Annotated in this window: 45 protein-coding genes and 2 riboswitches (2 of these 47 cut by a window edge); of the genes, 30 read left to right on the forward strand and 15 right to left on the reverse strand. The window is 38.2% G+C overall.

The annotated features are described in order from the left end of the window. Positions 1 to 679, reverse strand: the 5' portion of a protein-coding gene (locus H0184_RS10480) for a HupE/UreJ family protein (RefSeq protein WP_313771747.1). 539 nt of this gene lie to the left of the window's left edge; the window shows 679 of its 1,218 coding nt (coding positions 1–679); the start codon lies at positions 677 to 679; its stop codon lies beyond the left edge, outside the window. 261 nt (positions 680 to 940) lie between these two features. On the opposite strand from H0184_RS10480, the gene H0184_RS10485 reads away from it, so the two are divergent. From H0184_RS10485 to H0184_RS10505, 5 genes are all read left to right on the forward strand, one after another. Next, complete coding sequence (locus H0184_RS10485; protein ID WP_221824145.1) at positions 941 to 6,928, forward strand: Ig-like domain-containing protein; 5,988 nt, start codon at positions 941 to 943, stop codon at positions 6,926 to 6,928. Positions 6,929 to 7,180: 252 nt separating this feature from the next. Continuing rightward, positions 7,181 to 7,278, forward strand: a riboswitch (TPP riboswitch). An 86-nt stretch (positions 7,279 to 7,364) separates the two neighbouring features. Then, positions 7,365 to 7,964 carry a Ykof family thiamine-binding protein gene (locus H0184_RS10490; RefSeq protein WP_221824147.1) on the forward strand — a complete coding sequence of 200 codons (600 nt, stop codon included), beginning with the start codon at positions 7,365 to 7,367 and terminating at the stop codon, positions 7,962 to 7,964. Beyond that, on the forward strand, positions 7,965 to 8,546 hold the full coding sequence (locus tag H0184_RS10495; protein WP_221824150.1) for an ECF transporter S component: 582 nt from the start codon (positions 7,965 to 7,967) through the stop codon (positions 8,544 to 8,546). Continuing rightward, positions 8,533 to 10,149, forward strand: a complete 1,617-nt coding sequence (locus H0184_RS10500; protein WP_221824152.1) for an ABC transporter ATP-binding protein — start codon at positions 8,533 to 8,535, stop codon at positions 10,147 to 10,149. The genes H0184_RS10495 and H0184_RS10500 overlap by 14 nt, the downstream gene beginning before the upstream one ends. Further along, positions 10,136 to 10,915, forward strand: a complete 780-nt coding sequence (locus H0184_RS10505; RefSeq protein ID WP_221824154.1) for an energy-coupling factor transporter transmembrane component T family protein — start codon at positions 10,136 to 10,138, stop codon at positions 10,913 to 10,915. The genes H0184_RS10500 and H0184_RS10505 overlap by 14 nt, the downstream gene beginning before the upstream one ends. A gap of 56 nt (positions 10,916 to 10,971) precedes the next feature. Here the strand turns inward: H0184_RS10505 and H0184_RS10510 are convergent, their stop codons facing one another. Beyond that, positions 10,972 to 11,277: a DUF3221 domain-containing protein gene (locus H0184_RS10510; protein WP_221824156.1), complete on the reverse strand. Its 306-nt coding sequence runs from the start codon at positions 11,275 to 11,277 to the stop codon at positions 10,972 to 10,974. Between the two features lie 31 nt (positions 11,278 to 11,308). After that, a complete protein-coding gene (locus tag H0184_RS10515; protein WP_221824158.1) occupies positions 11,309 to 11,758 on the reverse strand; it encodes a DUF6376 family protein in 450 nt (149 codons plus the stop codon). Positions 11,759 to 12,040: 282 nt separating this feature from the next. Between H0184_RS10515 and H0184_RS10520 the strand changes: the two genes are divergently transcribed. After that, positions 12,041 to 12,652, forward strand: coding sequence for a transposase (locus H0184_RS10520; RefSeq protein WP_221824160.1), 612 nt, complete (start codon positions 12,041 to 12,043; stop codon positions 12,650 to 12,652). Then, on the forward strand, positions 12,637 to 14,121 hold the full coding sequence (locus tag H0184_RS10525; protein WP_221824162.1) for a YifB family Mg chelatase-like AAA ATPase: 1,485 nt from the start codon (positions 12,637 to 12,639) through the stop codon (positions 14,119 to 14,121). Before H0184_RS10520 ends, H0184_RS10525 begins: the two co-directional genes overlap by 16 nt. A gap of 114 nt (positions 14,122 to 14,235) precedes the next feature. On the opposite strand, the gene H0184_RS10530 is transcribed toward H0184_RS10525, so the two are convergent. The 6 genes from H0184_RS10530 to H0184_RS10555 all read right to left on the reverse strand — a co-directional run bounded on the left by H0184_RS10530 (position 14,236) and on the right by H0184_RS10555 (position 19,995). After that, a complete protein-coding gene (locus tag H0184_RS10530; RefSeq protein ID WP_221824164.1) occupies positions 14,236 to 15,834 on the reverse strand; it encodes an aminotransferase class V-fold PLP-dependent enzyme in 1,599 nt (532 codons plus the stop codon). Beyond that, positions 15,827 to 16,393 carry a glycerol-3-phosphate acyltransferase gene (locus H0184_RS10535; protein ID WP_221824166.1) on the reverse strand — a complete coding sequence of 189 codons (567 nt, stop codon included), beginning with the start codon at positions 16,391 to 16,393 and terminating at the stop codon, positions 15,827 to 15,829. Before H0184_RS10535 ends, H0184_RS10530 begins: the two co-directional genes overlap by 8 nt. 191 nt (positions 16,394 to 16,584) lie before the next feature. Beyond that, a complete protein-coding gene (locus H0184_RS10540; protein ID WP_221824168.1) occupies positions 16,585 to 16,806 on the reverse strand; it encodes a hypothetical protein in 222 nt (73 codons plus the stop codon). Between the two features lie 177 nt (positions 16,807 to 16,983). Then, complete coding sequence (locus H0184_RS10545; protein WP_221824433.1) at positions 16,984 to 18,372, reverse strand: S1C family serine protease; 1,389 nt, start codon at positions 18,370 to 18,372, stop codon at positions 16,984 to 16,986. Positions 18,373 to 18,589: 217 nt separating this feature from the next. After that, entirely contained in the window at positions 18,590 to 19,402 is an 813-nt protein-coding gene (gene zupT / locus H0184_RS10550; RefSeq protein ID WP_221824170.1) for a zinc transporter ZupT, read from the reverse strand. Positions 19,403 to 19,602: 200 nt separating this feature from the next. Next, the gene (locus H0184_RS10555) at positions 19,603 to 19,995 is read right to left on the reverse strand and encodes a hypothetical protein (protein ID WP_221824172.1); all 393 of its coding nucleotides are present in this window, start codon (positions 19,993 to 19,995) and stop codon (positions 19,603 to 19,605) included. A 387-nt stretch (positions 19,996 to 20,382) separates the two neighbouring features. Between H0184_RS10555 and H0184_RS10560 the strand changes: the two genes are divergently transcribed. The 3 genes from H0184_RS10560 to H0184_RS10570 all read left to right on the forward strand — a co-directional run bounded on the left by H0184_RS10560 (position 20,383) and on the right by H0184_RS10570 (position 22,674). Further along, on the forward strand, positions 20,383 to 21,042 hold the full coding sequence (locus tag H0184_RS10560; RefSeq protein ID WP_221824174.1) for a 5-bromo-4-chloroindolyl phosphate hydrolysis family protein: 660 nt from the start codon (positions 20,383 to 20,385) through the stop codon (positions 21,040 to 21,042). Further along, positions 21,039 to 22,223, forward strand: a complete 1,185-nt coding sequence (locus H0184_RS10565) for a toxic anion resistance protein (RefSeq protein WP_221824213.1) — start codon at positions 21,039 to 21,041, stop codon at positions 22,221 to 22,223. The genes H0184_RS10560 and H0184_RS10565 overlap by 4 nt, the downstream gene beginning before the upstream one ends. A gap of 150 nt (positions 22,224 to 22,373) precedes the next feature. Beyond that, positions 22,374 to 22,458, forward strand: a riboswitch (cyclic di-GMP riboswitch). 45 nt (positions 22,459 to 22,503) lie between these two features. After that, positions 22,504 to 22,674, forward strand: a complete 171-nt coding sequence (locus H0184_RS10570; protein WP_221824215.1) for a hypothetical protein — start codon at positions 22,504 to 22,506, stop codon at positions 22,672 to 22,674. Positions 22,675 to 22,934: 260 nt separating this feature from the next. On the opposite strand, the gene H0184_RS10575 is transcribed toward H0184_RS10570, so the two are convergent. Beyond that, positions 22,935 to 23,987 (reverse strand): multicopper oxidase domain-containing protein, encoded by a 1,053-nt coding sequence (locus H0184_RS10575; RefSeq protein WP_221824217.1) that lies wholly within the window; start codon positions 23,985 to 23,987, stop codon positions 22,935 to 22,937. Between the two features lie 209 nt (positions 23,988 to 24,196). Here H0184_RS10575 and H0184_RS10580 point away from each other — a divergent pair, with 209 nt between their 5' ends. Continuing rightward, positions 24,197 to 24,874, forward strand: coding sequence for a copper homeostasis protein CutC (locus H0184_RS10580; protein WP_221824219.1), 678 nt, complete (start codon positions 24,197 to 24,199; stop codon positions 24,872 to 24,874). 39 nt (positions 24,875 to 24,913) lie between these two features. Further along, complete coding sequence (locus H0184_RS10585; RefSeq protein WP_221824221.1) at positions 24,914 to 25,051, forward strand: hypothetical protein; 138 nt, start codon at positions 24,914 to 24,916, stop codon at positions 25,049 to 25,051. 144 nt (positions 25,052 to 25,195) lie between these two features. Here the strand turns inward: H0184_RS10585 and H0184_RS10590 are convergent, their stop codons facing one another. The 3 genes from H0184_RS10590 to H0184_RS10600 form a co-directional block, all read right to left on the reverse strand. Next, positions 25,196 to 26,128, reverse strand: coding sequence for a RecB family exonuclease (locus tag H0184_RS10590; RefSeq protein WP_221824223.1), 933 nt, complete (start codon positions 26,126 to 26,128; stop codon positions 25,196 to 25,198). 112 nt (positions 26,129 to 26,240) lie between these two features. Beyond that, the gene (locus H0184_RS10595) at positions 26,241 to 27,995 is read right to left on the reverse strand and encodes a hypothetical protein (protein WP_221824225.1); all 1,755 of its coding nucleotides are present in this window, start codon (positions 27,993 to 27,995) and stop codon (positions 26,241 to 26,243) included. A 44-nt stretch (positions 27,996 to 28,039) separates the two neighbouring features. Further along, the gene (locus H0184_RS10600) at positions 28,040 to 28,342 is read right to left on the reverse strand and encodes a DUF4359 domain-containing protein (RefSeq protein ID WP_221824227.1); all 303 of its coding nucleotides are present in this window, start codon (positions 28,340 to 28,342) and stop codon (positions 28,040 to 28,042) included. Positions 28,343 to 28,630: 288 nt separating this feature from the next. Here H0184_RS10600 and H0184_RS10605 point away from each other — a divergent pair, with 288 nt between their 5' ends. Next, positions 28,631 to 29,536, forward strand: a complete 906-nt coding sequence (locus tag H0184_RS10605) for a CPBP family intramembrane glutamic endopeptidase (RefSeq protein ID WP_221824229.1) — start codon at positions 28,631 to 28,633, stop codon at positions 29,534 to 29,536. Between the two features lie 176 nt (positions 29,537 to 29,712). Then, positions 29,713 to 33,411: a bifunctional 2',3'-cyclic-nucleotide 2'-phosphodiesterase/3'-nucleotidase gene (locus H0184_RS10610; protein ID WP_313771748.1), complete on the forward strand. Its 3,699-nt coding sequence runs from the start codon at positions 29,713 to 29,715 to the stop codon at positions 33,409 to 33,411. Positions 33,412 to 33,478: 67 nt separating this feature from the next. Here the strand turns inward: H0184_RS10610 and H0184_RS10615 are convergent, their stop codons facing one another. Continuing rightward, entirely contained in the window at positions 33,479 to 35,569 is a 2,091-nt protein-coding gene (locus H0184_RS10615; protein WP_221824231.1) for an LTA synthase family protein, read from the reverse strand. Positions 35,570 to 35,874: 305 nt separating this feature from the next. On the opposite strand from H0184_RS10615, the gene H0184_RS10620 reads away from it, so the two are divergent. The 3 genes from H0184_RS10620 (at position 35,875) to H0184_RS10630 (ending at position 41,708) form a co-directional block, all read left to right on the forward strand. Further along, positions 35,875 to 39,105, forward strand: a complete 3,231-nt coding sequence (locus tag H0184_RS10620; protein WP_221824233.1) for a PA14 domain-containing protein — start codon at positions 35,875 to 35,877, stop codon at positions 39,103 to 39,105. A 198-nt stretch (positions 39,106 to 39,303) separates the two neighbouring features. Next, complete coding sequence (locus H0184_RS10625; RefSeq protein WP_221824235.1) at positions 39,304 to 40,569, forward strand: O-antigen translocase; 1,266 nt, start codon at positions 39,304 to 39,306, stop codon at positions 40,567 to 40,569. 5 nt (positions 40,570 to 40,574) lie between these two features. Beyond that, positions 40,575 to 41,708, forward strand: a complete 1,134-nt coding sequence (locus H0184_RS10630) for a glycosyltransferase family 4 protein (protein ID WP_221824236.1) — start codon at positions 40,575 to 40,577, stop codon at positions 41,706 to 41,708. A gap of 49 nt (positions 41,709 to 41,757) precedes the next feature. Here H0184_RS10630 and H0184_RS10635 read toward each other — a convergent pair whose 3' ends face one another. Further along, complete coding sequence (locus H0184_RS10635) at positions 41,758 to 42,747, reverse strand: LCP family glycopolymer transferase (RefSeq protein WP_221824238.1); 990 nt, start codon at positions 42,745 to 42,747, stop codon at positions 41,758 to 41,760. 387 nt (positions 42,748 to 43,134) lie between these two features. On the opposite strand from H0184_RS10635, the gene H0184_RS10640 reads away from it, so the two are divergent. From H0184_RS10640 to H0184_RS10700, 13 genes are all read left to right on the forward strand, one after another. Continuing rightward, positions 43,135 to 44,271, forward strand: coding sequence for an SDR family NAD(P)-dependent oxidoreductase (locus tag H0184_RS10640; protein WP_221824241.1), 1,137 nt, complete (start codon positions 43,135 to 43,137; stop codon positions 44,269 to 44,271). Then, the gene (locus H0184_RS10645; RefSeq protein WP_221824243.1) at positions 44,271 to 45,323 is read left to right on the forward strand and encodes a WaaS/CpsH family glycosyltransferase; all 1,053 of its coding nucleotides are present in this window, start codon (positions 44,271 to 44,273) and stop codon (positions 45,321 to 45,323) included. The genes H0184_RS10640 and H0184_RS10645 overlap by 1 nt, the downstream gene beginning before the upstream one ends. Continuing rightward, positions 45,320 to 46,036, forward strand: coding sequence for a glycosyltransferase family 2 protein (locus tag H0184_RS10650; RefSeq protein WP_221824245.1), 717 nt, complete (start codon positions 45,320 to 45,322; stop codon positions 46,034 to 46,036). The genes H0184_RS10645 and H0184_RS10650 overlap by 4 nt, the downstream gene beginning before the upstream one ends. A 114-nt stretch (positions 46,037 to 46,150) precedes the next feature. Then, positions 46,151 to 48,223, forward strand: a complete 2,073-nt coding sequence (locus H0184_RS10655; RefSeq protein ID WP_221824247.1) for an LTA synthase family protein — start codon at positions 46,151 to 46,153, stop codon at positions 48,221 to 48,223. A 249-nt stretch (positions 48,224 to 48,472) separates the two neighbouring features. After that, a complete protein-coding gene (locus H0184_RS10660; protein WP_221824249.1) occupies positions 48,473 to 49,558 on the forward strand; it encodes an acyltransferase family protein in 1,086 nt (361 codons plus the stop codon). Positions 49,559 to 49,609: 51 nt separating this feature from the next. After that, positions 49,610 to 50,950, forward strand: coding sequence for an O-antigen ligase family protein (locus H0184_RS10665; RefSeq protein WP_221824251.1), 1,341 nt, complete (start codon positions 49,610 to 49,612; stop codon positions 50,948 to 50,950). Next, a complete protein-coding gene (locus tag H0184_RS10670; protein ID WP_221824252.1) occupies positions 50,947 to 51,783 on the forward strand; it encodes a glycosyltransferase in 837 nt (278 codons plus the stop codon). Before H0184_RS10665 ends, H0184_RS10670 begins: the two co-directional genes overlap by 4 nt. A gap of 278 nt (positions 51,784 to 52,061) precedes the next feature. Then, the gene (gene rfbA, locus H0184_RS10675; protein WP_221824254.1) at positions 52,062 to 52,934 is read left to right on the forward strand and encodes a glucose-1-phosphate thymidylyltransferase RfbA; all 873 of its coding nucleotides are present in this window, start codon (positions 52,062 to 52,064) and stop codon (positions 52,932 to 52,934) included. Positions 52,935 to 52,954: 20 nt separating this feature from the next. Continuing rightward, positions 52,955 to 53,515 (forward strand): dTDP-4-dehydrorhamnose 3,5-epimerase, encoded by a 561-nt coding sequence (gene rfbC / locus H0184_RS10680; protein WP_221824256.1) that lies wholly within the window; start codon positions 52,955 to 52,957, stop codon positions 53,513 to 53,515. Between the two features lie 15 nt (positions 53,516 to 53,530). Beyond that, on the forward strand, positions 53,531 to 54,553 hold the full coding sequence (rfbB, locus tag H0184_RS10685; RefSeq protein WP_221824257.1) for a dTDP-glucose 4,6-dehydratase: 1,023 nt from the start codon (positions 53,531 to 53,533) through the stop codon (positions 54,551 to 54,553). Continuing rightward, positions 54,554 to 55,399, forward strand: a complete 846-nt coding sequence (rfbD, locus tag H0184_RS10690) for a dTDP-4-dehydrorhamnose reductase (RefSeq protein ID WP_221824259.1) — start codon at positions 54,554 to 54,556, stop codon at positions 55,397 to 55,399. Positions 55,400 to 55,758: 359 nt separating this feature from the next. After that, entirely contained in the window at positions 55,759 to 56,832 is a 1,074-nt protein-coding gene (locus H0184_RS10695; RefSeq protein ID WP_221824260.1) for a glycosyltransferase family 4 protein, read from the forward strand. A gap of 141 nt (positions 56,833 to 56,973) precedes the next feature. After that, positions 56,974 to 57,671: the 5' portion of an N-acetylmuramoyl-L-alanine amidase gene (locus H0184_RS10700; protein WP_221824262.1), read on the forward strand. It continues 133 nt past the right edge of the window; the window shows 698 of its 831 coding nt (coding positions 1–698); the start codon lies at positions 56,974 to 56,976; its stop codon lies beyond the right edge, outside the window.

Here is a 57,671-nt window from a genome sequence, read left to right on the forward strand (position 1 = left end):
CGGAATTGGATGTCTCTTCTGCAGGAGCTGCTTCTAATTGATTTTCCTGTTCTGAACTCTCGTCAGGCTGCGCCGTTTGTCCATCTTGTGGCTGCTCCTCCTGAGCTTCAGTTAAGAGAATCGTCCAAGTCCGCTCTTTTCCTTGCAAAATAGCCTGGCCGGTTGTACCAGCAAACTCAAAGGAAATTAAGTTAACATAATTGGTAGCCGGATCGTTTACATACAGGCCATCATTGAGGCTAAGAGTGTCTCCGGCAGAAAAGGCTGGAAAGGTTAAATAATAGGTTAAAAATATCTTATCTTCCTTTTTCTCTATGACCATTTTTTCCAAAGTGGGTTCTTGCTGCCGATTGTTTAAGTCAAGAGTTAAATGGTGGTGAACGAGTTCCTCTAACTCATGATTTTCCGCTTTCATTTCCGATTTCTCGAGTTCATTGTTTTTATTTTTATCAATATTCTCTATTAATTCAATAATTGACAGGGTATCAATAGAAAAAACAAACTCTGTCTTTTCCGGATCCATCTTTATATTTGTATAACTTGCGCTATAGGCATGGGCATATGTTAAGGATGGGAAAAATGAAGATATCATAAAAAATATGGCAAGTATATTAAGTAATCTACTCAATTTAAAATGAAATTTCAATACTTGTCCTTTTTTGTCAAAAAAAGAAATCACTAAACAACCTCCTTTGTAATATTTTTATAAAATAGTTTTAAACGTAAAAAAGAAATCCTCCTATATATAATCACATTTCATCTGAGTTTGTATACATAAGAGGTAAATTATCAGTATAATTCCATGATTTTGGTTATTCCTATATTGGTGAAAATTTTGTAGAATAATAGAGCTATATATTAATTGAGAGAGGGAGAGAGGAGACTATTTACCTGAAAAGTAGAAATAGAAGGAAAAACAACACAAAAGGGTGGTACAGAGATGAGTTATAGCAAGAGGAAAGATTTAAAACGCTGGACAAGCACATTCATGGCGTTTCTCTTATTAGTTAGCACCTTTTTGCCTAGCGGCTTAATGGGGAAAGCCTATGCCGAACAGGCAAGTCATGTCGTAATCTCTCAAGTTTATGGCGGTGGGGGTAATAGCGGAGCACCGTTTAATAAGGACTTTATTGAGTTATATAACCCAACTGACCAAGAAGTTTCATTAGATGGCTGGAAAGTTGAATATGCCTCAGCGGGCGGGACGACTTGGACGGGGACACCTCTGTCTGGAAAAATACCAGCTTATGGATACTATTTAATTTCACAAGGCGGAGGAGCAAACGGTGTTGACCTTCCTACTCCTGACGCATCGGGCTCAGTTGGTATGGGTGCCGGTGCAGGTAAAGTGAAATTAGTAAGTAACGAATCAGTAGAAATAGATTATGTAGGATTTGGTTCTACTGCTAGTGTTTTTGAAGGAACGGGGCCAACCCCAGCACCTTCGGCTACCAAGAGTGTTCAGCGTAGACCATACGCCAACACAGAACCTGCAGCAGGTAAAGGAAATGCTTGGGATTCCGATGACAACAAAACAGACTTTGTTGCAGTAACGCCAGTGCCAAAAAATACTGCAAGCACTCCTGAAGAGCCAATGGTTCCACAAATAAGTTTGCAGCCTAAAGGTTTTCATATTCAATTTTTACAAACTGGTACTTCTGTAAAAGTTACAGGGGGACCTGAAGCTGTTGAGGGCCATTCCACAATTAAAATTTATGAAAACGCAAACAAAGGAACTGCTCTTGCGACAGCAACAGCTGAAGAAAACGGTTCTTTTGAGATTACCTTCACTTCTGAAAAAGTGCTATCAGCAGTATTTATTGCTGCCACACAGACTGATTTAGATGAAAGTGCTGCTATTCAAATTAATAAAGCAGGACCAAGTGCCAATGTTGTAGTTGATAAGCTAAGCTACATGGTAAACGCTGGTAAGGGTACTTTAATTGGCGGTGCGGGTGCTGCTGTTAAGGAAGCTATTATTAATGTATATGCCGATGAAGCGGCTACACAAAAATTAAATACAGCTGAAGTGAAAGCTGGTGCAACAGGAGATTTCAATATTACGATTAACAATGCTCCTGATAAAGTTTATGTTACACAAAAGACAACTAGTGATAAAGGAACTATGTTAGAAAGCGTTCCTGTCGCGATTGAAAAAGCTGTGTTAGATGTTGTTACACCTTTAAATGAGGTAAAAGCAACAGATTCTAAAGGGATTTTGCTAAACCTAAACAATTTTTACACGATTGAAGGTATAGTAACCGTTCAAAATGGTGTTCTTGGAACTCAGAAAAATAACTATTATATACAAGACACAACTGGCGGTATCAACGTATTCGGAAGCTTTGATTCAAATCTCAGCATTCAACGCGGGGACAAACTAAAAGTAACGGGAAAAGTCATCGTTTATAATGGTTTAACTGAGTTTGAACCAACTGCAATTGTTAAAATCAGCGAAGGAAATCCAATTCCAGCTGTAAAAGATATTACCATTCTTGATTTAAATATATTTACAGTGGCCGAGCCTCTTGAAGGAAGCCTTGTAAAAGTAAGCGGTAAAGTATCAACAGTAGCAGCTACTGGTGCGAATTACAACGTTACATTGGTAGATGAAAACAATAAAGCAACTACTATCCGAGTAATGGGATCTACTGGTATCAAGCCTGACATAGATTTCATAATCGGCAACAGCTATTCTGTAACAGGAATAGTGGGGCAATATACAACAAATGCAACACATGTTAATGGATATCAAGTATTTCCACGTGACGTAAAAGACATTACACCAATGTTAAACTTAAACCATACACCTCTAACTCAGGTTTATGAAGATGCAAATATAGAATTTGTTGCGGCTGCTAGTGGTGCTGAGTCTGTAACAGCTTACTACCGTGAAATAGGAGCAACAGAATATACTTCACTTCCAATGACTTCTACAACAGAAGGTCGTTATACAGCAACTCTTAATGGAGCTGATGTACCGGCAATTGGATTTGAATATTATATTGAAGCAAAATCAGGAGAAAAGACGCAAACTTCTGGAACAGCTGGTGCGCCGCATCAAGTGACCTTGATTGCAGACACCTTTGCACCAGAATTCCTAAGCGAAACTCCTCAAAATGGAACTAGGGTAGAAAGCCCGCGACCAGAAATTTCAGTTGTAATGGAAGATCCAAGTGAAGTAGATACAACAACTGTTAAGGTTTGGTTTGACGGAACTGAAGTAACAAACGCAACAATCAGCAAAAAACAGGTAAAATACACACCTGAGCAAGACCTTGAAATCGGTGTTCATACTGTAAAAGTAGAAGCAACTGACTCTAAAGGGAATACCGGCACGAAAGAATGGACATTTGAATCTGTTCCTCGTTTCACTGGCGGTCAGCATTTCCGTGGAACAACTCACAATCATACGAATATTTCTCATGATGGTGCGGGAAGTCCAGAAGCAGCGGTTGCGGCTGGTAAAAGATACGGATATGACTGGTTTGCTTTCTCTGACCATTCACATGATATCGATCCAACCTTACTTGGTCAGGACACAGTGGTTCGTGATGGTATGCAGGAACGTACAGGTAGTTCAGATTGGCAGTTAACGAAGGATTTAGCTGTAAAGAACACTGAAAATGGTGAATATGTAGTTTTCCCAGCATTTGAAATGACTTCTACAACATGGGGACATTCAAATATCTTTGGATCAGAGAACTTCATTGATCGTAATATTAACGGAAAGCAATACCAAGATTTAAACCAATACTATGCATGGGTTATGACATATGACGACATCGTTGGACAGTTTAACCACCCAGATATGTCAAACAATGCATTCAACAACTTCAAACCTTATAACAAGGAAGTGGACAAGCTTTTCACCATGCTTGAAGTTGGTAATGGTTCAGGACACTACGCTTATGCGAATGCTGAGAAGAAATTCTTCTCTGTACTGGATTTAGGCTGGCACGTAGCTCCAACTTATGGTGAGGATAACCATGAAGGAACATGGGGAAAAACAAGAGCGCGTACAGTTATCGTTGCCGATGATCTTTCACAAGCATCTCTATTACACTCAATGCGTAATATGCGTGTATACATGGTAGAAGATCCAAACTTCACACTGAATGTATTGGCAAATGGCTATTATATGGGTTCCACCGTTGATAGCAAGGAATTAAAATTCAATATTACAGGAAGCGACTTAGTTGCTGAAAATCGTTCTATGAGTGAATATGACTACTTGGCTGCTGATTATAAATCAGATGATAGAGTTGAAAAAGTAGAACTAATTACAAATGGCGGAGTTGTAGTGGATTCATACTCACCAATGACAAAAGATTTCACATGGGAACCTTCTTATAAGGTTGCTGGCGGTCAACAATGGTTTGTCGTTCGAGTAACACAAGCAGATGGTGAGAGAATGTATTCTGCTCCAATCTGGTCGAAAGAAGAAGCAGTAGACGTACGTGTTAACGGAATCGATGTTGAAGGTGATGTTATTATTGCCGGAAACCCTGCTACTTTAAAAGCAAATGTAAGCAACAATGGTACGCAAGAAGTACAAAATGTGAAGGTTGACCTTTATTTTGATGAGGTAAAAGAATCAAACCTTTTCGGTACACAAAACCTTTCATCAATCGTTTCAAAGGGTGTAGGTACAGCAACATTCACCTGGAACGACGCAACAAAGGGCAATCACAAGTTAATTGCTGTCACTACATCTGAATATGGAGGCAATCAGTTTACTCTAGATGTAGATGTAAAAGAGCCGCTCGGCATTAAGGTTATGATTGATGCGAAACACAACAATGAAAACACAAGTTCAGATGGTGGAACGTATAAAGACAACCTAAAAGCCTTCACCGTTCTTTTACAAAAAGAAGGATATACTGTTGTTGAAAACAAAGAAACGATTACAGACACGGTATTAAGCAGCGTTAAGGTTTTAGTGGTTACACACAATCGCGTTGCCTTTACAGCAGAAGAGAAAACTGCGATTGCTAATTTTGTGAAAAATGGCGGTTCTGTCTTGTTTGCTGGTAAGAGTAATAACAGCACAGACCCAACAATCAATAACTCATTGCTGGCGGAAATTGGTTCTGCTATCCGAATGGGTAATGATGGAGTGTTTGATGATAGTAAATCAGGGAACTTCTGGAGTGATCCAAAAGTAAGTCCATTTGCAGTCAGAGTGTTCCCTGGATTAGTGTCAAACTATATAACTGACCGCGTATCGTTCATAGATTACTACAGCGGAACAAGTTTATCAGGCGTGAATGACCAACCACTATTAGACGGTGGCAAAGTTACTATTCTAGCTAAGGGTAATGAAACTACGTATCAAGGGAATATTAAAGGCGGTTATACGTACGACGCCGTTTCTGATACTACTGGAGGCTCAGCCATTCCGTTGATTGCTTCTGAAGAAATCGGTGAAAATGGCCGTGTCATCGTGTCTGGTATGAATATCTTTAATGACAAGCAGATTGATGAAGCGTATGAACCAAAAGGTAATGACGAATTCTCGCTAAATGCAGTTAACTGGCTTGCGGGACGTGAAACAAAAGTTACCAAGATTGGGGAGGCCCGTGGTTTAGCAGAGGACTCTTCAACGGTAATAGAAGGAACGGTAACAACGGGTGCCGGCGTATTCTTCGACGCATTCTATGTACAGGATGAAACTGGCGGTATCATGGCTTTCCAGGAAGTTCCGGCGGGAAGCATTAAACCAGGTGATAAAGTTCGTATTTACGGACATATTATTACCTTCGACGGAAACAAAGAGATTGAGTTTACTAGTTTTGACCAGGATGTTATAAAAATTGGTACAGGTGATCCAGTACAGCCTAAGGTGGTCCCTACGGTTGAAGCAACATCTGATGCCAACCAAGGTTTACTTGTTAAGGTAAAAGGAAAAGTGGTATCTATATTTGACGATAATTCTTATATCATCAACGATGGAACTGGGGACGTGTTAGTCTTTACAGATGGTTATATTGTTAACCAAAGCGGTCCAGTGCCTATCCTTAAAGTTGGCGATACACTTGAAGCAGTCGGTCTTTCCGGTACTTTTGCAGATGGTACACGTATCCGTGTGAGAGACACGAAAGAATTGATCGGTACCGATACGAGTAAACCTGAAGTACCAGTTGTAAACCCAGTAACAGACCAAGACACAGTGATTAGCGGAACAACAGAAGCAAATGTCGTTGTAACAGCAAAAGTTAATGAACAAGAAATTGGGACAACGAATGCTAATGCAGAAGGTTATTTCACTATCGAAGTGGCTAAGCAAGTAGCAGGTACGAAGGTTCTTGTGACAGCAACTGACACTGCAGGTAATGTAAGTGAAAGTACGGAAGTAACAGTTGCGGATGTTACAGCACCAGAAGCACCTATTGTAAATGCTGTAAACGATAATGACATCATAATTAATGGAACTGCTGAAGCAGGAGCAACTGTTATTGCGGAGGTTAATGGTGAAAAGATTGGCGAAGCAACTGCGAATACAGAGGGCCAGTTCACTATTAACATAGCAAAGCAGGCAGTGGGTAAAACGATTATTGTGACTGCTTTAGACACTGCCAACAATAAGAGCGATGATACTCAAGTTACGGTTGTAGATGAAGTAGTGACAAATGTCAGTGTTGAACACACTGTAACAGGTAACCATGCATTTAAAAACCTATATCAATTCTCTGCAGCTTCAGAAGGAAGCAGATATGCGGTATATCGATTCTTACTAGAAGATGAAAAGGGAGATATTACCCTATTACAGAATTACGGAGTAAATAGCTCAGTAACTTGGACACCTAAAAAGCCTGGAACCTACAAGGTCATTGTCCTAGCAAAAGACCATTTCAATAATGGTTTCTCCGCAAGTTATTCTGAGGCCGAAACAGAAATAACTATTAAAGTTGATCCCGGAAAATAAATAAGAAAAAGGTGGATAGAGTAGAAATACTCTCTCCACCTTTTTTTAACTGGAGGAAAAACTAAATTAATTAGCTATCCACCCAAAATAAATATAACCTCTTATTTTATAGTATTCTATTAACGTACAGTAAGTGTCCGCCTGAGGTGGACAGTGTCCACGAGCGGTGACAGGCACCGACCGAAAAACAATACCCTTTACAAGTTGGGAAATTTATCTTACTATTGAGGCAACAATGAAAATTGCATACGGTTTTTGCACTAGGGGAGCTTTTTGGCTGAGAGGACGTTGTCCGACCCTTATGACCCGATCTAGATAATACTAGCGTGGGGAAGTGCAGGAGAAGCTTATCGTTACGTTACTGTTGATAGCATTCGACTGCATTCCCTAGGGATGCAGTTTTTTTGTTGTCAATTAACGAATGGGGGAATGTTAAATGTCTAATTTTTGTGGTACGAGTGAAATTACAGGGGCGCGTTTTTCGATTTATCCAATGTCTGATAGGTTTGTAGATATTATTCTATCAGCATTAGAAGCAGTGGATACATCAAAAGTTTGGATGGAAAGTGATGATGTAAGTACATGTGTAAGAGGCCGTTCAGAGCATGTTTTTGATGTCGTGAAAGCTATTTTCCTAGAATCCTCAAAAAACGGTGACCATGTTGTCCTGCAGGCGACGTTTTCAAATGGCTGCCCAGGAGATTCAGCTGGGGATGTCTACCTTTCAGAAAACGCTGAAAGACTAAATGAGCAGAAGTCAGCGGAAATCAGGCAAGAGGTAGCTGTCCAATTTGCATTATACCCAATGGGGATTCCAACATATATGAATGTAATTATGGATCAATGTCAACTGGCACAAGACCAAGGAACTTTTACAAAAGGTGTTCACTATGCATCGAGACTTGATGGGGATGCAAACAAGGTTTTCAAAACGCTGGAGGATGCTTTCCAAGGCGCACATGATAGTGATTCCACTCATATTGTCATGACCGTTGCGATGTCCGCGAACAGCCCTTCGAAAAAGGGGGACAAATAAATGCTCGCAAAATGGAAGCTTCGTGAAGTCATCGTTTTATCGGTGCTAGCGGTTGTTTTTGCAGTGGTCTATCTGCTGTTTCTCCAGCTAGGTACTGTCCTTTTCGGATTATTTGGGTTAATCGGCTATGATATGATTTTTGGAATCTGGTTTATTGTTTCGATTATTGCCGCTTATATTATTCGTAAGCCTGGGGCAGCGTTTCTTTCTGAAACAGTGGCGGCTACGGTTGAGGTCATGCTGGGGAACGCGGTTGGACCGCAGTTGATCATTTCTGGCATGATCCAAGGTTTAGGTGCAGAGGCTGTCTTTGCCGCAACAAAATGGAAGAATTATTCGACGTGGGTATTGATGGCAGCCGGGATGGGTTCTTCTGTTTTTAGTTTTGCTTGGGGCTTTTATGTCTCAGGATTTGCGGCCTTATCGCCTGGTTATGTTACCGCAATGTTCTTTGTTCGCTTAGTGAGCGGTGCATTGTTAGCTGGATTACTAGGCAAGTATTTAAGTGAAGGCCTGGCAAAGACCGGTGCACTAAGCAGTTTTCCATTAGGAAAGGAACACAAACGCAATGTTACCGTTTGAGCAAATTAGTGCAGAGCGTCTGGAATTCAGCTATGAAGATCGCAAAATCTTCACAGACCTAACTTTTTCAATTGGTAAAAATCAATCTGTTTTACTTTTAGGTCCAAGCGGTTCTGGAAAAAGTACGCTGGCATTCTGTCTTAACCGGTTATATCCAGAAGCCGTCGATGGCGTTTTAAAGGGAAGTATTTCCTATGAGGGGCAAAGTTTGGAGGCTTTTAAAGCAGGTGAACTTAACCAAAAAATAGGGATTGTTTTTCAAGATCCAGAAAGCCAATTCTGCATGCTGACTGTTGAAGAAGAAGTCGCGTTTGGCTTGGAGAACTTTCACATCCCCCGGGAACAGATGGAGTTAAAGATTGATAGGGCACTAGAATTGGTGGGCTTGCAAAATGATAAAAAGACGACCATTCATACTCTATCCGGAGGACAAAAGCAGAAGTTGGCGCTTGCTTGTGTATTGGCGCTTGAGCCGGAGGTTATCATACTCGATGAGCCAACGGCAAACCTAGACCCGGTATCAAGCTCCGAACTAGTTGAAACCATCGCTCTGATAAAGAACGAGCGTCCGTTTACACTGATTGTCATCGAACATAAACTTGATGATTGGGTAGAGCTAATTGACACCTGTCTTGTTTTAGATTCCAATGGCTCGCTCCTATTTGAAGGTACACCCGCACAGTGTTTTGGAGAATTTGCTTCTTTTTTAAAAAAGGAAGGCATTTGGCTGCCAAAGGTAGTAGAAGCAGCACTAACAGCTAAGATTGCTGGCATGTATAGAGGGGAGAGGCTTCCGCTCCTTAAGAGTGAACTGCTGGCAGGATTGGATTACTCATTTGATTTTTCTAAGAAAATTAGTAAAACCCTAGCTATTAAGGAACCCATTCTTGAAGTCAAAGGAATTCATGCCCGCGGACACTTGAAAAATATTAATCTAACTATTCATAAAGGGGAACAGGTTGCACTGGTTGGCTCAAATGGTGCAGGGAAAACGACACTTTCAAAATGTTTGGCCGGACTAATTCCAGTTACACAAGGTGAAATCCAGTTTCTTGGCGTTCCACTTTCTAAGTGGAAGGAGAAGGATTTATTTCAAAAACTGGGGTACGTATTCCAAAATCCTGAGCATCAGTTTATTACAGACAGTGTTTTTGAAGAAATTGCCTTCGGCTTGGAACACCGTGCCAGCGCTCTTTCCATCCTTGAAAAGATAGGACTGGAAAAGCATGCGAATGCCCATCCATTTGCCCTTAGCCAAGGGCAAAAGCGGCGTTTAAGTGTTGCAACCATGCTCGTTCATGAACAGGAGCTTCTTATCCTTGATGAACCAACATTCGGCCAGGATGCGAATACAGCACATGAAATCATGGAAATTCTTGAGGAAAAAAGTGGAGCTGTTATGATGATTACACATGATATGGAGCTAGTTGATCAATATGCCGACACTGTACATGTGTTAGATGCAGGAGAGTTAATTTTCTCAGGTACGCCTGAGAGTTTGTGGGAAAATGAAGAAATTGTAAATCGTGCAAGATTGAAGCTGCCATTTAGGAAGCAGCTGCAAGATGAATTTGTAAGGAGAGAGATTCATGTCGCTACATGAGGTGAATCCAAGTATTAAGGCATTTGCTGTGGTCATTTCCATTCTTATTCTATCACTGTTTTTTGACCCAATTACACCACTTCTGACCATCATCTGGGCAGTTAGTATTACGTTCATATTCGGGCGCATTTCTTTTAAAAAATGGATCTTATTATTCGCTCCATTTTTATTTATCGCCATCATTTATGTTTGGTCAACCATGCTATTTCCACGGCTCCATGCAGGGGATTCGGTCATTTGGAAATGGGGATTTCTGACACTGACGGCAGAAGGTTTTCAAAGAGGAGTTTCGCTAGGTCTTAGGGTGCTGAGCTTTGCTACATTATCAATTATGTTTACGCTGACGACAAAGCCAACGGACTTTCTCTTAAGTTTAATGCAGCAGTGTAAATTGCCGCCAAAGCTCGCTTATGGAATTATGGCAGGATATCGCTTCCTGCCCTTAATCAAGGAGGAGTTCCAAACCTTGCAAAATGCGCATCGTGTAAGGGGTGTAGCAAGGGCAAGAACGATTCCGGAAAAAGTAAAGCAGATAAAGCGATATGTGATTCCACTGCTTGCAGGAGCGATACGGAAGGCTGAGAGAACTGCACTTGCGATGGAATCAAAAGGCTTCACCGGTGACAAAAATCGGATATTCTACCGAGAGATTACGGTGTCACGTATCGATTGGCTCTTTTTCACTCTCATGATTGGTGCCGTCCTTCTTAGTACCTTTATCTCTTGGAAACTTGGATACTTACAATTTTACAATGGTGAATTATAATGGTTGAGGCATTATATCACCAAAAGAAAACAGGCTGAATCATTCAGCCTGTTTTTCTAATCAACGACTTCAATTTTTAAAGCCGTGCCTTGTAATGGATAAGATTCTCGAATTTTTCCATCTGTCCAAATCGCAACACTTTGACCTTTTTCAAAGTTTTTGCTGTCACTTCCCTCTGGTAAAGAGAGCCAGATTAATCCCAATTTTTTATCTTCTACTAAAATACTGCTGCTCTTGACTTCGTTCACTGTGCCTGTAATGTCAGGTTCCCCATTTACATTATTATTAGCTTCACCATTGACATTGCAGCCTGTGAGGACGATAAAAAGTAGAATGAAGGCAAAGAGTACGAATCTTTTCAAATTGCTCTACCTCCTATGGATTGGAGATGAACTATTCGCCGCTAAGCTGTTGAATCTGGTCGATGATGCTGGTGATATCTTGGACAGACTGAAACAGTTCGGTATTTTCAAGAATAGCAGGATCGAGAAGACCATCTTTGTAATTGTTCAACAATGTTTCAATTTCGGCTGTAATGACGCTGTTTTGCTCGATGATTTGCTGGTGAAGCTCTGCTGCAATATCAGGGGCTTGAATTTCACTAAAGGCTTGAGCGCTGTCCTGCATTTGTTGAAGCATGTTCTGGAGATCCTCAGCTGCTTGAATGTCACTAATCGCTTGCTGTGCAAGCGCAGGGGCATCACTGGCAAAATCAGTTGCGGTGGTTAAATAATCAGTTGCTTCATTAATATACGATATTGTATCCTGTGCATCATTAAGGAAAGAACATCCCCCAAGAAAAAATAAAATGCTCGCAGACAATACAATCAATAATTTCCTCAAATTAAAACCTCCGTTTTGTTTTGGCAAATTTGGAGTACTAAATGCTAGTGTTATATAAAGGATAACATAAAAGCAGAAAGCGTGCTAGGAAGCTTGGTTATGGTGGTGCCTGTCACCACTCGTGGACACTGTCCACCTGAGGCGGACAGTCATAAAGTTTTTGTAGGGGTGGTTTTGTGGAAGGAATTTGGAGATTCTTGTCGAATGGTATATTTTGAATGACCACTTTCTTTTGCTTTAGCAATTTCCCAAATTAAAATCTAATAAATAGGAGTGACCGCAATGGGTCGAAAACGCCGTGCTTGGTTTACTGGTGCGAAGTATCATATTACGAGTAGAGGTAATCGAAAATCTACATTGTTCTATGATGATGAAGACCGAATGAAGTATCTCAGCCTATTAAAAGAAACCATGGAACGCTGCTCTTTTACTCTTCACGCTTACTGTTTAATGACCAATCACACTCATCTCCAAATAGAAACCTCAGACACTTCTCCAGCCATAATCATGAGCACCCTCAACACAAAATACGCTAAATATTTTAATAAAAAGTATGACTATACCGGTCATGTATTTGAAAAACGCTATGGAGCTGAATTACTTGATTCCCTAGATTACGAATTCGATGTAAGTAAATATATCCATCTTAATCCACTGAAAGCAGGACTCATAAATGAGCTGGAAGACTATCCCTGGAGCAGTTACAACTCCTATGTTTATGGCGAAATAAGCCAGCTTGTTAACACCAAACATCTCCTTTCTTATTTTCCCTGCCCAGCATCCAAGCATTACGAGGAATACGTTAAGGCACCGCTAATGGACCTTTTTTTGCTCAATAACGGAAAAGTTATGATGATCCCTAGAAAAGAGGTAAATCCATGTGTGCAAAAGTAACCAGTATTGGATTAAAAGGAATGGAAGGATATCGTTTAAATGTTGAAGTGAAAACGTTTGTGGGCAATGATTCTATACGAATTGTTGGTCTTCCAGATGCTGCAGTAAAAGAATCCAAAGAGCGAATCCTCGCAGCACTGCGGTCATTAGGGTATACAGTAAATGGTCAGAAAATCATCATCAATCTTTCTCCCTCTGAACAAAAGAAAAGCGGGCCAATGTTTGACCTTCCTATGGCTATTGGTGTGCTAGTAAGTCTAAATGAGTTGGCCGCATCGATACCCGTAAATACTGGATTCATAGGAGCACTTTCTTTGGACGGAGCAATCGTGCCAGTGGAAGGGATGCTTCCTGCGGTCTTAGCCGCTAAACACTTAGGTATTAATCGGCTTTATATGCCCTATGATGAAAAACTTCCTCTCTTCAATTTTGAGGCGCTGGAAATTATCTATATATCTTCATTAATAGAACTAATAGGAAACCTAGAAGGAAAGGAAATTTCCAATTTTACTCCAAAAGTACAAGTTATAGATGTGGAAAATAATAACTTTATAGATTTTAATCAGGTTATCGGCCACAATGATACAAAAAGAGCATTGGAGGTGGCTGCCGCCGGCGGACATCATGTATTGATGACTGGACCGCCAGGGTGTGGGAAGAGTATGCTGGCAGAGAGCTTTCCGTCCATCTTGCCACAATTGTCTAAGGAAGCTCAACTAGAAATAATTGCATTACACCAATTGAGCGGGATCAACTATCCAAATGCCAAAACCCCTCCATTTCGAAATCCACATCATTCTGCATCGGGAATCTCCATTATAGGCGGTGGAACTTATCCCAAGCCTGGAGAGATTTCTTTAGCCCATAAAGGAGTCTTATTTCTTGATGAAATTGCAGAATTTCCAAAGAAGACACTTGATATGCTGCGGCAGCCATTTGAAAATGGCAAAATTACCATCAGCCGTACACATGCAACACTAACTTATCCTGCTTCCTTTATCTTAATTGGTGCCATGAATCCCTTTCCATGTGGATATGCTGGTTCCAATACACATTATTGTACTTGTACACCAAAGCAAATCATTGCTTACCAAAATAAAATTTCGGGTCCTCTTCGTGACCGATTTGATATACATCTCAGAATAAAACCTGTTGATCTAGATAGGGGCTCTGAAAATGCAGAATTATCTTCAAGGTTTATTCGTGGAAGGGTAGAGGCTGCAAGAAAAAGGCAATCTGAGCGGTATGGAAGAGAACTATGCAATAGTAGAGTCAGCTATGATGAAATGCAAAATACAAGCCCATTAACTCAAGATCAAAAAAAAATAATCCACCAACTTGCTGCTGAAGAAAATTGGAGTAACCGTACCCAAATAAAGATTATCCGGCTTGCACGAACCATATCCGACCTAGAAGGGGACTCTTCTATAACGGAGGAAAGTATTTGGAAAGCTGCAAACCTTCGTTAAGGGTTTCATCATTAAGGTGACAGGCACCGCTCGTGGACACTTTCCACCTCAGGCGGACACCGCAGCTGTAAAAAAGCCACTACCATTTCTTCAGGCAGTGGCTTTGTAAATATTTTACACTGTATTTTTTTGCAGGGCTCCTTGTTCATAGGTGATTACTTTTTTTAGAAGGTTGGCCATTTTTTCTAGGTCTGCCTTTCGATAGTGGTCGATGCAGGCAATTTGAATCCAGTTTCGACACTGTAAATAATCACTTTCGTAGTGCAGCTGGTAGCCATGATTGTAGAGAATGTCACCAATCATGACAGAAGAAATGGGACTTGGAACCTCTATTGTGAGAATGATGGGTGAGCTGTTTTTCTCACTGATAATGGTAAAACCAGCTTGCTTTAGCTGCTCCTTTAGAAAAGTGTGAGTGTCCACCACTTTTTCAAAGGTTTCTAGATTGATATCTTCTAATGCTGCCAAAAGAGCCTCTAAAAGGTTGGACGATTGTGAGAAAGGAATACTGTCCTTTACCATGTATGTTCCTAAATCAAGATATTTTGGTAATCGCACTGATGGTTTTACCTCGTGGTGGTGGAAAACAAACGAAAGACCTGTTAATGCACGGATTGCTTTTCCGCTAACACCAGTAGCCAGGAACACTCCATCTAAATCTATATTTATTGCCCCTAAAGAGCTAATACAATCAAGGCAAAGCTTGAGCTGATTCTGTTCAGAAATATCCTTCAGCATATCAAGATCATTGAGCATACCAGAAGAAGTTTCACTGTGAACAGCCCATATCCAACTGGTATCTTTCGAAATTTCACCAATAATCTCATCACGTGTGAAGGCCTGTCCCCAGTCTTTTTGAAGCAAATCGAATGGAAGTCCAAATCTTCTGGCTTGTTCAACTAAACGGCTGCCAAACTCACCGTTAGCTAAGATTAGCCCCCGTCCTGTTTCTAAGGATAGCTGCCCAGCCACCACATCATTCGCAAGGGTACCCGAACCTAGGAAAATATGAACATGTTTACTGTTAACTAATTGGCTGAGAATACGTTTGGCCTTCCCCAGTTTTTCCTTATACAAATCTGACCGATGAGAAATGGGCATTGTGCTTAATGCGGTCATGACCTTATCAGAAATTTGGACAGGTCCTGGCAAAAATGGGATTGCAGGCGGTAGAATTCTTCCTGCAATCGATTCGTCAAAGGTTTTCTTTGTTAGATACATAGGTTGAAAGAGTGCTTCATCAGTGCCGGTTAATTGAGCAAAAGGCTGAAAGCCCATCTGACCGTATAGCTTTAGTTGACGGACTGTTCCAGAAATAAAAGCAATATCATACCCTTTTTTCAGGCAATATTTTATCAAAAACTGCATGAGTCCTAAAAAGACTCGTCCATTTCGATATTCTTTTTTGACAGATAAAAGTCTAACTTCACAGGGTGAATGGACTGGAAAGGATAGCGATTGCTCAACAGGGCCAATTTTTCGATCAAGTGAAAAGGGACGGTTAGCACGAATCGCACTCATTCCAATCACTTCATTATCTTTTACACAGATGATATATGTATTTTCAGCATGGAAGGCATCCACTAACTTTTGTTCCTCATTCTTTTCGTGCTGTGGAATTTCCTCTGAAAAGGTTTGATAGTTTAAGCGATGAATTTGTTCAAATTCATCAGCTGTGGTTGCAATTTTGAAAAAGAACTCGTGCTTACTCATTGGGTTTCAGCCTTTCCTTAAGATTTTCTGCATGTGCTGCGTAAAGCATAACGATTATACCTAATGCTATTGTGCAACTTAGCCAATCATTATTTTTTAGAAAAAGTACTACTGGGATAAAAAGAAATGCTCCCAAACCAGCAATGGTAAAGCTTTTCTTAAAAGTATAGAGGATGGAAAATCCTAGAATAATTACCGGGACAAGAATTGGGTCAAAGGTGATGATGCCGCCAATGAAAGTTGAAATCCCTTTTCCTCCCTTAAACTTTAGGGTAATGGGCTTTATATGACCCAAGATAGCTAGGGCAAGCCCCAATAGTTGCACAGTTTCAGAGAATTGCAGGTAACGTGCAGCTAGAATAACGAGGACACCTTTTAAAGCGTCTCCGAGGAAAATCAACACAAAGGCTGTTTTACCGTGTTGGCGGCCAGCATTCCGCGCACCGACATTACCGCTTCCTTGAACACGAATATCCTTACGGTAGAATATTTTAGTAATCAAAAAGCCAAACATAATACTACCTATTAAATAGGAAAGTATAAAATATAACCAAATCATATGGAACACAACCTTTGTGATTTCTATGCAATCCATAGGTAAAATGAATTTATTTCCATTATATAATGTTTCCTAAATTATTCACATATACTTTGTAAAAACAACAGTCAAAAGTAAGGGGGAAGACAAAGAGAGAGGTCGCTTTTCTTACACTATAAGTTAAAAACATCCTCCAGTTGAGGATGTTTTCTTTAATCACCGCCGCCTCCGCCGGAGTCCCCTCCACCAGAATCACTGTCTGCGCTGAAGGCATGGTCGCTGTTATAGTCATTGTCATGACTATGGTAGGAGCCGCCACTGTTACTTCGGTTAGGAAAAATTAAAAACGCTAATATAATAGAAATAACACCAAAAAATACTTGATCAGCAAAAATCAAATATACTCCAAAGATGAAAATGAGGAAACCAATCAAACGTAAAATACCCCTCAGAAGACATTCCTCCTTTAAAGTTACAATTATTAATAGATATTAATTCCTATTGCATTTTATACATTTAATAAAGGAAAAAGGGATGCTAATTGCATCCCTCGGTGCCTGTCACCATTTATTCATTTTCCTACAATTATACATAGATTTATGCAACTGATATTATTCTTCTTCGTCTTTTTTCTGTTGTTTCTTTTGCTGTTCTTGTAGTGCGAGGATGATGTCTTGGACGTCAATTTTACCATCGTTGTTGAGGTCGGGGATGGTGTTTTCTGGCACTTGTGGCGGTGGTGGTGCTGACGGAGGTGTCTGCGGTACTCCCACAGCAGCAAGTGCAGGTCTATTTTTCGGTTTAAACGCAAAAGTGAATACTAATAGCAGAATGATTAATAAAGCTGCAACACCATCCACAATATAGAAAATGGTTCTATATTCAGTCCATAAAGTTTTACTGTCCCCAGCTCGTTGTTCAGCGTTTGTGATAAACTTCTTGATTTCGGAGTGGTTTGGATAGAGCCTCTGAACGGCTTCGAATTTTTCAAGGGCGTTTTTGTAATAGCCGCCCCAATATAATTCGAGCCCTTCTTTATAAAGCTTATCTGTATTGCTTGAAGAATTCTTTGTACCCGCTTGATTCGTAAATTCCTTTACGGTATTAACTGGAACGGAGAAGTTAAACCCTTGAACTTCTTGGCCATTTACGGTGTCGCCTCTAAAAGTAAGGAGTCCAATAATTTCCCCTTTTTCATTGATTACGGGTCCGCCGCTATTACCGTGCGTGGCAGCTGCATTTATTTGAATAACTGGACTTCCTTGCTCCGTTTTCTTATCTGTAGCAGAAATCTGTCCGGCATTCATTGAAGATACAAGAGAGGAATCTGGTGATAACAAATCAGAATCAGCAGCAGCTGGGTAGCCGCTCACCCAAATATTATCCTGATTTTGGATATTATCCGAATTTCCCAGCTTTAAGGTAGGAAGGTTTTTCCCTTCAATCTTAAGTACCGCTACATCTTTCCCTTCATTGACGGGTGCCCCATAACTTTTTACTTCCCCGTCAAGTATATCACCGCCTGGTAAAATGACTTTGATCACTTTCTGAACCGAGGTATACTGCGTATAAGTCAGCATATATTCATACGCCGTTTCATAATCTACCTGAAAATAATCTGCCATAATCGTAACAAGCTGATCAAACGCAGCATTGGCAATATCTTCATCTTCCATCTGAGCGGCTTCCACAACATGGGCATTTGTAACAACATACCCATCAGAGCTAATAATTGCCCCAGAGCCAGAGCCCCCTACAACAGTCTGGTAGTTTAATTGATTTAGGATGGCCATAACTTCTGGATCATTTGGATTATTAAACTGCCATCCGACTACAGAGTAGCCAAGAATCCGAACAACCGCTGGCTTCGTGTATTCCGCAAGCTTTTGAGCTTGAGAAATATTCGAAGAGCTTGGTTTAATACCCATTAAAACAAAAGAGGTAACAATTACCCCGATAAGTATCAAACTAAGCGGGATTGTAAAAAGGGCCCTTTTCATCAAGTAAATTCACCCTCTCTATAAAATTTGGAAATTCCATCTAATATATGCCCTCATTCAATCATTGAAACTTTGTACGATAAAATAAATAGTAATAATTCTATTCTGGTGCCTGTCACCGCTCGTGGACACTTTCCACCTCAGGCGGACACTTTCTTTAAGTAGACATTAAAAAAGCCAGCAATTCGCTGGCCTGGCACTTTTGTATAAAATTTGCTTAGATGAAAAGTAAGAGGCTGAGCGCCATTACACCCATTCCTGCCATGAGTCCGTAGATGGATAGGTGGGTTTCATCATATCGTTTTGCGGCAGGCAATAACTCATCTAGTGAGATGAATACCATGATTCCTGCAACGGCAGCGAAGATAATTCCGAACATAACATCATTCAAGAAAGGCATTAAGAATAGGTAGGCGACAAGGGCACCAACTGGTTCAGATAAGCCAGATAAGAATGATAGTTTAAAAGCCTTTTTCTTATCACCAGTCGCGAAATAAACTGGTACAGAAACAGCGATACCTTCTGGAATATTATGGATTGCTATTGCAACAGCGATAGCTATACCAAGAGCAGGATCCTGTAAAGCTGAAGTAAAGGTAGCAATACCTTCAGGAAAGTTATGAATACCAATCGCAAGAGCTGTAAATGTTCCCATTTTTAATAGGTCAGGCTTCTTACCATCTATCGTACTAGGCTGATTCATATCCTCGACTGTTTTCAATTCGTGTGGGTTTGATTGTTTTGGGATAAATTTATCAATCGCAGCAATCAAAAGCATTCCGCCAAAAAATCCCCCAACTGTTAACCAATTCCCGGGTACAACACCTAAGGAATCCACAAGTGCTACTTTTGCCTTTACGAATATTTCAACCATCGATACGTAAATCATTACGCCGGCAGAAAATCCAAGGGTAACAGATAGAAATTTTGTATTGGTATGTGATGTGAAAAATGCGAGCAAACTTCCTATGCCTGTTGCAAGGCCAGCAAATAATGTCAGCCCAAAAGCTAATAGCAGATTCTCCGTCATAGTTTCTTCTCCTTTTATTAGAATTTGTATTTTGAAAGTTTAGAATAGTATTATATATGCGCGAATACAGAAATGTTTCCTATGAGAAACATTTTACACCTACTGAAACAAAAAAACATTAAAAATAACTGAAAAAATTAAAAAGTGTGAAAGTCCTAGGATTTCTCCCAAGGATTTTCACACTATTATTGTTATTAAAATTAGAATCCAGGACCGAAGCCGCTGCCAAACCCACCCATGCCTGGTCCATAACCAGATCCATAACCAGGTCCGTACATACCATAACCTGCTCCATACCCAGGGTAACCGCCTGGATAACCATATCCAGTTCCATAACCTGGACCATATCCGCCGCCATAACCATAACCAGGGTTATAACCGCCGCTAATACTTGAACCTAAATACCCTAATCCAAGGCCAAGCAGTCCAGCACCAACATTACCTAAATTGAAGCCGCCGCCATGATGACCGCCTCCGTGATGACCGCCTCCGTGATGACCACCGCCGTGATGACCGCCGCCATGGTGTCCACCACCTTGTTGTCCAAATCTCAAATCAACGGGCATTCCATATGGTTGATACATATTATCCATCGCACTCCTCTATCTACTAATTTTATAGGTTTACCATCATATCCTATGTATATCTGGGTATTCCTCTTGGACTAAAGCCTAGGTATAGTAAAACAGCAAGACTAGACGAAGAGGGAGTGTCCGCCTGGGGGTGGAAGTGTCCACCCTAGGTGGACAGTGTCCACGAGCGGTGCCTGTCACCAAAAATATCACCATAAAAATGCTAATAAAAATACGTCTTAGGTCTTAGGTTTGTTTACGTTTGTGGTCTATGGAAAGCAGGATATTTATGGTGTATTGTTGAAGTAATGAGAGATGCTTGGCTTTACTGAATTTTTGAATGGAATGAAACATTTTTGTTGTTTATTCGTATGTAAATAAAGGATTTTTAGTCAGGAGTCGATTAGGATGAATCGTTTTTTATCGTTTCTTGTTCAATGTATTGTGACTGTTCCATCTGCAACCATGATTTGGTTTTTAAGTTATTTTGCTTTTGATTTCACTTTTTGGATTTCTTCCGGTATTTCTTTAGCAGGAGGTGTCATCGTTTACAAGATAACCTCTGCAGTTATGACATCCCGATTTTTGAAAAAACAACAGCTCACCAGAAAAGAGTATCGTTATATAAAGAAAAACCTAGATGAAGCCAAGCAGAAGATTAATCGTCTAAACAAGTCGCTTTTCTCCATACGCGATCTATCTACCTTAAAGCAGAGAATTGATGTTCTCAGGATTACTCGGAAAATACAAAGCATGGCTCAAACAGAGCCGAAGCGCTTTTATAAGGCTGAGAAATTTTACTTTTCCCATTTAGATTCAGTTGTGGAGTTAACCGAGAAATATCGCTTTTTATCTCAGCAGCCTAAGAAGAGCCATGAAATAGATCTCTCTTTGTATGAAACGCGTCAAACTTTAAGTGACATAACTAAGGCTCTAGAAAAGGATCTCTATGATGTTGTTTCGGACGATGTAGATTCCTTGAATTTTGAAATTGATGTTGCCAAGCATTCCATCAAAAAGATTAATGATGATACGAAAATAATTGACGAAAGCAGGAGGCTAAAATGAGCGACAATAACTCACCACAGTTAAATAAAACTGGTAATTTGTTAGACGATATCCTAGCCAACCCGTTTGGTGAAAATCAAGAATTAACACCGCAAGCGCAAGCCTCACCACAGCTTCAAGAAGCAAAGCCAACTAAGCTAATAGATGTTATACCTGAAGAAAATCGGGCAAAGGCCTATCAGCTTGCAGAACAAATCGACCCAAGGAATCATCAGGCGATGATTACCTATGGAACACAAGCACAAGGGAAGCTATTAAGTTTTTCACATACGATGCTTGAGCATGTACAGAAAAAGGATATCGGCGAGGTGGGCGAAATCATCAGTGATTTAATGAAGAGACTTGATGAGGTTAATCCGGATGAACTAAAGGATGGAAAGCCATCCTTTTTCGGCCGTATGTTTGGGAAAATCTCAAATTCTCTTCAAGAAGTTTTGTCCAAATATCAAAAGACTGGTGCCCAGATTGACCGAATTAGTGTAAAGCTCGACCGCAGCAAAAACGTATTATTATCGGACATTAAATTATTGGAACAGCTATATGAAACAAATAAGGAATATTTTCATGCATTAAATGTGTATATTGCGGCAGGAGAAATAAAGCTGGAAGAACTGCATCAGAAAACAATTCCAGCGATGAAAAGGGCGGCAGAGGAAACCAGCGATCAAATGAAGTTCCAGGAAGTTAACGATATGATCCAGTTTGCAGACCGCTTGGATAAACGTTTATACGATTTGAAATTGAGTCGTGAGATTACGATTCAGAGTGCTCCACAAATCCGTCTGATTCAAAACACGAATCAAGCGCTTGTGGAAAAAATACAATCATCCATTATGACAGCCATTCCGCTTTGGAAAAACCAAGTGGCGATTGCACTAACGCTCATTCGTCAGCGTCATGCTGTTGAAGCACAGAAAAAGGTTTCACAGACTACAAACGAGCTGTTATTGAAAAACGCTGAGATGCTAAAAACGAATACCATTGAGACCGCAAAAGAAAATGAGCGCGGACTTGTTGATATTGAGACACTTAAAAAGACACAAGAAAACTTAATCACAACTCTTGAAGAAACCATGAGAATTCAAGAAGAAGGGCGCCACAAACGCCGTCTTGCTGAGCAAGAACTAGCAAACATGGAGAATGATTTAAGACTAAAGCTCTTGGAAATCAAAGGTAACTAACAAAAGAGTCAAGTTCCGTTTATGGAGCTTGACTCTTTTAAAATAGGTAAAGCAGCCTACAAAAACAACAAAGGAAAGTAGAAACATGCAGGACCTATGACTCTTTTTTATCTTTAAATTGTATCATATAGTTCTTATAAACACATAAATCGTACGAAACGGCAAAGCTATTGAAAAATGGTGACGCAAAACTATAGGGGCTAATGTTTAAAAACGATGCCAGCCAGTTACCGAACACGATCCTCTGCGATTTATGTAAATCAATTGAGGGGGTTTTTTTGTGTTGTTTAAAAATGTGTTATTACGAGGTAAATATTATTATCATCTATTTCAGTATCGACATATGGAAATGATGCAGAATGATTGCTTGTGTGAAGAACTTAAATGCGAATTAAAAGTGAAGTCCTTGTATCACAATAGTAAAGCGATTGAATTAGGTGCAAGAATATAAAAGTCTGGGATGATTCCAGACTTTTTTTGTGGATTAGTTGTGGATATGTTAATAGAAAGTGTGAGTAAATAACCAACAGGTGTGAATAAGTTTGTTTATAATGTGGATAATTTTATGATTTTTGTGTATAAGTTGAAAATAGTACTTTATCTACTTCTAATATGTGGATAAATTACTTATGTGTACTGCTATTTAGATCCTGTTAATAACTACTAGCATATGAAAAAGCATCGGAAAAATCTCCGATGCTTCCTTTCAGTTTAATGTGACATGGTTTTACTGTTATCATCCAGCCCGTCTTTTGTAACTTTCAAGGTTCCAACTGCCCCCTTGGTTGCGTGGTTAAACTGGTGTGTGACGATAGGGTAACTGCCTTCTTTTGTGACGGTGAATTCAACCACAGCACCCCCGCTTGCTGGCAGCATAACGGTTTGTAATCCTTTCATGAGGTTAAACGGGTTGCCATCTATATAAACATGATCAAAGACTGTCCCGACTATGTGGAAGCTGCTGACTTCATTAGGTCCCACATTGTTAATATAAATCCTAACTTTGTCTCCGACCTTTGCAAGAAGCGGAGTGTCGACAAGTGCACCCACACTGCCGTTTGTGTTAATATCTCCTTCTTTTAAGGCTTTGGCCGAAAATACCACCTGACTCGGAACTCCATTTGTAAAATCCTCTAAGTCATTGTATCTATACCATTCATTTTGAACGATGACAAATTCGCGATCAATTTCAGTATCAGTCGGATACCCGTTCTTCGGCTTGACAATAATGGTCCCGTGCATTCCGTTAGCGATATGTGCTAAAACTGGCTTTGTTCCACAATGGTACATGAAAACTCCTGGATTATTAGCCGGATAGGTAAAGCTGCCAGTTTCGTTAGGCATGACATCTATAAAATCCTGAGATGGGGAAGCGTGGACTGCATGAAAGTCCATGCTGTGAGGGATCGAAGGATCCATGTTTTTCAATGTGAAATTAATTTTGTCTCCTTCATTTACAACGATTACTGGACCTGGAGCTTCACCGTTAAATGTCCATGCTTTGTATAAATTGTCTTTGGTAATTTCGACATCGGTAATTTGTGCAGTCATTTCAATATTAACTTCATGTTCTCCAACACGTTCTATGTTGAGTGGAATTGGTTTTTGGTTGAGATCTTTATGAGGTACAATTACTTGTGAGGATGTATTAGCTTTGGCTACTTTTGCAGACTGTTGATCATTGGAAGAATTGGCAGAATTACAAGCACTTAAAACCATAACAGAAGTGACAATAACACTTACAACCGTAAAGAACTTTTTCATTGGATTCTACCCCTTTAGTATTAAAGTGATTACACTTTCATTGTAAAATTTGTAAGAAATATCCTAGTGATACAAATCACTCATTTTTCTGAATATAGTGAACACTTTGTGAAATGTTGAGCATTTACTAACATTGATAAGTTAATTAAGTAAAATAAGTAGTTAATAAAAGCTTCTTCTAAGAAAAAATATCTAGGAGGTATTGACCGATGTTAGTTGAATTTATTGCCGTTACGGCTGAGGACGCAAAATTAATTGAAAAATCGGGAGCAGATAGAATTGAACTGGTTTCAGGCTTAACTGAAGGAGGATTAACACCAAGTTACGGGTTAATCGAAAAAGTGGTTGCGAGTGTAAACATTCCGGTCAATGTTATGGTTAGGCCGCATGCGCAATCATTTTGTTATTCAGAATACGACATTGAGATTATGAAAAATGATATCAATGTCATTCGATCCTTAGGGGCAAATGGTGTTGTACTTGGAGTGCTTGATAATCAAGGGAATGTCGATTTCAAGCAGCTTGAAGAGCTGCTAAGTGAAGTAGGTACAATGGATGTAACCTTTCACCGTGCAATCGACAATACCAATAATATCGTCGAGGCAGCTGGAAAATTGGATCCATATAAAGAAATTAAAACTATCTTAACTTCTGGGGGGCACGGGGACTGGCAATTCCGCATCGAAACTCTTAAACAAATGAAGGAACGTTGTAAAGAAACTGATATCCTAATTGGCAGCGGGCTGACAAAACATAATATCAGAGCTGTCCATGAGCAGGTTGGAACGGGTTTCTACCACTTAGGTACTGCAATCAGAGAAGATAACAACCCTCTTAAAAGAGTATCCTTAAAAAAAGCAGCCGATATCATTCATACATTGAAATAAATGGGTATATTAAAAATAACCTAATAGTTGGAGGCAGCAATGGAAAAAGAGAAGGATCAAACAAGCGAGGGACTCAACCAAATCTTCGAAATCATCAACGCCAAAGGTGACACAGGAGAACTAAAGCAAATCATCAAAAAAAATGGTACGATAGACAATTCCGAAGAAGAAAAATAGGTGCCACTTATTGGGTGACATCAATGGGTGACAGGCACCGCCCGTGGACACTGTCCACCTCAGGCGGACACTTCCACCCCTCAAATAGGCAGCCGGACCCAAAAATGTCCTCAAACTATGATTCAGTTTGAGGACTTTTCAGGTTTAGTACATATCACATAGTTCTTTGTAGTTGCAGCGGCCGCATTTTTTGATGGTGTTGGTTTTGGGGAATTGGTTGAGTTCTAAAGGCTGGTTGGTGATGATATCATCTAAATAGCGCTGCATTTGTACTACGCTCATTCCAAAGAGTTCATGAACCTTTTCGAGATCGACGTCTGTTAATTGATAGGTTTTGTTTGTCCCGGTTAACAGGTATTCATTTCGGACAACAATTTCTTCTATGGATTTCACCTTTAACACCCTTTGTAAATAAAGGGCATACAGTGCTAACTGATGTCTGTCCTCGAAGGATTCTTTTCCGGTTTTCCAGTCAACAATAATCCATTTTCCTTCATTCCTATCACGATACAAAAAGTCCATGACGATAAAGATTTTCACCCCGTCAATAAACATAAAACGAAAACGCTCTGCTTCCACAAATTGCATATTACTATTCTCTTTCACATCAGTGAAGGTTTTACTCTTTAAAAAATTCCCCATACTGACGTTTAATCGTCTCTGGATTTCATCCACTTTATCCTGCGGCAGCTCACCATTATAGTAAATCTCATGAAGCATTTGAAAGTGGTTCGGTCTTTCACTCCACATTTGTGCTCGGCCCTTAGAGTCCTTAAAGGCAGCGTTCAGCGTGCTCCGCAGGCGTTGAATTAATTCTGCTTCAGGTGGAATAAACCCTGTTTTTAGATAGTTTCCAATCACAGAAAGAATGAGGTCATGGACAGCACTTCCAAATAGGATCTCTAGATTTGTCATTTTCTTAAATCGATAAGCATCTTTCGCGAGAATATTCGAGTCCCGCAGCCAGCCATTGTGACTGATGTAATATTCATACGCATATTTTCTCGGGCATTCCATCAGTGCTTTATGGCGTGATAGAGACCAGGAAAACTCAGGATAGGGCTTTATTTCAAACATAGCGGAAATCCCCTTTTTATAGATATTACTCAATTATACGATTACCCATTAAATTCTTAACTGGTAAATCTTATAAAGAGCATTCCCGTTCAAGGAATGCTCTTTAGTGTAATTATTGTTTTACAAATTGCTGGTTTAAGTAAGTGTAGGTTTCTGACTGACCTTGATCGCCAAGCAGCTTCAGTGTATTATCGACTAATTTCGCATCAGACATCCCTTTAACGGCCAAGTCAGGACGGAGAACTACACTTCCATTTTCAGAAATGGGACTGTATACCCAGACAAACGATTCAAACGTTTGACTAAGTGCCATGAAAATAACTTCCGCTGTGCCATTAGCATCAAAATCATAGAGTGCGTGATAAAGAGAAAAACCCTCCTTTAATACACCCTTTGCATCAAACGGTGAAGTCTCTGAATCCATTACTAAATCAAAAGGTGTTTCTATATTTTGGCTGTCTGTTAATACGAGGCTCTTTCCTCCGAGCGGATTTCCTTTTGCAAAGGAAACTTTCTGCTCCTTTCCGGCTGCAGTGAAAACAACCGGTTTTTCACCAGCCCATTTTTTAAAAGGCTCAAGGCTTACTTCCTGCTCCGTTGTTTCTGCAGGCACCGCTGCTGCAGGTTTACTTGCTTTAGAAACAGTGACCTTTTTATCTCCAAGGAGGTCATAGCCTAGGAATAAACCGCCGCCAATCCCCAGCGTTAACAATAGGATAGCCAGCTGAAGGCCATACTTATTAAACAATTTAAACACAGGGGTTGCTGTTTCACTTTTTACTTCTTTTACTATTTTTCTGAAACTGCTAGAAGGGATACTTTGTAATTCTATTCGTGCCTTTTTCTTCTTCCAAACCGACCTTGGATGTGTTTTTAAATAATTCTTGAGTCCTCGGTGATAGTGATGGTCAAGCCGAAGGTTGTTGGCTGTCCATTTTATAAACGATAACATGACCCCCTCACCAGCATGTTTGCTTATATAGGCAAACAGCTGTGGGTAATGAAAACTGCCTTCCTCATTATCAAATGCAGCCATTACATGTTGAAAATATTTGTAAGAAAGGTGATTTCGCAGCAGACTTTTTAATACCTCTCTAAGTTCTTCCCTGTTAGATAGAGGTAACTGCTTAAGAACAATCGCCACCGAAACCACTGATGAACTGAAAATTTCTACAAGAACCATCATCATCCTGTACTTGCTTTTGATTCGACTATCCTTAAGGTCTTTCACGTTAACTCCTCCAGCTGTTAAGGTACCAAATGATTCAATATCGCCGAGCGTAATCGTCTGCAAATCAATTTCATCTAATATGGCAATGACACAATAGAGGACCATTTTTTCCTTTAATTTAGTAAAATCAACTTCAGGGTTTGTCACGTTAAATTCATTAACCAGTTGTGATGCTTTAAAAATATCCGTGGAATCGCCAACTGCATAGGCGGTTTTTTGAATTGCAAGGATCTGAAAACAACGATTCTTAAGTAAAAATGGGGTGGTTTCAAGTAGTTTATTAATCTCGTTTAAAATGTCTTCGACAGTAGTTTGGTTGAATTTTTTTTCAAGATAGGGCTTCAATAAAGCTGTGTAATCTTGGTGCTGACTCAAAAACTCCATCACTTGTTTGTAGGCAAGATCATGGTCCTCAATTATCTTCCAAAACTCGTGAAGGTCTGGATGTTTCTGGTAATGCTCAAGGGCGTTCACAATAAAGGCAAGCTCTACATCCTTAAGGTCCATCTGGTCTAATGCTTCAAGCAAAGTGCTAATAAATTCAATTACAAATCTTTTATTATTTTTCTCATAGAAACCACTAAATCCGCCGTTTTCTAGTGTATAAGCTTGCTGCTCAAATTTCATTCCACTCACTGTTCCGGTCTCCTTTGTCAGTTTCTACTAAAATTATATGTATTTTATTTTTCATGTTTTGAAATGGGTATAAACGTGTTAAAGACTCCGATAGAAGTGACTCGCCCTTGGCCGATTTCGGTAAAATCGGTTTTATAGATTGAAAAAATGAAGTAATCTGATCCTGTTGTTCCCATATCGAAAACCTTTTCCCCAGCCAATGATAGAATTCCTTTTTCAAGTATATTTGAAGATTGATTCATGGCTTCATGGGTAACCCATTCTATGTATGCAGAACGCCCAGGGTTTGTTTCGGATAATACAAATACAATGACTATCAATAGGATAATAGAAACGACCTTTTTCACTTGGCATCCCCTGTTCTAATAATTGGTAATTTTTACACAAGTTAAGTATAAATGGGGAAGAAATGAATGTAAATATAATATTGGGAGTTAATCCTTCGTGCGCCTTCACAATTAATATGATAAATTAGTACTAATTAACGTAAAGGGGATAAGTCTGTGTCGAGAGAATGGAAATGGGTCGTTGGATGCTTGCTTTTCCTGCTGTTATTAAACGGATTTGGAATAGCAGCAGTTCATTATTTAGGAAGATAAGTAATAGCTAATTTCATAGAACAGGGAATGAAAATAATGACGACTAATTTAACCAGGCCAGTTTCAAAAGGGCTTTTGTCCGCACTGCTTATCATAACGATTGGGGTCGAAATTATCCTTTATTTAAGTGGATATAGCCTCCTAGCCGGTACCATATATGACGCAATAATGGTGTCTTCCTTTTTTATTGGATTAAAACTTCAACATAGATTGAGTAATGGAATTCAAAAAACAAAGATACAACTTATACGCCAATTCACAGTGGCATTTATGTTCTTTATTCTAGGCAGTACGGTGATTAATATCTTTTCCTCGTATGCCTTCCAGGATTTTAGCGATGATTATGAGCAATATGTGGAAGAGTACACGGAAGTAGTTTCGTTCGAGGAGCCTGCATTGGAGCCCAGTCAACACATTGAATCCATCGGCAATTTGTGGGATGTGGCAGGTGAGATTGATAGGATTGGGTACGATATATTCACAGATATCCTTGCCGGCTTAGAAGAAGTTTGGAGACTAGCGTATATCATTTTAATTCTCTTATTTTTTAAAAAGGTCTTCCCAAAGAGATGGGAAAAAGGGCGGCACGATATTTTCGTCATGCTTGCGCTGTTTGTTACCTCCGTTCTATTCGGCATTGATCATACATTAAACTCCGTTCAATCATGGCAATATGAAATTGGAGCCATCGTTACTTTTGCGAATATGGGTTTGCTATTTGGATTGATATTATTATGGACGAGAAATTTATGGCTGACCGTCCTTGTACACGCTGTCTACGATATACTCGCAACTCTTTCCTGGTATTATTTTGAATTTATTGTTGAAGTCATTGCCCTGTTTCTTATACCTGTTTACCTCGTTTTAATAGCTATAGAAAGAAAACAACAGATCAAAAAGGTGCCAATTGAACATGTGGTGTCTGAAGAAATTGCTAATTAAATTAAAGGAGGCTGCTTATTTAGGCAGCCTCCCTTTATTTTGAAAAAATCTTAGGTTAATAAGACAAAATACACAAAAAACTTACAAGAATCATACAAAAAGGACTACCAATCTATTTAATATACTAGTAGAATAATCATGCAATACTAAATATTTTGTCGAAGGGCGGATATAGTGTGAAGAGAAAAATTAAAAGAGGCATGAAGAGACGTGCTATAAATGGTTTTCTTGCTACTGGACTAGCACTAACAACAGTTCCAATAAATGTTTTTCCTAATAGTGTGAGTGCAGAGGGAACAGCCGCTAATACTGCAACTCTACGTATTTTAGAAACTACGGATCTTCATTCCAATGTAATGCCATATGATTATTTTAAAGATACGGATGCCAACATTAACTTTGGATTAGCAAAAACGGCTTCCCTAATTAAACAAGCTAGGTCAGATGTAAAAAACTCTATGCTTTTTGATGCAGGGGACACGATTCAAGGAAATCCACTTGCCAGCTATGTAGCAAAGGTAAATAAATTAGGTCCAAAAGATACGCATCCAGTCTTCAAGGCGATGAATACTTTAGATTATGATGCAGCAATTGTTGGAAACCATGAGTTTAACTATGGTTTAGATTATTTAAATGATGTTTTGGAAGAAACCAACTTTCCTGTTGTAAACGCTAACATTTACCATGATGATAAAGATGGTAACCCAGAAAATGATGAAAACTATTTTACTCCATATAAAATCCTAGATAAAGAGATTATTGATGATAATGGCAATAAATCTATTATTAAAGTAGGGGTTATTGGATTTGCTCCACCGCAAATTATGCAGTGGGACAAGGACAATTTAACTGGAAAAGTGATTGCGAAGGATATCGTTGCACAAGCGAATAAATTTATTCCAAAAATGAAAGCAGAAGGTGCTGACGTTATCGTTGCAATCGCACACTCTGGCTGTGATATCGCTGTTGAAGGACAAGAAGAAGCAGAAAACGCAGTTTATGATTTAACCAAGGTTCCAGGCATTGATGCCATGCTTTTTGGACATGCTCACTTAAAGTTTCCTGAAGATGTCTCTTTTGAAGGAAAAGAAGGAATTGACCAGGCAAAAGGAACAATAAACGGTGTACAAGCAATTGAAGCTGGATTCTGGGGAAATAACCTTGGGGTACTTGATTTAGCTTTAGTTCAAGATGAAAACGGTAAATGGACCGTTGATAAAACGAAATCAAGTTCTGTTAACCATCCAGTTGATGAGACTACTGGGCTTGACCAAGAAATTGTTAAAGCTGTAGCTGCTGAACATCAAGGTACACTTGATTATGTACGCGGGAAAATTGGTGAAACGGCGATTCCAATGCACAGTTACTTTACTCGTGTAATGGACGATGCATCAACGCAAATTGTAAACGATGCACAAATGGATTACGTGAAAACCTGGATTTCTACCAATGCACCTGAGTATAAGGACGTTCCTGTACTTTCTGCTGCAGCTCCATTTAAAGGCGGCCGCGGCGGTGTTGGCGATTATACTGATATCTCAAAAGGTGATGTAACCATTAAGAGCGCTGCAGACTTGTATTTGTTTGATAATACGTTAAAAGCAGTAGAGGTTACGGGAGATCAAGTTAATCGCTGGATCGAAAAATCAGCAGAACAATTCAATACGATTGACCCGACTAAAGCTGAACCTCAAGAGCTTCTTGACTATGATTTCCGTCCATACAACTATGATGTTATCGATGGGGTTAAGTATGAAATTGATGTAACGAAGCCAAAAGGTGAACGTGTTGTTAAGTTAACATTGCTAGATGGAACACCTGTAAAAGCTGACCAAAAATTTATAGTTGCTACAAATAACTATCGTGCTGGCGGAAGCGGCGGACTGGCTGAATTAAAGGACGCGAAGGTAGTCGTTGATTCACCATTTGAAAATCGTCAAATCCTTATGGACTACATTAGTGCACAAGGTGAAATCGCACCTGCTCCAGATAACAACTGGAAAATTGCACGTGTTGGCGGTCAAGCGAAATTAGTCTTTAACTCTACACCTGCTGCTTTAAACTATTTAGGCACAACTCCAAATGTTAAAGACCTTGGAGTTTCTACAACGAAAGAAGGCTATCAATTATTTGAATTAGATCAAAACGTTCATGTTCAATTACTAGGAATTAATGATTTCCATGGACAATTAGACTACTCTTCAAAAGTGAATGACCAGCCAGTTGGAGGAATTGCTTACTTATCAGGTTACTTAAAGGATAGGGAATTACAAAATAATGCTGAGTCCATCATGCTGCATGCGGGCGACGCTGTAGGTGCAAGCCGGCCAGTATCAGCACTACTACAAGATGAACCAACCATTCGTTTCTTTAACGAAATTGGCTTTGACCTTGGAACACTTGGCAACCACGAATTTGATGAAGGTATTAAAGAAATGATGCGCCTTATCGACGGTGGATCACACTCAGCAACTGCTGACAAATATGGTGAATTTGAAGGTGCAAACTTCCCATACGTGGTTGCAAACGTTGTTGATGAAAAAACAAATGATTTGATTTTACCTCCGTATGCTGTAAAAGAAGTGGATGGAGTGAAAATTGGATTTATCGGTGTCATTACAACTGAAACACCTAGTATTGTTACAGCTAGCGGCACTGCGGGCGTTAAATTTACCGATGAAGTAGAAGCAATCAACAAATATGCAAAGGAACTTAAGGACCAAGGTATTAAATCTATCGTTGTCCTTGCCCATAATCCAGGAAAATCAGATCCTGATGGAGCAAATCCAACTGGAGAAGTAGTTGATTTTGCCAGCCAAATAGACGATGAAATTGATGTTGTTTTTGGTGCTCACGACCATAAATACTTGAATTCTACTGTCGATGGAAAATTACTCGTTCAGTCTTATTCTTATGGAACAGCGTTCTCTGATATTGATTTAACGATTGACCCTGAAACACAAGATATCGTTGGAAAATCAGCAGAAATTGTTACAACCTTCCAAACACCAGAATTTTTAGATGAAGGCGTTCAAGCTGAACTTGATACGTACTTGGCTGATATTGCTCCAATTATTAATGAAGAAGTTGGAGAGGCGGCTGTTGAGTTAACTCGTACTGCAAATGAAGCTGGTGAATCAGCTCTTGGTAACCTGATTGCAGATTCAATGCGTGATGCAACGAAGTCTGACTTTGCATTTATGAATTCAGGCGGTATCCGTAATGACCTTGGTGCAGGTCCGATTACTTGGGGTGAGTTATTTGCGATCCAGCCGTTTGGTAATGACATTGTTACCTTGACTGTTACAGGTGAGCAGATTAGAACATTATTGAATCAACAATTTAATGCTGATCGAAATAAGATCATGGCCGTATCTGGTCTTAAGTACACTTGGTCTGTGGAAAAACCATTAGGAGAAAAAGTCCTGGATATTTTCCTTCCAGACGGATCAAAAATTGATCCTAAAGGTGAATATACAATTGCGGTAAATAACTTTATGGCAGATGGTGGAGATGGATACACCATTTTAAAAGAAGGTAAAGACCGTACAGTATGGTTAACGGACTTAGAGACTTTCGTGAATTATGTAAAAGCTCAACAAAAACCAATTACAGCTGCGATTGAAGGCAGAATTTTAAATGCGAAAGAGTCAACTGTTGAAACACCACCAACAGATGGTACTCCGCCAGCAGGTCCGGGGACAGAACAGCCAGAACAGCCAGAACAACCAGGCACAGATAATAACGATGGCACAGATAAGCCAGGGGCTAAGCCTCTTCCTAATACGGCGTCTAATATGTATAACCTATTATTAGCGGGTATCCTTGCTGTTGGAACTGGTATTACACTTCTTTTCAGAAGACGTAAAGCGTAAAACAAATAAAACAAATAAAACAAATAAAACAACAACCTTACACCACAAGGGGGTAAGGTTGTTGTTTTTATTTATACACAATTTTATTACTGCTAGAGAGTATCTTACCATTTTGGTCTTTTACCTTAACTATAATTTCTGCACCTTTTTTTACCTTGGAGTAAGGGATAATAATCTTTGTTCCATCCCCAGATACTTTATCTGCTTGTTCTCCATTAATATATACATAACTATGGTAGGTAAAGTTTTTACCCTTTATGACAAGCACTTTCTCCCCGTCATGCTTAGAGGTTGAAATACCAGTAACTTTAGGATCAGCGTACCCTAATCGGTAGTTCTTGCTGACCTCGATTGGCTTAGCAATGCCATACATTTTTCCAAATAAAATATCATATTGAATCATTTTTATCTCATTTAACGTCTCGTTATCAATATTCTCCTCTGCTAAGAAATCTTCCCTCGGTATTTTAGAAAACTCACCATTTTGATATTTAGTAAGTAAGTAATTGGTCAGATAGTTCCCGTTTATTCCAGCTCGATCCAGAATAATCGGTGTAAGCATGGTGGAACCAATATTTAGGTTTTCCTTTTTTCCAGAGAAATTATCCCAAATTAATAACGGCGTTGAATACATCTTTAAATATTCTTCGTAAGATTTATCATCCCTATAGAAGTTTGCCTCCTGATAAACCTGATAGTCATTCCCTAGTAATGGGAGGTGATCGCCGAACATAACAATGATTGTTTTTTGATTCATTTCGTTTACTTCATTAATTAATCTTTCCAGTTCTTTATCAATTTCAGTTAAGTTATCTGAGTAAACCTCTAACATATTTTCTGCTTCATCTGTAAAAGCAGCATCTCCCTTTAAGTGGGTTTCAATATTTGCAAAACTAAACTTCTGATCAGTTGCATATGGTCCGTGATTTTGTGTCGTTACTGCAAAAATAAAATTTGGTTTATCGTTATTATCAGATTTTAGCTTCTTAAGAATCTCATCTGTAACACTGCTGTCATGGAAAAAGGGACCAAAGGCAAGAGGCTTTTCCATGTATTCAGAACTAATAAATCGATCAAAGCCAAGATCCTCGTATACTCCGGACCGATCATAAAACCAGTGGTGCCAAGAATGGATGGCAGTTGTGTCATAGCCCTGCTCTCTTAAAATAGATGGGAGTGTGGGCAATGGTTTCTTTACAAAGTTCAAGTAAGCAATCGAGCCAGATGGCAGGAATTGTGTGGATAGCCCGGTTAAAGCTTCAAATTCAGTATTAACAGTTGAACCGCCGAATACAGACACATTCAGAGTTCCTGTGCTTTGTTCATTTTCAAGTTGGTGAAAGTATGGAACAGGATCCTTATTAAAGATTACATTATCCATAATCGTTGGATCCCAAAAGGCTTCATTCATAATCATAATAATATTTGGCTTTTCACTGTCACTTGTATAAGCAGGTTCCTCTGTATCCGAGATTATATTTTGGATGGCTGTATCCGAATACCCTTTGGGTTTCTCCATTTTTAACCATTTGAGATTTTGGACAAATCCACCGATAACACCATCTTGTTGATAGGTATGTTTTTGATCGGTCATTTGATAAATAATCATTAATTTTCTTTTTAAATAAGAAGTATCAGAAGTACTTTCTATTCTAAAAATAACAATAAACATTACTAGGATTACAAAAGAACTGCTGATTTTAATCCAGTTTAGCCCAATCTGATTTGGAACTTTGTAAACCAAAATAATAATGAATAGAATTAAACTGACTAGCACTACAATCGTCCAAAATAACAATGTCCCTGAGAAAAACTCCGCCATACTTTTGGCTTCTGCTGCTAAAGAAAGATCTGTAGGCAGTACAGGAACTCCTCGTATTCCCTGTTTAACATTTGAAGCAAGCCCAAGAAATAGTAAGGGCAGGGTTAAAATAAAGGAAAGAACAATATAAAGTTTTCTTTTGAAGATATGTAAACTTGCTAATAGTAAAAACAGCAGGAAGAAATTATAAGTAAATGGCCGAGTGTACTCCTTTGTCCATTCAAAGGCCGCACCAAAACCTCCTCGATAGAGAACTTCAATGAAAAAGATAGTAATAAATGATTGAACAGCGGTAATGGTCAAGGATAGGATTGTGTCTTTTGTTTTGATATTCAATATGTGTACTCCTTTATAGACAAAAAATGACAAAATTCAACATATTTTTTAACTACTATCTATTATATAATATTATGGGTTTTAGGCAAAATTATCTCAGGATATTCTTTTCTCTTTTTGGTAATTTAATGTATTTGTAATGATTTGTAAAAAAAACGACATAAATGTGATATTCTTTTATTCGAAGCCGCGTTTGAAATTTTCTTTTATAGATTTCTTCGCGGCTTTTTTATTTTTGTATAATAATAAATTTCATTTTTAATAGATTTCTTTATAGATAAATAGATGAGGGAGTTGGGAGAAATTTGTCACGAAAGAAGTTAATTGGCACGATCGGCGTCGGATTTATGGCTGTTATGCTTCCCTTAAGCCTTAAGGTTTACGCAGAAGAGAAAAATACTTCACCAAATAGTGCTCAACTTGTTCAATATAAAATTGAAAGTGGAAATTCGGCTTTTTCGGAAGTTGTTCCGTTGGATCACTGGTTAGCTTATTATTATCCAAATAAGACTTTGTCAGGGGCACCTGCGGCAGCAAAGATTATTAAGCCGATAGGTGAGTTAAAAAAGTTATCTGAGAATCATGGAAAAGGATCTCCGATAGCAGGAATCAAGAATGATCAATTTTCAGCTCGTTATACATCTGCGAAGGTGCTTCCAGCAGGGGAGTACATTCTGCGTGCTACTGCGGATGACGGTGTAAGGGTATATGTAGATGGAAAATTGGTTCTCGATCGTTGGAGTTCTGCACCTAAACTTAGAGAAAATGCTGTAAAAATCCAAATTGCAGATGTAGCGAACGCAAAGGCAGGAGAAAAGGATGTTCACTGGGTTGTGGTGGAATACTATGAGGGTGCAGTGAACAGCCAAGTAGATGTGTCACTTGAACCTTTCCAAAAATCAATTGAGGATACATGGGTAGCGGAGTATTATCCTAACAAGGCATTAAAGGGTATTCCATATGTCGATGGCGGGAAGCATTCAGCTGAAAAGGTATCGAACATTAATTTTAACTGGAAAGCAGGTTCCCCTCATACTTCTATCCCGGCTGATGGATACTCGGCAAGATTTACAAAGAATATGGAATTTGAAGAAGGAACTTATGAATTCCATATTCGTGCTGATGATGGATCACGATTATGGGTAGATGACAAACTTGTGATTGACTCTTGGGTAAGTACTTCAGGGCACTTGAAGACAGGAAGAATCGACCTTTCTAAAGGAAGGCATACTGTAAAGGTAGAGTACTTTGAAGGTACAGGATTAGCTAATCTTTTTGTAGACGTTAAGCATTTTACACAAATTCCAACTCAGTTGGGTAAGGAAGTTCACTATAACTGGGGAAGCGGAAGTGCTGGAAAAGGAAAGCCAGCGGATAAATTTACTGCCGTATTTGACCAAACACAAGTATTAGCAGGCGGTGATTATTTTATCCAAGCTCAAGCTGATGATGGAGTTAAAGTAGAAGTCGATGGACAACTTCCAATAAATCGCTGGAGCAATTCACCTGTTTTAGTAACAAATCGTGCATTGTGGACAAGCGTTACACCAGGTCAACATGTGATTAAAACCCATTACTACGAAGATGGCGGTAATGCGAGTGTTTTCTCAGATGTGGTTCCGTTTGATTCTTGGTTAGCTTATTATTATCCTAATAAAACGTTGTCTGGTGCACCTACAGCTGCAAAGGTAATTGCACCAGTTGGCGAGTTAAAAAAGCTTTCAGAGAAATATGGTACTGGTTCTCCAATAGCGGGTATAAAGAACGATCAATTTTCAGCCCGTTATACGACAGCTAAGCGAATTCCGGCAGGGGATTACATCTTACGTGCAACCGCTGATGATGGGGTACGGGTTTATGTGGATGGGAAATTGGTTTTAGACCGATGGAGCTCCGCACCTGTCATAAAGGAAAACGCAGTAAAACTTACAATTGCTGATGTACTAGGTGCAAAAGCAGGGGAAAAGGATGTCCACTGGGTAGAAGTGGAATACTATGAAGGTGCTGTTAATAGCCAAGTAGAAGTATTCCTTGAACCTTTTCAAGCATCCATTGAAAATGAATGGGTAGCGGAATTTTATCCTAATAAGACATTAAAGGGTACTCCAATTGTTGAAGGCGGGAAAGAATCTGCTTCAAAGCTTGCAAACCTTAACTTTAACTGGAAAGCAGGTTCCCCGCATTCAACCATTCCAGCTAATGGTTTCTCAGCCCGTTTTACGAAAATCATGGAATTGGAAGAAGGAACCTATGAATTCCAAATCCGTGCCGATGATGGCTCACGTTTATGGGTTGATAACAAACTCGTGATTAACGCATGGGAAAGTACATCTGGTCATCTGAAGACGGGGAGAATCGCTCTTGGACAAGGAAAACACACCGTTAAAGTGGAGTACTTTGAAGGCGCTGGTTTAGCGAATTTCTTCCTTGACTACAAAAAAGTTAGTCAAACAGAGGCTCCAGGTGAGGAAGTAAAACAGCCAGAACAATTGCCGCAACAACCAGAAGTAGAACAACAACCTGCAATTGATCCTTCGAAAAATGTAAAATATGTATCTTCTATTAAATTGCCTGTCTATCGCAGCTTCGAGGAATTAATTGATTATGGTAAGCATCTTGTTTTCTATAATCCATCATATACTAGATTCCTAGAGCTAGGGTATGGTGATAGTGTTTATGTAGTAGAAGAAAAGCTTTATGCAGCAAGAATACAAACTGTTGATGGCCAATCAGGCTGGGTGCATAAGGATTACCTTGAGAACAATTTAAGCGAAGATACTTGGATGGTCAAAGATGCTAGAATAATCAGAAGCAGTCCTTCGCAAACAGGTACCAGCATTGGTACAATTCCTGGCGGTTCTAGTGTCATTCTATTGGAGCACATTACCGTTCCTGGTTCCGCTTATACCGAATGGTATTATATTCAAACCCAATCGGGTCAAAAAGGCTGGATTTGGGGTGCGAATAACGCTGGTGGAAATGAAGGCTATAACGTAATAAAGTACGAATTTAATAAATCAGTTTCTACCAATCAAGTTACAGTTTTTACGCCGTTAATTTCAAAGGCAAATGTGACGGTTGATCAAATTAATAGATTTATAGATTTTAAGACTGGCGGAAAAACAACCGTTATGACAAATATGGGCTATGCCTATTTAAAAGCACAGGAAGAAACTGGCCTTAATGCGATCTATTTACTTGCACATTCTGGCTTAGAAACAGGATGGGGTACTTCTCCAATTGTTAAAGCAAAATACAACTTTTATGGAATCGGGGCTATTGACTCAAGGCCTGATGAAGGGGCATATAATTATGATACCCCTGAAGGCGGAATTATCGCGGGAGCTTTCTTTATTAAAAAGAATTATGTTGATCGCTCTTGGGATACAGATAAATCTTTCCCGTATACAAGCAAACCTACTATCGATAATATGAGGTTTGATAATAGCTGGCACCAATATGCAACAGACGAAGCATGGGGTGCCAAAATTGGAAAAAACGCTTCAGACTTCTACAATTTTATAACCACGAAATAATGCAAAACATCAAAACTGCCTATCCAATCTGATAGGCAGTTTTTTTACATTTTTGCCTCTATGATATACATTCTGATATCGATATTTATTTGCTTTCAAATTCGATAATTGCTAGAATGAATACTGGTTGTAAGAGCGACACTATCCCACTTTTTACGACATAAAACGAATAAATACTACGAATGCTAAGGAAGAATTATGAACTTATTAAAAACTAGTTTCCTCTCATCTATTGCTACTGTCATTAAAATTTTAACTGGATTTATTGTAAACAAGGTACTTGCACTTTATGTGGGACCGGTCGGGATTGCACAGATAGGACAATTGCAAAACTTTTTTTCTATTGTATCCAATCTAAGTAATTTTTCAATCAGTCAGGGAGTTACAAAGTATGTGTCCTTCTATGGTGAGGAAGAAGACAAACAGATCAAATACATAAACGCAGCGATTACGATTTCCTTTATTGCCTCCATCATCACAGGGCTGCTGATCATTGTACTTCATACGTATCTTTCCATTCTTTTGTTAAAATCAGATCAATACGCCGATATCTTTATTTATATTGGAATTTTTCTTATCTTTTATGCGATTAACAGTATCCTGCTCGCTGCGGTGAACGGATTTAAGAAAATAAGGAAATTCACGCTTATTAATGTTTCACAGAGTTTCTTTGGGTTAGCTTTATCCATTTTATTAACCGTTAAATGGGAACTTAAAGGAGCAATGTATGCGTATGTACTTTCTCAAACACTCGTGCTGCTAATCTCATTTGTTTTTTTATTAAAGGAAGATTGGGTAAAAAAAATCAGGCTGCGAAAGGTAGACCGCTCAATCCTGAAAAGCTATTCCAATTATACAATTATGTCAATGATCCATATCCTAACCGTTCCTGTATCGTTTATCATCATCAGAACTTATATAAGTGAAACTTTATCTTCGGATGACGCTGGTTATTGGCAGGGTCTTACGAAAATCTCCGATACGTATTTAATGTTTATCACCATGTCACTGAGTGTATATTATTTGCCCCGATTATCGGAAATAAAAGATGACTTGAAATTGAAAAAAGAAATCTTTGATGGATATAAACTTATTATTCCTATATTAACTGTCATTCTGTTTGCAGTGTACTTCATGAAGGACATTGCCATTGTCATTCTGTATTCTAAGGAATTTCTTGAAATGCGGGAATTATTCTTATTTCAATTAATTGGCGACTTTTTCAAAATTGCCAGCTGGCTCATCTCCTTTAACATGCTGGTTAAAGAAATGACCAAACATGTCATAATAACGGAACTCTTTTATTCAATCACCTTAACAGTTCTATCTATCGTTTTTATCAATATTTTTGGCTTAATTGGTGTCACATACGCATATAGCATTACCTATTTCCTGTACTTTTTAATGGTTGGCTATATGATGAGACATATCTTATTCTTAAAAGCTAAACAAAGGAATGGATGAAAAATATGAGAGAGATAAAGGTTTTATTTGCTACTCGGAATGATGCAATAAGTCATCGAGGCGGCGACACCGTACAAATGCTCAAAACAAAGGAGTTTTTAGAAAAGAACTATCCTGTTAGGATTGAAATTGCCTTAAATGAGACAGATTTTGTTGAGCACAAAGATGCTGATTTAGTTCATATTTTTAATATCCAAACCATAGATGAAACGCTGAAATATGTTGACTTATGTGAAAAATACAATAAGAAATTTACTTTTTCTACTATTTATTGGGATTTATCGCATTATATCTATAACACGTTTTTAATCAACAACTTTAACTATATGAATATTAATAAAAGCACCTATCGCTATAAAGATACTGTGATGAATTTAAAGAAATTCGCTGGAATGGTATTAAACAAAGGGGACCAGTATGGCAGCAAAAACTATGTGCAAAAGAGAAGAAAGGTTCTTGAAAAAGCAGATATTTTATTGCCAAACTCAAACGAAGAACTTGAAATAATAGAAAAAGAATTCGGCTTAACAGGGCTGATGGAGAAGACAATTGTAGTCCCCAATGCGGTTGATCTAAAGAATTCATCTGACACGAAATTGACGCTAAATTGGCTTAACAAATTAGAAAATATTGTTCTTGAAGTAGGGAGAATAGAGCCTACTAAAAACCAGGCAGGTGTTGTAAAGGCGTTAGCACATCACCCTGAAATTCCGATTGTGTTTGTCGGAAGAGTCCATAATGAAAAATACGCAGAATATGTAAGGAAGCTGGCTAATAAAAGAGGCAATGTCCATTTTATTAATCAAATTGATCATGAAGAAATCTTTGCACTTTATCGAAAAGCAGCCGTACATGTCTTGCCGTCATTTAGAGAGTCACCAGGACTATCGAGCTTAGAGGCGCTCTTTTCAGGTTGTAATATTGTAGCTTCCTCTGTGGAATATTGTCCGGTTCATTACTACAAATTTGACCAATATGGTGAGATCTGTAATCCGTATGATCCAGAGTCCATTAAAAGTGCTATTCTTAAATCACTGAAGAAGGATAAGGTAAGACCACCGGAAAGTTACTTTGAAGACTACTCTTACCAGCGCGCTGCAGAACTGACGTATAAAGCATATGGAAAATTAGTTAACTAAAAAAACCGATTTGAATGTCTTAGAGGCATTCAAATCGGTTTTTTATATACTAATTAGACGCAACTTCCGTAAAGATTTCAGGTGCCAAGTTTAAGTGGGAACGCAATTGGTCTGAAAGGGATTGTCTCGTTTCATCCTCGACCATGTAATACCATACTTCCCCAACAAAACCGCCTTCACCTTCTATTTCAAGCTTGTCAATCATATCTGCGGCAGGTCTATAGGCAGATTGCATATCGATGATTTCATTTAAAGTCAGGTTTGTTTTAATATTATTTTCTAAAGCATCCAGGATATCATCGTAATTGGTAAGGGTAGATAATGATTTACCCTTTTGGATGATTTTTGAGATTACTTCACGCTGACGTTCTCCACGTCCGATATCCCCTCGAGGATCTTGTTTTCTCATTCGGGCATATGCAAGGGTTTCAGTACCATTTAAATGCTGCGGACCCTCTTCTAACGTAATTCCATCCAATTCAAATGCATATTGGTTATCTACATCAATACCATTAACTGCGTCTACAACGTCCTTAAATCCTTCCATATTTATTTCCACATAATAATCAATGGGAATATTTAAGAAGTTTTCAACGGTTGCGATGCTCATCTCAATTCCGCCAAACGCATAGGCATGATTAATTTTATCTCTGGATGAGTCTTCTGGATCTTCAGGGTCAATTAATTCCGTACGTGTATCCCGTGGAATACTTAATATTTTAGTAGATTTCATTTCAGGGTTAACTGTCAGAACCATCATGGAGTCCGTTCGGCCATTGTCTCCCTCACGTTCATCAATCCCGACAATTAGAATGGAGATGGGATCTTTTTTGGTAAACTCGACTTTTTCTTCCCGTTTTTCAGATACCTCTCTGGCTATCGGTTTGTTCATGTTATCAACAGCACTTGCGACATCGTTGTATACATTAAAGAAATATAGTCCGCCGCCGGCCAATAGGACAAAAAAGGTAAATAGAAAAAATAAGAACCCTTTTTTTAACTTCCTTTTCTTCTTTTTTCTTATTCTAGTATTATTCATATATAGTATCCTCCTACTATTGAAGGTAATAAATTTTTTGGGAAAAACAGTCAGAAAGCCATAGAATAAATTATAAACCCGAACATAAAGAACTTCAACTGTAAATCCTAATATCTAGCTAAAAAGTTACAAATAGCGACAGGAAACTGATATAATTGAGTTTTGGGAATAACCTATAGAATATGAGTTTTGTTGAAACTTGTATTTATATTGGGAAAACAGAACTATTTGCATTTCAGATATATAGACGTAAACTTTATTAAGTTGTTACATAAAAGTCCTTTATGGATGAAAATTTGAACTCTTCATCACATTTTGTATAATAGAGTCAATACATTCTTGAAAAGGCAATTGAAACTTTTTTATATAGGAAAGAAGGAACTTATTATGCTAAAAAATGTATTAATTACCGGTGGGGCAGGATTTATCGGAAGCAGCTTAGCCTTAAAATTATTGGATAAAGGGTATGAGGTAACAGTCCTTGATAATTTATCTCCGCAGATTCATGGAGAAGAGGGGACATCATCAGAGTTATTCTTAAAAATTAGAGATAAAGTTACCTTTATTAAAGGTGATGTCGTTAATAGTGATGACTGGAGAAAAGCTTTAAAGGGACAAGATGTCGTTGTTCATTTAGCTGCTGAAACAGGTACTGGTCAATCCATGTATGAAATTAATAAATATATTGATGTCAATGTGAAGGGAACTTCAAATTTATTAGATATTCTTACAAATGAAGAACATCAAGTCAAAAAGATTGTTGTGGCAGCTTCAAGGGCGATCTACGGTGAAGGAATGTATCATTGCACCGAACATGGAACAGTTTTCCCTGTTGAAAGAACAGAAGCAGACATGAGTAAAGGTGACTTCGAAGTAAAATGCCCAATTTGTAACACAGACGTAGAAGTTATGGCTACAACAGAAGAAACCAAGATTCACCCTACTTCAGTTTATGGAATTACCAAACAAGTTCAAGAGCAAATGTGTATGGTGGTTGGGAAATCCTTGAATATTCCTGTGGTTGGATACCGTTATCAAAATGTGTATGGTCCAGGTCAATCGTTAAAAAACCCATATACAGGAATTCTTTCTATTTTCTCAACGATTATCAAAAATAACAATAACATAAACATTTTCGAGGACGGTCTAGAATCAAGAGACTTCGTATTTATTGATGATATTGTAGATGCAACCATTCTTGGAATTGAGAAGGAAGAAGCAAACTTTGAAAGCTTCAATGTAGGGACAGGTGTGCCTACAACCGTTATTGAAGTGGCAAATGTCTTGAAGGAAAAATATCAGTCTAATACTGAAATCCAGATAAGCGGCAATTTCCGATTAGGTGATATCAGACATAATTTTGCAGATTTGACTAAAATTAATGAGAAATTAGGGTTTACACCAAAAGTAAGCTTTGAAGAAGGTATCAGTAAATTTGTTGATTGGGTCAACCAGCAAGAAGTAGTTGAAGACCGTTACCAAAAATCAATTGAAGAAATGAAGAAAAAAGGATTATACAAGTAATGAATGGCTTGCTAAAAAATAAAAAGATTTTGTTTTTATGTCCTTTATTTTTTAATTATCACAAAAAATTAATGCGTGCGATGGAAGTAATGGGGGCGGATGTCGATTACTTTGACGAACGCCCATCCAACACATTTCTTTCAAAGGCATTATTACGAATCAATCGTAATTTTGTTACTGTACAAATTAAAAAGCATTATGAAGAAATTACATCAAACATCGAGGGCAAAAAGTATGATTACGTATTTATTTGCCAGGCTGAAGCGACACCTAAGTCTTTTTTAAAAGATGTCAGGGAAATGAATCCCAACGCCAGATTAGTGCTTATGCTATGGGACTCAGTTGCAAATAAGGTGAATACGCTGGAGAAATTAGACTTGTTTGATGAGGTCTTTTCATTTGATAAAAAGGATTGCGAACAATTTGGGCTGACGTTCAGGCCATTGTTTTTTGACAAGGAATACGAAGAGCTTGCAAATGATGAATCAGAGCTTGTATACGATTTATTTTTTGTTGGTACCGTTCATAGTGATCGTTATTTAATACTAAACGAAGTTAGACGACAATTTGAAAAAAATAACTTTAACGTTTTTTACTATTTATATATCCCAAGTAAAATTATGTATTATCAACGAAAACTCTTTTCAAGTGAATTAAAAGGCAGTGAAATCACAGACTTTTCTTTTGTTGGATTGCCAAGTGAACAATTAACAGCGAAATTAAAACAATCCAGGGCTGTTGTTGACATTCAGCATCCAAAACAAACAGGTCTAACAATGAGAACGATTGAAATGCTGGGTGCTAATAAAAAAGTCATTACTACGAATACAGATATTAAACATTATGATTTTTATCATCCGAATAATATTTGTATAGTTGACCGGGACAAAGTGCAGATCCCAACGGAATTTATGGAAACTCCTTATGTACCAGTTGCGGACCAAGTAAAAGAAAGATACTCGGTAAACTACTTTGTACTAGATATACTGGGATTAACCCCAAAAAACGGTCATGAATTTTATGTAGAAAAAAGTGGTGGTGGAGAACAATGAAGGTTTCTGTAGCAATGGCCACTTATAATGGAGAAAAGTATCTGGAGCAGCAAATTGATAGTATTCTAATGCAGTTAGGCAAAGAAGATGAATTGATCATTTCTGATGACCATTCAAATGACCAAACGCTTACGATTATTAAAAGATACATGAAAGATGACACCCGTGTGAAGTTGTTCCTGAATGAAGAAAAAGGTGTGACTTCAAATTTTGAGAATGCGATTAAACGTACGCAAAATGAGATTATCTTTTTAAGTGATCAGGATGATATCTGGAAGCCAGAAAAGGTCAAAACGGTGAAGGATTACTATCAGAAGAATCACAGTATCCAAATGATTATGTCAGATATCACGGTTGTTGATAATCAGTTGAACACTACTATCGACTCATTTTATGCGTTTAGGGGAAGCCGTGCGGGCGTTCTCAAGAATATCATAAAAAATAGTTATATTGGTTGTGCTATGTCCTTTAGAAAAGAATTAAAGCCCAAAATACTCCCTATTCCCAGGAATGTACCTATGCATGATATGTGGATAGGCTTAGTGGCTGATATGAATAAGGCTGCGTTATTGATACCAGAAAAATTAATCTACTATCGCAGACACGATGCGACAGTCACAAGCGTCGAAAATACTTCTTCTTTAAAAGAAAAAATACTATGGAGATTCCAAATATCTTCGTTACTCTTAAAAGCACTTATAAAAAATAATTAATGAGCAAAGTATGTTTTCCGAATCGGGAAGCATACTTTTTTCTTTTTATGTAAAGAATTGATAACCATGCAGCAACAATTTCGCGGACATTAATTCTGATGGAGTTTGATTTTAATGAGTAAAGAACAATTTAATAAAATATTCTTAATAACTGCTGTAAATGGAATTCTTTCTATGCTTATTTTATTTTTATATAAAATGATTCGATATAGCTTTCATATTGTTCCCTTCCTTGAATCCATGCATGAGATAACAAAAAGGATAGGCTTATCCCTCCTCCTTATATTTTTACTATTACTTTTAAGTGTAAAATTTCAATTAAAGTTATATTTATATATTAAGAAACAGAGGCCATGGGCAGTTACGATACTAAAAATAGTGTTTATTTTGCTTATATCCTTGATCGCCTCATTAGTGGTAAATTATTATTTTCAATACTTTCAACATTTAAGGGATTCTGACCTAACTGCACAGTGGATTATTTCCAATCCCACTATCTATTTTGCGGGAGTGTTATACTTATTTCTCCTATTTCTATTGGTCTTTGCAGTTATTGGGAATATCTACATTAGTACTTTCCTCACAGGGCTTTTCTTAATAGTAATTGGTTTTATTCACTACAATAAACTAAATATTCGTGTGGAACCCCTATATCCATTTGATTTCAAACAGTTTTCACAAATGAAAGATGTCATCCCCATGATTTCTGAATATATTTCATTGAAACAATTGATTGTGTTTTTATTATTGGTTTTTGTGATGATCGTGCTGCTGACTTTCTTGAAAAATATTAGAATGGGCCTCTTGACTAGAGGTCTAATCTTAGCAGTTACACTCATCATGCTGTATTCCTATACCAACTTCCCCAAAACATTTATGAAATCTTTTGTGGAAAAAAGTAAGATTACAATCGTTAAATGGAATCCCATTGATAACTATCGGATAAATGGTTTTCTTTTTGGATTTATTTCAAACTTTCAGAATAACAGCTATAAAAAGCCTGAAGGATATTCAAAGCAAAAGGTTATTGAGACTGCACAGAAATACATAGGCCAATCGGATGAAAAATTCATTGCCCCCGATGCAAAACCTAATATTATTTACATCATGAGTGAGTCCTTTTGGGACCCCTCCAGACTTGAAAATCTCAAGTTCAGCGGGGATCCTATTCCGCACCTTCGTAAGCTAATGACGGAACATCCGTCAGGGAATGTTCTTTCTCCTGTGTTTGGAGGGGCAACAGCGAACGTTGAATTTGAGGCATTAACAGGCTTTTCAACATCATTTTTAAATCCTGGTGTTATTCCCTACCAAGAAATGATTGACAAGAAAACCTTTATTCCTTCTATTGTCAGCGATTTGGAGGGAAAGGGGTATAATACTCTTGCCATTCATCCTTTTAATGGGGTATTTTATAAACGAAATGTTGTCTATAACATATTTGGTTTTGATCAATTTCTAGATCAAGAAACAATGAAACATAATGAGCGAGAGCCAGGCCGGGTTATTACAGATTTATCATTGACCAATGAAATATTGGACCATATAAAAGAACAAAAGGAGCCTCTTTTTATTCATTCGGTATCGATGCAGAATCATATGCCATACAATGCAGGCGCATATGAGGAAAACAAAATTCAGATTTCAGGCTTATCTCCGGAATCCACAACAATGCTTGAAGTTTATACGGAAGGTATTCGCAGGTCAGATGAGGCACTAAAATTGCTGGCAGATGAATTACAAAAAATAAATGAACCAACAGTCGTGGTGTTTTGGGGGGACCATCTTCCCATACTAGGGGCAAATAGGGCACTTTATAAAGAAGCTGGATATGATGATGTTAACTCTGATGTAAATAAATATAAATATGCTGAAACACCACTCTTAATTTATTCGAATTTTAAAATGGAACAAGAGCGATATGAATTTATTAGTCCATTTTATATAGCGCCCATTCTCTATGATTTGATTGGGTTGGAAAAACCTTTATTCTATCACTTGTTAAATCAGCTAAGAGAACAGAATGATATTCGTGCCCTAAAAGGTGATATCATTATGGGAAGTAACCACAAGTTTATTACAAATCCAGCAAAAGCTCAAAATCAACTATTGGAAGATTACAAATTGCTCCAGTATGATTTATTGATGGGGAAACAGTATAGTTTAGATCTGTTATATCCTAAATGAGCCCACATAGCAAAAAGCCATTCTCTCGTTCTTTTTTTGAGGATGGCTTTTTAATTTTCTTCATTCCAACTGCCCAAATGGAAAAATAAGTGATACTAATTCCATTGAGATAATGCTATAATTTTTCCTGTATGTTTAAGAGAAAGACACTTTACGTTTTTGTAATAGCGTTATTTCACTAGTAAATCACGCTGTATTTTATATAAGCCTTAGGATAACAATAATCTTGATTAATAGGTGGGATGCTTAGTGTTTCTAAAAGGCAACAATATTGAACACTTCATTGCGAATAGAAAAAACAATTTAGATATTATCAGGTTTTTTGCGGCATCATTGGTTCTGTTTTCCCATGCCTACCCATTAACAACAGGTAATAATGGATCTGAGCCGTTTGCGATTCTAACCAATGGAGAAATGACATTTGGGGAATTAGCGGTAGCAATCTTTTTTATCATTAGTGGATTTCTAATTACACAGAGCTTCGACCGTTCAAGAAACCCGATTAATTATTTCAAAGCAAGAAGCTTGCGAATCTTTCCAGGCCTTATCTTTTGTGTATTATTGTCCATCTTTTTACTAGGTCCAATTTTGACAGAATTAAGCGTTAAAGACTATTTCGCCAACAGAGAAACGTACGATTACTTAAAGACGATAACACTATATTGGCTGCAATATGATTTGCCAGGAATGTTCCCTGAGAATATCTGGCCGGGAGCTGTAAATGGTTCATTGTGGACATTATGGTATGAGTTTTTCTTTTATATCGTAGTTGCCGTTTTAGGTGTAACAAGAATGCTTGATAAGAGAATTGTCTTGTTTGGATTTATCTTAGCTACTGCACTTTATTTTCTAGGCAGAGGGGCATTCTACACTGATTTATTCCGTTACTTTGGTGCGGGAATGGTATTTTATCTTTACAGAAAACACATTAAATTAAATGGCTTTACCGCGTTACTTTCACTTATAATACTCATTTTAACGGCGAGAAATGGTTACTTTGAATATTCACTATCCGTGGCAGGCACTTATCTTATTTTTTATTTCGCATTTGCTTCAAAGCTTAAGTTTTATGACTTCGGTAAATATGGTGATTTTTCATATGGTATCTATATTTACGCATTTCCGATTCAGCAAATCATGACCCAAGCTTTTAACAATCAGATCACACCGTTAGAAAATTTCTTGTTATCCTTCCCGGTTACGTTGATCATAGCTATTATTTCTTGGCACATGATTGAAAAACAAGCATTAAAATATAAAAAAGCATCACTCAAAACTATATTCCAGAAAAAGAAAATTTACGTAGAGAATTCTATTAATTCAAATGCTAACTGAAAATAGAAGCAATCCTTACATTGGTAATGCGTAAATGCTAGGGGAGGTACTATGAATAGGTTTGAAAAAGTATTACTAATCATTTTATTTGTTGAGTTATTTGTCGGCGGGGGAGGAAGGCTCATTGATTTTGGTGTTCTCTCGATACGACAGGTGTTATTTTTACTGCTCTTACTAACATTTGTTTACCGAATTATTAAGGACAAAGCACTTTTTAATAAAAATGTTAATACGCTAATCAGATTTAATCCTGTTACAATAGGGGTTTATGCACTGATAGCTTGGTTTGTTGTAAGTGCAGCCATTGGATTTATCAATAACCATCCTGTTTCGATTATCGTTATGGATTTCTTAAGGGTTTCCTATGTGGCTCTATATTTCCCGTTAGCCTACTATATTTCAAGTGAACGATTTTCTCTTACACGGATTATTACGCTCTTAAAGTATAGTGCGCTTGCTGTTGCGATATTTACTATCACAGTTGACCTGCTTGGGAAAACGGTTTTTGCTGCTGATTTTTATCCTTTCTATGTATTTATGAACACAATTATGAATGATGACCTATTTTTTAGACCAAGCAACAGCGTTTTCTATAAGAGTCATTTCTTTGTGCTAATTGCGCTCGTTCTATCGCTTAATGGGTTATTAAATAAAAACTATCGGAAGCTTGATATTGCACTTGTGATTTTGTCTTCCATTTCCATTCTATGGTCAGAAACACGAGGCTTTTTACTTGCCTTTATGCTTAGTGTGTTAATGATCATTATCTTGGATGTTAAGGTCATTGTTGATCCTATAAAAGGGATAGCAAGTAAAGTTAAAAAATTACTTCAATCTCAACAATTTATTAAAAAGTTTGCTATGTGTGTGATTGTACTTGTTGCCGTACCTTTTATGTATAAATACATGACACTTGAAAGGTTTGAGGTTGCAACAGTTCAACACTCGCCTAATGATGCAGAGGTGGAACCACCAGCCGAAGTGAATGATGTCAGTGTTAATGCGAGGATGGAATTTATTGTAGCTTCAAAAGATATTTTAGTACAGCCAGTAAATCTTATCTTTGGCACAGGGTATGGTTCAGATGTTGCCGGCAGAACAGACGGATTAGAAATGAGTTTTCTCGATATTTTAGTGGAACAAGGACTTATTGGGTTGGCAATTTGGTGCTTCTTGTTTTTAATTATATACCTTAACTATTACAATGCTTATAAGAAGGGGCAAAAGCTGACAACCTTAGAAATTTCCCTGTTAGCAGCCTTTATGGGTATATTACTGCTAACCAATATCAATCCATTCATTAATAATCCAATTGGAATCAGTTTCTTTCTTATTATGCTTGTCGTATCACAAACAAAGAAAGAACAGAGTGCAAGTGAGGAGTTACAATGAAGGTAACCATGGTAGTCGTTTTGTACAAGCTTAAACCCGAAGAAAGTAAAACCTTTCATACACTTAAGCAGATAATGAATTCAACAAATAGTCCCTTAAAAGATATCGAGCTAATTTTATATGATAACAGTCCGGCTAAACATGATTTTACTCCCCCTCAGATTGAGGGGATACATATAACGTATTACCATGATCCGCGTAATTTAGGAATCGCTTCAGCCTATAACTATGCGTGGTCGGCGGCAAAAGAGAATAACAGTCAATGGCTCCTGCTGCTCGATCATGATACAGAATTAACGCTGGAATATTTTAAGTCAATTCTAACCATCAAAGATGTTCCTGAGAATGTGTCTGCAGTTGTTCCAAAAATTAATAGTGAAAATACAATGATTTCACCCGTTTACAGCAATTCCCTTCGTCCGTTAAAGGAAGAAAGGCCAACTCCTGGGGTTCAGAACCAGCCAGTTATGGCGATTAATTCGGGTGCATTAATTTCAGTTGCATTTCTAGATGAGATAAATGGTTTTAATCAGGATTTTGCTCTAGACTACCTAGATCATTGGCTATTTTTTAAGATATATGAAAAGGGCCGAAAGGTTTATCTGATGGATGTTGAATTAGAGCATGAATTATCCGTTATGGATTATACAAGAGTTTCGCTGCAGCGTTATCAAAGCATTTTGAATTCTGAAGTGAACTTTTATCAAAACTTTAAAACTGACTTGCTGCCGAAATACCGAATTCAATTAGTCAAACGTTTTTTCAAACAATTACTTACCGTTAAAAATAAGGAAATAGCGAAGCAAACCCTAAAGAAGGTTTTTTCACTATAAAGGTGAGGAACACAATAACTTTTAAAAAAAGTGATATCTTTTTCATAGAAGATATCCTTTTTCTATGGAACAACATATTTCAAAGAATATATGGGAATATTTTAAAAAACGCCCGTATTCAAATTCGTCATTCTGTTAAAAATATAACTTTTTTCTAACAATCATGTTAATGTTTGTCTTTTATAGACAACCTTCTTTATAATGGGGAATGGAAAACTTGTCAGGTTTTGTAGAAATGGATTAAAAAAGTAAAAAATGAGTAAATAGGAGGGGTTTACGTGAAAGGTATTATTTTGGCAGGCGGAAGCGGGACAAGACTTTATCCTTTAACGAAAGTAGTTTCAAAACAATTATTACCTGTTTATGACAAACCAATGATTTATTATCCACTATCAGTGCTAATGTTAGCTGGCATAAAGGATATCTTGATTATCTCTACACCTGAGGATACAGAAAGATTCGAACAGATTTTAGGTGATGGCTCTGATTTAGGAATGAACTTTACATATAAAATTCAACCACATCCTGGCGGGTTAGCTCAAGCGTTTATCTTAGGTGATGAATTTATTGGTGATGATAACGTTGCGCTCGTACTAGGAGATAACATCTTCTATGGTCATGGCTTAACGGAGCATTTGAAAAAAGCTGCCGCACGGGAAACGGGAGCAACGGTTTTTGGTTATTACGTAAATGATCCAGAACGTTTTGGTGTAGTTGAATTTGATGAAGAAGGAAAAGCAGTATCGATTGAAGAAAAGCCTGCAGTACCTAAATCGAATTATGCGGTAACTGGACTATATTTCTATGATAATCGTGTTGTTAATATCGCAAAAAGCATCTCTCCTTCACCACGCGGTGAATTAGAAATTACAGACATTAATAAGGCATACTTAGAGATGGGTGAACTAAATGTTGAGCTTCTTGGACGAGGTTATGCCTGGTTAGATACGGGTACCCATGCATCATTGCTCGAGGCTGGTCAATTTATTGAAACAGTTGAAAAAAGACAATCTTTAAAAATCGCATGTTTAGAAGAGATTGCTTACAAGATGGGCTATATATCAAAGGAAAAGCTATTAGAGCTTGCAGAGCCTTTAAAGAAGAATCAATATGGTGAATACTTGGTGAAAATTGCGAGTCAAGGAAAGTAAACAAGAAGTGAGGTAGTAAGATGAGAATTATTGATACAAAAATACCTGATTTAAAGATTTTAGAGCCGAAGGTTTTTGGCGACCATCGTGGTTATTTTATGGAAAGCTATAATAAAGATTTATTTGAGTCACTGGGCTTACATTATGATTTTGTACAGGATAATCAATCGTTATCAGCTGCTGTTGGTACACTGCGCGGTTTACATTTCCAATTGAATCCTAAAGCGCAGACAAAGGTTGTCCGCTGTGTAACAGGAGCTATTTATGATGTAGCTGTTGATATTCGTAAAGGTTCACCAACCTATGGGCAATGGGTGGGGGTTATTTTAAGCGAGCATAATAAGCGTCAGCTTGTCGTTCCAAAGGGATTTGCTCACGGCTTTTGTACAATCGTTCCTGATACGACTGTTGCCTATAAAGTAGATGAGTATTATTCACCTGAGCATGATGGCGGAATTCTTTGGAATGATCCTGAATTAGGAATTGATTGGCCGACTGAAAATCCAATTCTTTCTGATAAAGATACGAAGCACCCAACCTTAAGTGCTGCAGCTCATCTAAATTTTGTGTACGAAAAATAGGAGGCATATTTTACTATGAAGTTATTAGTTACAGGCGGTGCTGGCTTTATTGGCAGTAACTTTGTCCGTTATATGGTTAATAAATATCCTGAATACACCATCGTTAACCTAGATTTGTTGACGTATGCTGGAAATCTTGAAAATCTTAAAGATATTGAAAATGCAGCTAACTATAAATTCGTCCGTGGAGATATCGCGGACCGTGAATTTATTAATGGCCTTTTCAAAGAAGAGAAGTTTGATTATGTGTTGAACTTTGCAGCTGAATCTCATGTAGACCGCAGCATCACGGATCCTGGTATCTTTGTACAAACTAATATTCAAGGTACTTTGGCTTTACTTGATGCAGCAAAAACATTCGGTGTTACGAAATACCTTCAAGTTTCAACGGATGAGGTCTATGGTACTTTGGGTGAGACAGGCTATTTCACAGAAGAAACACCTCTTGCTGCAAACAGCCCTTATAGTGCTAGTAAGGCAGGAGCTGACATGCTCGTTCGTGCATACCATGAGACATTCGGTCTGCCTGTAAATATTACACGCTGCTCTAATAACTACGGACCGTTCCATTTTCCTGAAAAGCTTATTCCATTGATGATTATCAATGCTTTGCATGATAAGGAACTTCCAATCTATGGAGATGGCTTAAACATTCGGGACTGGCTGCATGTGGAGGACCATTGTCAGGCGATTGATTTGGTTCTTCATAAAGGACGTAATGGTGAAGTCTACAATGTAGGCGGAAATAATGAACGTACAAATATTGAAATTGTTAAAACGATCCTACAGCATCTAAATAAACCAGAATCATTAATGAAATTTGTTACGGACCGTCCGGGACATGATCGCCGTTATGCGATTGATGCCACAAAGCTTCGTACAGAGCTTGGATGGTCTCCAAAATATAATTTCGATACAGGTATTGACCAGACCATTAATTGGTATCTCAATAATCGTGAATGGTGGGAAAATATCATTTCTGGTGAATACCAAGATTATGTGAAATCTCAATATGGCGATAGATTAGAGGTAGAATAAATGAAGGTTGTTGTTACCGGTGCTGCAGGTCAGCTTGGCCAGGATGTACTTTTGGAGCTGGAGCGAAGAAATCATCAAGGTGTTGGAGCGGACCGGCAGCAATTAGATATTACGATAGAAGAAAATGTGATTGCATATATAAATGAAATGAAGCCCGACATTATTCTGAATTGTGCGGCATACACGAATGTGGATGCAGCTGAGGAGAATGAAGAGGATGCTTACCTTATCAATGCGATTGGTACGGAAAACCTGGCGAAGGCTGCTAAACAGATTGGTGCAAAATTGCTGCATGTTAGTACAGATTATGTTTTTGATGGTACCGCTTCTGTGCCCTATGAGGTTGATGAACCTACAAAACCGCTTGGTGCGTATGGAAGAACGAAACTGGCTGGTGAACAGCTTCTTCAAAAGCATTTAGACGAGTTTTTTATTGTCCGTACGGCTTGGGTATATGGGGTGTATGGGAATAATTTCGTTAAAACCATGATTCGTCTTGGTAAAGAGCGTGGCGAAGTCGGTGTTGTACACGATCAGGTTGGATCTCCAACCTATACAGTCGATCTAGCCAAGTTCATGGTTGAATTAATGGAAACTGATAAATATGGAATTTATCATGCCACTAACAGTGGTGTTTGCTCATGGTATGAATTTGCAGTAGAAATCTTTAAACAGGCAAAAATGGATGTTCAGGTTAACCCGTTAACAAGTGAACAATTTCCACGTCCTGCGGCACGTCCTAAATATTCAGTGTTAAGCAAGAAAATGATTGAAAAGCAAGGGTTAACACCGCTTCGTGATTGGAAAGAAGCTCTTGCGGCCTATTTATCACAATCAAATAACTAATTGTTTAATACCCCTTTTAAAGGGGTATTTTCTGTTATAGGGAAAAATTAATTATGAACAAAAGAACAATTATGTAACTTATTCTTTCAGGTAGACGTCTATATGAATGGAAATTAAATGTTGTAATTTGTCAGACATGTGAAGGGTTTTTCAAGTTAGGTATTCGCTTACATTCATATTACATTGGTGTTATCATCTTTTGCATTTATATTGCAATCCTATTAAAGGGAGATAATTGTCGGAAATCCTAGTTTATTTCTATTTGTGACTATGCTATAATCCATTAGGATACGTTATATCGACTTCATACAAACTATTAAAGTAATAAAAATATAGATACGTAAAACTTGGAGGGGCATATGCTTTATATTACTCTAGCTATCTGTTTTTTTGCGTCCATACTACTTACGCCGCTAGTTAAAAAATTTGCTTTTAAAATAGGAGCAACAGATAAACCTAATCAAAGAAAAGTTCACTCGCGTATTATGCCTCGACTTGGGGGATTAGCGATATTTATAAGCTTTATCATCGGGACACTTATTACTAAACCTAATACCTTAATGTATGGAGAATTCCATTGGTCCATAATGATCGGTGCTGCCATCATCATCTTAACGGGCATGGTGGATGATGTGAAGGAAATCTCCCCTAAAGTAAAACTGCTTGGTCAAATTGCTGCAGCTGCTGTTGTTGTGATTTATGGCGGTTTGAAAGTGGAATTCATTAATCTTCCTTTCGGCGGTGTTATTGACTTTGGATACTTAAGCATCCCAATGACAATGATATGGATTATCGGGATTACCAATGCAATCAATCTTATCGATGGTTTAGATGGGTTAGCAGGCGGTGTTTCGTCCATCGCGTTATTTTCAATTGCAGGAATGTCCATGGTCATGGGGAATCAATATGTTACGATTATGGCGTTAATTGTCGCTGCAAGTACGATAGGTTTCCTATTGTATAACTTTCATCCAGCAAAGATTTTTATGGGCGATACCGGTGCCTTGTTCTTGGGATATCTGATTGCTGTATTATCACTATTAGGTTATAAAAATGTAACATTTATTTCATTGATTATCCCTGTTATTATTCTCGGTGTGCCAATTTCGGATACGTTCTTTGCGATTATTCGGAGGTTCGTAAACAAACAGCCGTTATCAGCACCAGACAAATCACATCTTCATCACTGCTTGTTGAAAATAGGATTTACTCATAGGCAAACGGTTTTATTAATTTATGCAATGGCTGCATTGTTCGGCTTAGCTGCGTTTGTTTTTTCACAATCAACCGTTTGGGGCTCAATCATTGTCATATTCTCTCTTTTAATAACAATAGAGCTCGTTGTAGAAAGCATTGGACTTATCCGTGAGGATTATAAGCCACTCTTAAAGTTCCTTAAGGGCCTTAAGCCGGCTAATGTGAAAAATAGATAATACTAGATTTATAGAAAGCCTAAAACATTGTTTTAGGCTTTTTTTATTTACAAAACTTAATAAAGATAAAATTTTTTGCTTGTTTAACCTACACAAAAATGAATCAAAGTTCATTTACTATTGTAAAGGAGAGGATAAGTAATGGTAAAAATATCTTGGGATGCAGGACATGCTGGCTTTGGTGTTACACCTGGAAAACGTGCGCTTGACAACTCGATGTATGAATGGGACTTTAACGATGGTGTAGTTGACTATGCCATGGAAGCTCTTTCACATTACGAAAATGTCGAACAATTACGTGTAGACGACCCTTCTGGCAGAATAGATGTACCGTTATCTGAACGAGCTAACCGTGTTAATCAATGGGGTTCAAACCTTCATATTTCTGTACACGGTAATGCAGCAGCACCTTCAGCAAACGGAATTGAAACTTTCGTTCATCCTACTGCCTCAGCGCAAAATCGTGATATAGCTTTGCATATCCATAATTATGTAATTAACCGCACGAATCGGAGAAACCGTGGATTAAAAGAGGCGGATTTTCAGATTTTACGTGCTACAAATATGAATAGTCTGCTAATTGAAGGTGGTTTTATGACCAACCCGGGGGAATTAGCATTAATGAAAACAGTCAGTTACCGAGCTACAGTAGGTCGAGCTATTGCTGATGCAATTGTAACAAAGTTCAATTTGAGGAGAAGGAATGAAGTAGTAAATCAGCCTACAAACGTGATTCGTTATATTGACACTGGTGGTTATGCAGGACCAGCCTTGTTAGAAATTCATAATTATCTTGTAAAGACAGGGCATAACTATGATACTAAGCGTGGACCAGATGG

It is taken from the genome of Neobacillus niacini (assembly GCF_019749295.1).
GTDB classification, from domain to species: domain Bacteria; phylum Bacillota; class Bacilli; order Bacillales; family Cytobacillaceae; genus Neobacillus; species Neobacillus niacini_D.

What these genes read in the sequence shown, in the direction of transcription:
- H0184_RS10640 (WP_221824241.1), top strand. Translation starts at nt 43,135, where the DNA reads ATGCTAAAAAATGTATTAATTACCGGTGGGGCAGGATTTATCGGAAGC.
- H0184_RS10670 (WP_221824252.1), top strand. Translation starts at nt 50,947, where the DNA reads ATGAAGGTAACCATGGTAGTCGTTTTGTACAAGCTTAAACCCGAAGAA.
- H0184_RS10575 (WP_221824217.1), bottom strand. Translation starts at nt 23,987, where the DNA reads ATGAAAAAGTTCTTTACGGTTGTAAGTGTTATTGTCACTTCTGTTATG.
- H0184_RS10525 (WP_221824162.1), top strand. Translation starts at nt 12,637, where the DNA reads ATGTGTGCAAAAGTAACCAGTATTGGATTAAAAGGAATGGAAGGATAT.
- rfbD (WP_221824259.1), top strand. Translation starts at nt 54,554, where the DNA reads ATGAAGGTTGTTGTTACCGGTGCTGCAGGTCAGCTTGGCCAGGATGTA.
- H0184_RS10655 (WP_221824247.1), top strand. Translation starts at nt 46,151, where the DNA reads ATGAGTAAAGAACAATTTAATAAAATATTCTTAATAACTGCTGTAAAT.
- H0184_RS10520 (WP_221824160.1), top strand. Translation starts at nt 12,041, where the DNA reads ATGGGTCGAAAACGCCGTGCTTGGTTTACTGGTGCGAAGTATCATATT.
- rfbC (WP_221824256.1), top strand. Translation starts at nt 52,955, where the DNA reads ATGAGAATTATTGATACAAAAATACCTGATTTAAAGATTTTAGAGCCG.
- H0184_RS10665 (WP_221824251.1), top strand. Translation starts at nt 49,610, where the DNA reads ATGAATAGGTTTGAAAAAGTATTACTAATCATTTTATTTGTTGAGTTA.
- H0184_RS10505 (WP_221824154.1), top strand. Translation starts at nt 10,136, where the DNA reads ATGTCGCTACATGAGGTGAATCCAAGTATTAAGGCATTTGCTGTGGTC.
- zupT (WP_221824170.1), bottom strand. Translation starts at nt 19,402, where the DNA reads ATGACGGAGAATCTGCTATTAGCTTTTGGGCTGACATTATTTGCTGGC.
- H0184_RS10565 (WP_221824213.1), top strand. Translation starts at nt 21,039, where the DNA reads ATGAGCGACAATAACTCACCACAGTTAAATAAAACTGGTAATTTGTTA.
- H0184_RS10585 (WP_221824221.1), top strand. Translation starts at nt 24,914, where the DNA reads ATGGAAAAAGAGAAGGATCAAACAAGCGAGGGACTCAACCAAATCTTC.
- H0184_RS10590 (WP_221824223.1), bottom strand. Translation starts at nt 26,128, where the DNA reads ATGTTTGAAATAAAGCCCTATCCTGAGTTTTCCTGGTCTCTATCACGC.
- H0184_RS10580 (WP_221824219.1), top strand. Translation starts at nt 24,197, where the DNA reads ATGTTAGTTGAATTTATTGCCGTTACGGCTGAGGACGCAAAATTAATT.
- H0184_RS10650 (WP_221824245.1), top strand. Translation starts at nt 45,320, where the DNA reads ATGAAGGTTTCTGTAGCAATGGCCACTTATAATGGAGAAAAGTATCTG.
- H0184_RS10555 (WP_221824172.1), bottom strand. Translation starts at nt 19,995, where the DNA reads ATGGATAATATGTATCAACCATATGGAATGCCCGTTGATTTGAGATTT.
- H0184_RS10500 (WP_221824152.1), top strand. Translation starts at nt 8,533, where the DNA reads ATGTTACCGTTTGAGCAAATTAGTGCAGAGCGTCTGGAATTCAGCTAT.
- H0184_RS10545 (WP_221824433.1), bottom strand. Translation starts at nt 18,372, where the DNA reads ATGAAAAGGGCCCTTTTTACAATCCCGCTTAGTTTGATACTTATCGGG.
- H0184_RS10645 (WP_221824243.1), top strand. Translation starts at nt 44,271, where the DNA reads ATGAATGGCTTGCTAAAAAATAAAAAGATTTTGTTTTTATGTCCTTTA.
- H0184_RS10695 (WP_221824260.1), top strand. Translation starts at nt 55,759, where the DNA reads ATGCTTTATATTACTCTAGCTATCTGTTTTTTTGCGTCCATACTACTT.
- H0184_RS10625 (WP_221824235.1), top strand. Translation starts at nt 39,304, where the DNA reads ATGAACTTATTAAAAACTAGTTTCCTCTCATCTATTGCTACTGTCATT.
- H0184_RS10635 (WP_221824238.1), bottom strand. Translation starts at nt 42,747, where the DNA reads ATGAATAATACTAGAATAAGAAAAAAGAAGAAAAGGAAGTTAAAAAAA.
- H0184_RS10530 (WP_221824164.1), bottom strand. Translation starts at nt 15,834, where the DNA reads ATGAGTAAGCACGAGTTCTTTTTCAAAATTGCAACCACAGCTGATGAA.
- H0184_RS10560 (WP_221824174.1), top strand. Translation starts at nt 20,383, where the DNA reads ATGAATCGTTTTTTATCGTTTCTTGTTCAATGTATTGTGACTGTTCCA.
- H0184_RS10490 (WP_221824147.1), top strand. Translation starts at nt 7,365, where the DNA reads ATGTCTAATTTTTGTGGTACGAGTGAAATTACAGGGGCGCGTTTTTCG.
- H0184_RS10495 (WP_221824150.1), top strand. Translation starts at nt 7,965, where the DNA reads ATGCTCGCAAAATGGAAGCTTCGTGAAGTCATCGTTTTATCGGTGCTA.
- H0184_RS10605 (WP_221824229.1), top strand. Translation starts at nt 28,631, where the DNA reads ATGACGACTAATTTAACCAGGCCAGTTTCAAAAGGGCTTTTGTCCGCA.
- H0184_RS10485 (WP_221824145.1), top strand. Translation starts at nt 941, where the DNA reads ATGAGTTATAGCAAGAGGAAAGATTTAAAACGCTGGACAAGCACATTC.
- H0184_RS10630 (WP_221824236.1), top strand. Translation starts at nt 40,575, where the DNA reads ATGAGAGAGATAAAGGTTTTATTTGCTACTCGGAATGATGCAATAAGT.
- H0184_RS10535 (WP_221824166.1), bottom strand. Translation starts at nt 16,393, where the DNA reads ATGATTTGGTTATATTTTATACTTTCCTATTTAATAGGTAGTATTATG.
- rfbB (WP_221824257.1), top strand. Translation starts at nt 53,531, where the DNA reads ATGAAGTTATTAGTTACAGGCGGTGCTGGCTTTATTGGCAGTAACTTT.